Genomic DNA, 57,671 nt, shown 5'->3' with positions numbered 1-57,671 from the left:
GATCTGTTGGTATTGGCAGTTCGGAATACGACACCTTCTGTGGTGCGATCCATAAATTGAATGCTTTATTACAAGATCATGGTGCTAAAAAGATCGGAGAAACACTTGAAATTGATGTACAGCAGCATGAAATCCCCGAGGATCCAGCAGGGGAATGGGTTAAAATTTGGGCAAACGAACTCTGATTTGCTTAAAATAGCATCGATCGACTGTGGATAACTCTGGTAAGATCACGGTATTAACCCGTAGTTATCCATAGTATAAGTTTTAGGACATCCGTTGCCTGTGCATAAGTACCCTTTTTGATCCCAGCTTATACGCAAAAGGATCACGGATCATTCACAGTATATGATCCTTTACACTTTGATGATCTTTAAAGTGAATATTCAGTTATCCACAGATATCGATGATCCTAATAAAAGATCTAATAAAGAGATCTTTAAATAAAAAGATCTTTATATTATAAGGCACGGATCAACTGGGCTTGGTCTATCCTTAAAACTTGAGTAGAATTCCTCTCCTCAAATGCGACACTCAGCATTTTTCTAACGTTAAGGTTCACACATGTTTTATCCAGAGCAATTTGACGTCATCGTAATTGGTGGTGGTCATGCCGGCACAGAAGCAGCAATGGCAGCTGCACGTATGGGGCGTCAAACCCTATTACTGACTCACAATATTGATACATTGGGCCAGATGTCTTGCAACCCAGCCATCGGTGGGATCGGTAAGGGGCATCTGGTAAAAGAAATTGATGCACTTGGCGGCTTAATGGCAATCGCCACTGATAAAGCAGGGATCCAATTTAGAACCCTCAATGCCAGTAAAGGGCCTGCTGTTCGTGCAACTCGAGCACAAGCAGACCGTGTTCTTTATCGCCAAGCAGTTAGAACAGCTTTAGAAAATCAGCCTAACTTAATGATTTTTCAACAACCAGTTGAAGACTTAATTGTTGAGAACAATGTAGTCACAGGTGCTATAACCCGTATGGGTTTGAAATTTAAAGCTAAAGCAGTGGTATTAACCGTAGGGACTTTCCTTGACGGTAAAATCCATATTGGTTTAGAAAATTACAGTGGTGGCCGAGCTGGTGATCCACCTTCGATTTCTCTGTCTCAACGTTTAAGAGAATTACCGTTACGAGTTAATCGTTTAAAAACAGGAACACCACCACGTATTGATGCACGTACTATCGATTTTAGTCAATTAGGTCAGCAACTGGGTGATGACCCAATGCCAGTGTTTTCTTTTTTGGGATCTCAAGATCAACATCCACAGCAAATGCCATGCTATATCACGCATACTAATGAAAAAACACATGATGTGATCAGAAATAACTTAGATCGCAGCCCAATGTATGCGGGGATCATTGAAGGGATCGGCCCACGTTATTGCCCTTCGATCGAAGATAAAGTCATGCGTTTTGCTGATCGTGACACTCATCAGATCTTCTTAGAGCCTGAAGGGTTAACCAGTAATGAAATATATCCAAATGGTATATCCACCAGCTTACCATTTGATGTACAAATGCAAATTGTTCACTCCATGAAAGGAATGGAGAATGCTCGGATCGTTCGTCCAGGTTATGCGATCGAGTATGATTTCTTTGACCCTAGAGATCTAAAACAAACGCTAGAAAGCAAATTTATCAATGGACTATTCTTTGCTGGTCAAATTAACGGTACTACAGGGTACGAAGAAGCAGGTGCTCAAGGTTTATTAGCAGGTTTAAATGCTGCTCAATATGCATTTGATTTAGAAGGTTGGTTCCCACGTCGCGATCAAGCCTACATGGGGGTATTAGTCGATGATCTTTGTACTTTAGGTACAAAAGAACCTTACCGTATGTTCACCTCCCGTGCAGAATATCGTTTAATGCTACGTGAAGACAATGCCGATCTCCGCTTAACAGAAAAAGGTCGTGAACTAGGACTGGTTGATGATGTTCGCTGGGCTCATTTTAATCATAAAGTTGAGTTGATTGAAAAAGAACGCCAACGCTTAAAAGATATTTGGGTTCACCCTAAAGCAGAAGGGCATGATGAAATTGACCAAATATTGTCAGTTCCTTTGTCTAAGGAAGCAAATGGGGAAGATTTATTGCGTCGCCCTGAGATGGATTACCAAACACTAATATCGCTCAGTCGTTTTGCTCCTGGTATTACCGATCCTCAAGCTGCCGATCAAGTAGAAATCCAAGTCAAATATGAAGGTTATATCGCTCGTCAGCAAGAAGAGATCGAGCGTCAATTACGCAATGAAAATACGTTACTGCCTGTTGACCTTGATTATAAGCAAGTGAAAGGTTTATCGAATGAAGTTATGGCTAAATTGAATGATCATAAACCAACATCGATTGGCCAAGCATCTCGAATTTCAGGGATCACACCAGCGGCTATTTCTATTTTGCTTGTCTGGTTGAAAAAACAAGGTATGTTGCGTAGGAGCGCTTAACGATGAGTTTATTAGTACAACTAACTCGTTTAGCAAAACAAGCTAGTATTGAACTGACAGAGAAGCAATTACAACAACTTGTCGGATATGTTGAACTATTAGATAAGTGGAACAAAGCTTATAATTTGACATCAGTTCGTGACCCTCAACAAATGTTGATCCGCCATATTATGGATAGCATAGTGGTGAACGGTCAGCTCAAGGGAACATCATTTATTGATGTTGGTACAGGGCCTGGGTTACCTGGAGTCCCACTTGCTATTGTGCGCCCTGATTCACATTTTGTTTTATTAGATAGCTTAGGTAAACGAATTCGCTTTCTGAAGCAAGTGCAACATGAACTAGGGCTAACTAACATAGAACCGATTCAATCACGTGTTGAAGAATACCAACCCGATATCGGTTTTGATGGTGTGATCAGCCGTGCATTTGCTTCTTTGAGTGACATGTTGAATTGGTGCCACCATCTCCCTAGCTCTTCAGGAAAATTCTACGCCTTGAAAGGTGTGGTACGTGAAGAAGAGTTAGCGGAGTTACCTGATGGTTTCTTAGTTGACTCTGTCACTGAATTGAAAGTACCTGAACTTGATGAGCAACGTCATTTAGTCATTTTATCCTTAAAATAAAGTTGCTTTGTATCAATAAAATTTTATCTTTTAGAGCTTTAGCAGTCGCATTTACAATGTTACTGCTATTTTTATTTTCAGCTCTATTTTATCAATTCGGATTTTACGTGATATTTACACGGTAATAACGAATAACTATCAAAAATAAACATTTGGAACTAAAAAATATCTCTAAATGGATATTTAGGATAAAACACAACTGTGCTTCTAATGATTAATAATGAAATATTTGATTTATTAAATCTTTTTTTTGATTAAAAATTATCGCTTTTAATTATTTGATTTACTGCTCAAATATTTTTTTTGTGTATAGCAAAGCGAAGAGCTGCAAATAAAGAACGGAATAATTATTGTGATATTAGTCACAAAAAAATGTTTGTGCATGTCGAGTCATTAACTATTTATTAATTATTATTGCGACATTTCTGCGCTATCTCGAAAAAATTAAATATTTATTCACCTTTTCGCTACTTACTGATTGAATTCATTTCGCCTGCCCGTATAATTTGCTCGTTTTTGTCTCTTGACACATTTAAGCAAAGGCAGTTTTATACAACACTTAGCGTTTCTGAGGCTGAGAACAGCTGGGAGTACAAAAAGTTATGTCTGTATCCCTTTATGACAACAAGCACGCGGTAAAGCTGTTGTCTCTTCAGCTAATAACTTTTGTTATCCTCAGTGGGGCTTTCTGTGCAAATAGTATAGAATGGGGGGCCTCTGCTCTTGCGGGTGGTTTAGCATGCTGGTTACCAAATATCGTATTTATGCTGCTAACCCACTTCCAGAAAGCAAAAGAAGAGGATGAACCTGTCCGCATTGCCTGGTTCTTTGCATTAGGAGCAGGGTTAAAGGTTGTGACAACCATAACTGTGTTAGTTGTTGCTTTCGGTGTGTTTAAAGCGTCATTAACACCACTGGGTTTGACCTATTTAGCGGTGCTAATTGTTCAGATTGTTGCACCAGCCGTTTTTAAACGGTAAGTATTTTTAAACTACAAAAGGGTAAGAGGCATCATGTCTGCATCAGGAGAAGTGATGACTACAAATGAGTACATAGGTCACCACCTGAGAAACCTTCAGTTGGATCTAAGTACCTTTAAGTTGGTCGATCCCCACGCTAGTCCAACGTTCTGGACGTTGAACATTGACTCGCTTTTTTTCTCGGTAGTTCTCGGGGCATTGTTCCTGTGGCTATTTAGAAAAGTTGCTGTCAATGCGACTAGTGGCGTACCCGGTAAGTTACAGACTGCAATAGAACTGATCATTGGTTTCGTTGATAACTCAGTCCGTGATATGTATCACGGTAAGAGCAAAGTTATTGCCCCTCTGGCTTTAACCGTGTTCGTCTGGGTATTTTTAATGAACCTTATGGATTTACTCCCTATCGATTTCCTTCCGTATATTGCTGAGCATTATCTCGGGTTACCTGCATTACGTGCAGTACCAACCGCAGATGTTAGTGTCACTTTATCGATGGCGATTGGTGTGTTTATCCTGATCCTCTTCTACAGCATTAAGATGAAAGGAATTGGTGGATTTACGAAAGAGTTGACTCTTCAACCTTTTAATCATCCAGTCTTTATTCCTATCAACTTAATTCTTGAAGGGGTAAGCCTGCTGTCAAAACCTGTATCACTCGGTCTGCGACTGTTTGGTAACATGTATGCAGGTGAATTGATCTTTATTCTTATCGCTGGTCTGCTACCGTGGTGGTCACAGTGGTTGCTAAGCCTACCTTGGGCTATCTTCCACATACTGATTATTACGCTACAAGCCTTTATATTTATGGTTCTGACTGTTGTCTATCTATCGATGGCATCTGAAGAACATTAATTTCACTATTAATATTGTCTTAACTGAAACAAACTGGAGACTGTCATGGAAAACCTGAATATGGATCTGCTGTACATGGCTGCTGCTATTATGATGGGCTTAGCGGCGATCGGTGCTGCGATCGGTATCGGCATCCTAGGTGGTAAATTTTTAGAAGGTGCTGCTCGTCAGCCGGATTTAATTCCTCTGCTGCGTACTCAGTTCTTTATCGTTATGGGTCTTGTTGATGCTATTCCGATGATTGCTGTTGGTCTGGGCTTGTATGTAATGTTCGCTGTTGCCTAACTTTTGTTACAGAACACTAAGAACATTAACTCATTAATTAACAAGAGGTATTGTCTGTGAATCTAAATGCAACAATCCTCGGCCAGGCTATCGCGTTTGTCCTGTTTGTTTGGTTCTGTATGAAGTATGTATGGCCACCGATTATGGCGGCCATAGAAAAACGTCAAAAAGAAATTGCTGATGGTTTATCTTCCGCAGAACGTGCTAAAAAGAACCTGGAACTGGCGCAAACCGACGCAACCGACCGACTGAAAAAAGCGAAAGCAGAAGCTCAAGTCATCATCGAGCAAGCGAATAAACAACGCAACCAGATGATTGAAGAAGCCAAAGCAGAAGCCGAAACAGAGCGTGCAAAAATCGTCGCACAAGCTCAAGCAGAAATTGATGCTGAGCGTAAACGTGCACGTGAAGAGCTACGTAAACAGGTTGCGATGCTTGCTGTCGCAGGTGCCGAGAAGATCATCGAACGTTCCGTGGATGAAGCTGCTAACAGCGACATCGTTGATAAACTAGTCGCTGAACTGTAAGGAGGGAGGGGCATGTCTGAAATCGCTACTGTAGCTCGCCCCTACGCCAAAGCAGCTTTTGACTTTGCTGTGGAAAACCAGTCTGTTGAAAAGTGGCAGAATATGCTGGCCTTCACCTCTGAGGTGACGCGCAATGAACAGGTTGGTGAGTTACTTTCTGGTTCTATTGCATCAGAAAGATTAGCTAAAACGTTTATCTCTGTTTGTGGAGATGAAATTGACGAGCATGTTCAAAATCTGATTCGAATTATGGCTGAAAATGGGCGTCTAAGTACGCTACCAGAAGTGCTGGCTCAGTTTATTCAACTGCGTGACGCTCTGGAATCAACGATTGAAGTTGATGTTATTTCTGCCAGCGAATTGAATGAACAGCAGTTAGCCAAAATTTCTGCAGCGATGGAAAAACGTCTGTCACGCAAAGTTAAGCTGAATTGCAAAATTGATAAGTCTGTTATCTCTGGAGTGATTATTCGTGCGGGAGATCTCGTCATTGATGGGAGTATCCGCGGTCGCTTAGATCGTCTAACAGACGTCTTGCAGTCTTAAGGGGACTGGAGCATATGCAACTGAATTCCACCGAAATCAGCGAACTGATCAAACAGCGTATTGCTCAGTTCGATGTTGTGAGTGAAGCTCACAATGAAGGTACGATTGTATCCGTCAATGACGGTATCATTCGTATTCACGGCTTAGCCGAAGTTATGCAGGGTGAAATGATCGCGCTGCCTGGCAACCGTTACGCAATTGCACTGAACTTGGAGCGCGACTCCGTTGGTGCTGTAGTTATGGGCCCTTATGCTGACCTAGCGGAAGGCATGAAGGTTAAATGTACTGGTCGTATTCTTGAAGTTCCAGTTGGCCGTGGCCTGCTTGGACGTGTTGTGAATACACTAGGTCAACCAATTGATGGTAAAGGCCCTGTCGAAAACGATGGCTTCTCTCCAATTGAAGTTATCGCTCCAGGTGTTATCGAGCGTCAATCCGTTGATCAGCCGGTACAAACTGGTTATAAATCAGTCGATGCAATGATCCCAATCGGTCGTGGACAGCGTGAGCTTGTTATCGGTGACCGTCAAACAGGTAAAACTGCTTTGGCTATCGATGCAATCATCAACCAACGCGATTCTGGTATCAAATGTGTTTACGTCGCTATTGGTCAAAAAGCATCAACTGTTGCTAACGTAGTTCGTAAGCTTGAAGAACACGGCGCACTGGCAAATACCATTGTTGTTGTTGCTACTGCATCTGAATCAGCAGCACTGCAATACCTGTCAGCCTATGCAGGCTGCGCAATGGGTGAATATTTCCGTGACCGCGGTGAAGATGCTCTGATTGTTTATGATGATCTGTCTAAACAAGCCGTTGCATACCGTCAAATTTCACTGTTGCTACGTCGTCCACCTGGACGTGAAGCATACCCAGGTGATGTTTTCTATCTGCATTCCCGTTTACTTGAGCGTGCTGCTCGTGTTAACGCTGAATACGTTGAAGCATTCACTAAAGGTGAAGTTAAAGGCCAGACTGGTTCATTGACAGCATTGCCTATCATTGAAACTCAAGGCGGTGACGTTTCTGCATTCGTTCCGACTAACGTAATTTCAATTACAGATGGTCAGATCTTCCTGGAATCTAACCTGTTTAACTCTGGTATTCGTCCAGCGGTTAACCCGGGTATTTCAGTATCTCGTGTTGGTGGTGCTGCTCAGACTAAAATTATCAAGAAATTGTCTGGTGGTATCCGTACTGCACTTGCTCAATATCGTGAACTGGCAGCATTTGCTCAGTTTGCTTCAGACCTTGATGATGCAACGCGTAAGCAGTTGAGCCACGGTCAAAAAGTAACTGAATTGCTGAAACAGAAACAATATGCACCTATGTCAGTAGCAGAACAAGCATTGTCTCTGTTTGCGGCAGAACGTGGATTCTTGGATGATGTTGAACTAGCGAAAATTGGTGCGTTTGAAGCTGCATTAGTTTCTTATGCACTGCGCGAGCATGCTGACCTTATGAAACAAATCGGCCCGGCGGGTAACTATAACGATGATATCGAAGCTAAGTTGAAACAACTGCTCGAATCATTTAAAGCAACCCAGTCCTGGTAATACTATTCGGCCCATGAATTTTTATGGGCCGTCTGGTTAAATAAGGAGAAGCAGAAATGGCCGGCGCAAAAGAGATACGTTCCAAGATCGCCAGCGTGCAAAACACGCAGAAGATCACTAAAGCGATGGAAATGGTCGCTGCGTCCAAAATGCGTAAATCGCAGGAACGCATGGCGGCCAGCCGTCCTTATGCAGAGACCATGCGCAGTGTAATTGGTCACTTAGCATTAGGTAATCTGGAATATAAACATCCATATCTCGAAGAGCGTGAAGTTAAGCGTGTCGGGTATCTGGTTGTTTCTACAGACCGTGGTTTGTGTGGTGGCTTGAACATTAACTTGTTCAAAAAACTATTAGCAGACATGAAAACATGGTCTGAAAAAAACGTTCAAGTTGATTTGGCTTTGATCGGTTCTAAAGCAGTGTCATTCTTTGGATCTGTTGGTGGCAATGTTGTCACTCAGGTTACAGGGATGGGTGATAACCCTACACTGTCTGATTTGATCGGCCCAGTTAACTCTATGCTACAAGCCTATGATGAAGGGCGTTTGGATAAACTGTATGTGGTGACTAACAAGTTCATCAATACAATGTCTCAAGAGCCGACTATTCTTCAATTACTGCCATTACCTGCAAGTAATGATGAGACATTGAAGAAGAAATCTTGGGATTATATATACGAACCCGATCCTAAGGCGTTGCTGGATACCCTGCTGCGTCGTTATATCGAGTCGCAGGTTTATCAGGGCGTCGTTGAAAACCTGGCTAGTGAGCAGGCCGCACGAATGGTAGCAATGAAAGCTGCTACTGATAATGGTGGAAACCTGATCAAAGAGTTGCAGTTGGTTTACAACAAAGCTCGTCAGGCCAGCATTACTCAGGAGCTTACCGAAATCGTTTCGGGTGCATCCGCGGTTTAACAGCTAGGTTTACGAATTACGTAGAGGATTCAAGATGGCTACTGGAAAGATTATCCAGGTAATCGGCGCCGTTGTGGACGTCGAGTTCCCTCAAGATGCAGTACCAAAAGTGTACGACGCTCTTGAGGTTATGAACGGTAAAGAAAAATTGGTGCTGGAAGTTCAGCAACAATTAGGCGGTGGTGTTGTCCGTTGTATCGCAATGGGGACATCCGATGGTCTGAGCCGTGGTTTACAAGTAACAAACTTAGATCACCCAATTGAAGTACCAGTAGGTAAAGCAACGCTAGGACGTATCATGAACGTTCTGGGCGACCCTATTGATATGAAAGGTGATATCGGCGAAGAAGAGCGTTGGTCTATCCACCGCGCTGCACCAAGCTACGAAGAGCTTTCAAGCTCTACAGAACTACTTGAAACTGGTATCAAAGTAATGGACTTGATTTGTCCATTCGCTAAAGGTGGTAAAGTTGGTCTGTTCGGTGGTGCGGGTGTTGGTAAAACAGTAAACATGATGGAACTTATCCGTAACATCGCGATTGAGCACTCAGGTTACTCAGTATTCGCAGGTGTTGGTGAGCGTACCCGTGAAGGTAACGACTTCTATCATGAAATGACCGATTCTAACGTTCTTGACAAAGTATCACTGGTTTACGGACAAATGAATGAGCCACCAGGAAACCGTCTTCGCGTAGCGTTGACTGGTCTGACTATGGCTGAGAAATTCCGTGATGAAGGCCGTGATGTTCTGTTGTTCGTGGATAACATCTATCGTTATACACTGGCAGGTACAGAAGTATCCGCTCTATTAGGTCGTATGCCATCAGCAGTAGGTTATCAGCCAACGCTAGCAGAAGAGATGGGTGTTCTTCAAGAACGTATCACTTCGACTAAGACTGGTTCTATCACCTCTGTACAGGCTGTTTACGTACCTGCGGATGACTTGACTGACCCATCACCAGCAACAACCTTTGCTCACTTGGACGCAACAGTGGTTCTGAGCCGTCAAATCGCATCTCTGGGTATTTACCCTGCGGTTGACCCTCTGGATTCTACTAGCCGTCAGCTTGATCCACTCATCGTTGGTCAAGAGCACTATGATGTTGCACGTGGCGTTCAGTCTATCCTTCAGCGTTACCAAGAGCTGAAAGACATCATTGCAATCCTAGGTATGGATGAATTGTCTGAAGAAGACAAACTGGTTGTTGCTCGTGCTCGTAAGATCCAGCGCTTCCTGTCTCAACCATTCTTCGTTGCTGAAGTCTTTACTGGTTCACCAGGTAAGTTCGTTTCCCTGAAAGACACTATTCGTGGCTTCAGCGGTATTCTGAACGGCGATTACGACCACCTGCCAGAACAGGCGTTCTACATGGTTGGTACCATTGAAGAAGCTGTGGAAAAAGCGAAAAAGCTTTAATCTGGCTGACGGGAGGTTGATATGGTAGCTGCAATGACATACCACCTGAAAGTTGTCAGTGCTGAAAAACAGATGTTTGACGGTCTGGTACAAAAAGTTCAGGTGACAGGCAGTGAAGGTGAACTGGGTATTTACCCACAGCACACCCCTCTGCTGACTGCCATAAAACCGGGCATGGTACGTATTACTAAGCAGTTTGGTGAAGAAGAACTAATTTATCTCTCCGGCGGTATTTTAGAAGTTCAACCAAATGGTGTTATCGTACTGGCTGATACAGCTATCCGTGGTAAAGATTTAGATGAAGCCCGTGCGCTGGAATCTAAACGCAAAGCGGAAGAACATGTCCGTAAAGCTCACGGTGATGTTGATTATGCTCAAGCATCGGCAGAGCTTGCGAAAGCAATAGCGAAACTTCGAGTGATCGAGTTAACTAAAAAGCTGATGTAATGACGGCAGTATAAAGAAAAGCCAGTCGGTTAATCCCTGACTGGCTTTTTTATTTGTGCGAAATATGTAGTATTTTATGTAGGAAATAGGTTTACTTTCATCCCAAAGTTGGAGTTTCAGGAAATTATGACTGTGCAAAGAAAAAGTGTCGTCATTCTAGCTGCTGGTAAAGGCACTCGAATGTATTCAGAATTGCCTAAAGTCCTGCATTTATTGGCAGGAAAATCAATGGTTCAGCATGTTATTGATACCGCTAAATCTGTTGGGGCATCAGACATCCACCTTGTTTATGGTCATGGTGGTGATTTACTGAAAGAAAAATTGGGTGAGCAAAACCTTAATTGGGTATTGCAGGCTGAGCAATTAGGTACGGGCCATGCAATGCAACAAGCAGCACCAAACTTCCAAGATGATGAAGATATCATCATGCTTTATGGTGATGTTCCTCTGATTGCTCAAGATACCTTAAAACGCCTTGTTGATGCTAAGCCGGAAGGTGGTATTGGCTTATTAACGGTTATTTTAGATAACCCAACAGGCTATGGCCGCATCATTCGTGAAAATGGTGAAGTTGTTGGTATTGTTGAACAAAAAGATGCAACTGAAGAACAACGTCAGATCCAAGAAATCAATACTGGGATCATGGTTGCAAGTGGTAAAGATTTTAAACGTTGGTTAGCGCAGCTTGATAATAATAATGCCCAAGGTGAATATTACATCACTGACATTATTGCTTTAGCGCATAAAGAAGGTAACAAGATCGAAACCGTTCACCCTAGTCGCCTCAGCGAAATGGAAGGTGTTAACAACCGTTTGCAACTTGCTGCTCTTGAACGTATTTATCAAAAAGAACAAGCAGAAAAGCTATTACTTGCGGGTGTGATGTTAATTGACCCTGAACGTTTTGATATTCGCGGTACCTTAACGCATGGGCGCGATATTATCATTGATACTAACGTTATCATCGAAGGCCATGTCACTTTAGGCAATAACGTACATATCCAGTCAGGCTGTATTCTTAAAGATTGTGTGATTGGCGATAACTCAGTAATTAGCCCTTACTCGGTGATAGAAAACTCTGAATTATCGGCGGAATGTACTGTTGGTCCTTTTGCTCGTTTACGTCCAGGTGCTAAATTGGCAGCAAAAGCACATGTAGGCAACTTTGTTGAAATGAAGAATGCCTCGTTAGGCTTAGGTTCTAAAGCGGGTCATTTAAGCTATCTCGGTGATGCACAAATTGGCGATAACGTGAATATTGGTGCAGGTACGATTACCTGTAACTACGATGGCGCTAATAAACACAAAACAGTGATTGGTGATGATGTATTTGTTGGTTCAGATACGCAATTAGTTGCTCCTGTTTCCATTGCTAATGGTGTAACTATTGGTGCTGGTACAACGGTAACCCGTGATGTGAATGAAGGCGAACTCGTTGTGAGTCGTGTTAAGCAAGTTCATATCAAAAACTGGCAACGTCCAGTGAAGAAAAAATAAAAAATTTTAGGGGGAGATTATGTTTCTCCTCCGTTAGTTCTAGCCATATTTGAAATAATTCAGGATGTAGCTAGAACGCGGCATGAATATATAAATAATAAACCCCACTCTCTACAAAGGCTCGGGGCGCAGCAAAGCTGCAACAACAATCAGGTAGCGACATCATAAGGGCAGGAGCCCTTTGTTTAGGAATTAATTAATATGTGTGGAATTGTAGGTGCTGTCGCACAACGTGATATCGCAGAAATTCTAATAGAAGGCCTTCGTCGCCTTGAGTATCGTGGTTATGACTCTGCGGGTATGGCTGTAGTTGACCATGAAGGCCATCTTCAACGTTTGCGTGAAGTTGGTAAAGTTCAAATGCTGGCGGAAGAAGCAGAAAAAAATCCAGTATCAGGCGGAACCGGGATCGCGCATACTCGTTGGGCTACACATGGTGTTCCAAGCGAACGCAATGCTCATCCTCATACTTCTGGTTATATTGCTGTTGTTCATAACGGCATTATTGAAAACTACTTAGAACTGAAGGATGAGTTAAAACAACTTGGTTATGTGTTTAGCTCTGAAACAGATACTGAAGTGATTGCTCACCTTGTTCATCATGAGCAGCAAAAAGGTGGCTCTTTAGTTGAAGTGGTTCAGCGTGTTATTCCTCAATTACGTGGTGCTTACGGCACCGTGATCATGGATAGCCGTACTCCTGAATTATTAGTGGCGGCCCGTTCGGGAAGCCCATTAGTGATAGGTCTGGGTGTTGGTGAAAACTTCCTAGCATCAGATCAGCTTGCTTTATTGCCAGTTACTCGCCGTTTTATTTACCTTGAAGAAGGGGATGTTGCTGAAGTTACACGCCGTACAGTACGTGTATTTGATCAGCAAGGGGAAGCGGTTGAACGTGAGCAAATTGAATCAAACGTTCAATACGATGCAGGTGATAAAGGTGTTTACCGTCACTATATGCAAAAAGAGATCTATGAACAACCAATGGCAATTAAAAACACCCTAGAAGGGCGTTTTAGTCAAAGTAATGGTATCGATCTCAGTGAATTAGGCCCTAAAGCAGCTGAAATTTTATCGCAAGTTGAGCATATTCAAATTGTTGCTTGTGGTACCTCTTACAACGCTGGAATGGTTGCTCGTTACTGGTTTGAATCTCTAGCTGGTATCCCTTGTGATGTGGAAATCGCTTCTGAATATCGCTACCGTAAACCTGCCCATCGTAAAGGTAGCTTGATGATCACACTTTCACAATCAGGTGAAACAGCTGATACATTGGCGGCATTACGTTTATCTAAAGAATTAGGTTATTTGACGTCTCTTGCGGTGTGTAACGTATCAGGTTCTTCATTGGTTCGTGAATCAGACTTTGCACTCATGACTAAAGCAGGTGCAGAGATTGGTGTTGCTTCAACTAAAGCGTTTACTACACAGTTAACTGTGTTGCTGATGCTAGTGGCATATATGGGACGCATTAAAGGCGGTGATCCTGCATTAGAGCAAGATATTGCTAATGCTCTGCATGCATTACCTGCACGTATCGAAAGTATGTTATCTCACGATAAAGTGATTGAAGCGCTGGCGGAAGATTTTTCTGATAAAAACCATGCTTTGTTCCTTGGTCGTGGTGAGCAATACCCAATTGCGGTTGAGGGTGCGCTGAAACTTAAAGAGATCTCTTATATTCACGCTGAAGCGTATGCGGCAGGTGAATTGAAGCATGGCCCTCTAGCGTTAATTGATGCGGATATGCCAGTCATTATAATCGCGCCAAACAACGAACTGTTAGAAAAATTAAAATCTAACATTGAAGAGGTTCGCGCTCGTGGTGGCTTACTATACGTATTTGCTGATCAAGATGCTGGTTTTGAGGAGAGTGAAAATATGAAAATTATTCCTCTACCTCATGTTGAAGAACTGATTGCCCCAATTTTCTATACAGTGCCTCTACAGTTGTTGTCTTACCATGTTGCATTGATTAAAGGTACTGATGTTGACCAACCACGTAATTTGGCTAAATCGGTAACGGTTGAGTAACTTCTTAAATAATATGAATAAACCAAATCCGATTATGCAGCTGAGCGCATAATCGGATTTATTTATATTTACAGCCTTTTTAGTAGGTCTAAATTTACATTAATTGTCGGTAAGAATGGCGAAAAATGATGTTTTGTTGTTTTATAAGGCAATAGCTTGTTTTGATATAAAATGGCTTCAAAAATTTTTTGTATATCATAAGGTTTATCAGAGTTTTGGTAGTTAACTTTGACTCGGTTATCTTGGTAACTCAGTAATATACAAGGTAATAGCGACAAATTTAGTTGTTTAGCGACTTGGTAGCGATGGTTGCCATCCATAATAATACCTGTGTGTATTTCACATGGAATTGGTGTTGTCCAAGTCCCGTCACAGGCAATTTTGTGACTCAGATAATCAATATGCCGTTCATCTGTTTCTTCTGATGAGCAAAGAAATTGTATTGGTTTTAATTCAATATGGTAGGTATTGCTAGCCATAACATCACCCTCCTTAAAAAAAGCTACTTATTCTCTAAGCTTACAAAGTATCCAGGTTCATAAGGAATAGATAAAAATTTTTCATAGAATATTTTAAAAGTGTCATCTGCATTTAAATCAGCAAATATCTCTGGATGGATCCAGTGTGCGAGCTGCTGTATGGCAATAAAATCGTAAGGGCTATTATAAAATTGATGCCAAATAGCATAAAACTGTTGGTTTTTAACTGCATTACTGCCGGTATAAGCCGGTTTTTTTAAGTATTTCTCTAATTTTATTTTGGCTGCATTGAGGTCTTCATTGGGGCCTAAGCCAATCCAATCTCCTTCAGGCATAAACTTTGAAAAATTAGCACTGGTAATAACAATTTTATCTGGATCTGCGACAAGTACTTGTTCAGGGTTCATCATGTAGAATGTGTTAGGGGCATTTTTTGCACCAATATTGTCACCGCCAGCAAGCGAAACAAAGCGGCCAAAATTACCATCACCAAAAGTAAGGCAACATTCATCGGTATAACCGCCAATGCGTTCAATAAAAACTCTGGGTTTCTTTGGGGTGTTCTTTGCGAGTACATCACTAACTCGCTTTAATTGCTGTTCTCTAAATTCAATAAATTGCTCTGCGATTTTTTCTTCACCCCATAAAGCACCAAATAAGCGCATGGTAAGTGGCGTATTGTTTGATGGGTTATAGCGAAAATCAACATAGATAACCGGAATACCTGCTTTCTGTAATGCCTTATCGTGCCCTTGTTCTTCAATTGCAGTTTTTGCTTCGATATTCATAATGATGACATCTGGTTGCAAAGCTAACGCATGTTCTATGTTCAAAGAGCGTTTTTCTGTCCCACTGAATGTTGGGATATTTTTGAGTTGAGGAAAATGCTGACTATATTGACGCCATGTTGCAGGATCAGAAGTTTGCAGGTCGTTCCCCATTGCAACAATCCGTTTTGCAGGATTCTCTTTATCTAGCATGGCAACAAGATAAAGCATGCGGCCTTCGCCTAAAATGACTTTATTTACTGGAACGTTGACAGTAACTCTTCTATTTAAAATATCAGTAACAACAATAGGCTTTGCTGACGTGGCCGTAGAGAATAGCAAGGTAAAAGTAAACAATAACAGAGAGATTATTTTGCTAGATAGCTTATGTTTTCCTTTCATATTGTCCCTTATTTATGAGAATGTTTTATCAGTAAAATGATTGCAATTAAGGATGCGATATAACTAATTGAAACATAATAAAAAAGCCAATCTATTCCAGGAAATAGAATAAATATGCTTCCTAAGGCAATTCCTCCTATAGAGGCGAATTGATTGATACTTTGTGATAAACCAAGTACATAGCCTTGATATTCAGAAGATGTAGCAGAAGAGATTAATGCAGTGAGTATTGGTGTTGTTGCACCAAGTAAAATCCCCCAAAGCAAATACAGTAAGGCGAATCCCCAGATTATAGGGGTTATTGCTAGACCAATAACAACAATGATGCAGGCAAAGGTAATCCATTTTAAACGAATCAATGATACAGTTATGGATTGAAATTCGAACCATTTAGCCCATCGTTGGGCTGAGAGAATAACCCCCATAGCTTGTAGACCATAAATCAATCCAATAACCCAATAATCTATTGAGTAGGTATGATTAAGGTATAATGAAAAACTGGGGAGAGTGATCATTCGACTCATTAATAAAAGCCCCATTAACAATATAAGATGTTTCACTATTTGTTGAGGGCGGTATTTTTTTGAGTTGTTAGATGATTTTTTTGCCTGCATCACTGTATTTGTTTTTTTATCTGAAGGTAAAAAAACAAATACAGTGACAGCACAAACAGCGCAGAGTAGCCCTGCAATCATATTGATCCAAAAGAAATTGAGATAATCTAAGATTAACCCACCACACAGTGCTCCCAGTAAAGATCCGATATTTGTAGAGACTTGCAGGAAGGCAAAAAGTTGTGTTCGCTTTTTAGGCTCGGTGACTGAAACGCCATAAGCTTGAGCCGGAGCAATATACCCTGCGCAAGCTCCTTGCACAGTTCTCAATAATAAAATTAGCCAAGGGTCGTTACAAAATGATAATAAAATTTGGGTAATTGCTAAGCCAAGCAATGCACGGATCATCATTGCTTTATTACCCATTCGATCACCCATTCGCCCCCAAAATGTACTGGTTAACATGATCCCAGCCATTGGCGCGACATAAACCATCGTCAAAGCAAAAGACAATAGCCAATCTGAGCTATTATTTTGTAAATGAATAGGCCAAAAAGGCCCACTCATTTCCATCGCTCCCATTGAAATAAGTTGGATACCAAATAAGAACCCGATAATCAGATGGCTTTTCAGTAAATTCACTGTTTGTTCACCTGATATTGGGATAGATTTAGTTTACTGAAGGCTGGATGAGGAATGCTAGGATCTAGCCCTAGATAGCTCATACACCAGTTATATATTTCATTTGTATAAGGGAGCGGAATATTGAGATGCTCACCTATACGAACCAGTAAACTTAGCCCATAAGCAATATCTTCTTGAAATACTCGATGTTGTTTATTAAAAGCCCAACCATTTTGCTCACACTTTATTAATGGTAATTGGATCCCATGATAGGCTTCATTGGTACGCAGGATCGACCAAAGTGTTTTTGTGTCACCAATTTGGTTGGGATAGACTTCGCGTAATTCATCAATTAAGGATTTTACTGTAGCTAAAGAAATACCTGCGCAATTGACTAAATGTCGGCAAATAGCGAGTCGTTCTTCATCGCAACGCTGTAAATAATAGGCACTAAGTTCAGTGCAATCATTCCACCAGCAGATAGGCGATTCAAAATAGCTATTATGCCATTGAGCGTATGGGCCGATTAGCCCATAGATCACTGAGCTATGCATGATGGGGTTTGCTGGTGTTAGCGTAATTTCTAAATAATTATCGAGAATACTAATAGGAGGTGAATATAGCCTTGATAACCATTCATGAAGTCGCTTCTTATTGGTTTGATTTTCTCGATGATGAAAAGCAATAAATAATGCCGATTTTTCACCACCGAAACAGATTTTGACCCCAGGCTCTAACCCCCATGCAATATGAGGGACATCTTTCATTCCCCAAATCACGATATTAGGATTATCTTTAAAAAACTGTTCAGCAAGCCAGTCAAAGCCATTGATCCCAGGAATAGCCCCAATAAAAACAGTTTTATCAGAAGATAAATAAGGAGAGATAAAACGTAACCAGTTTGTTTGGCGGTGAGAAGGAACAGTAAGAATAATAATGTCGGCTTCAGGTATCACCTGTTGTGGTGAATGGGTTATTAGCTCTACAGGATAGTTTTTTATCTCGCCATTATTGTAATGAACGGACAGGATATTATTTTGTTGCTGGTGGCGTTCAACTGTTGTGGTATTTTGGGTGAGTAGTGATGCTTTTATATTAGGATATTGACTAAACAAAGCTACAGCAAGGTGGCCTGTTTGACCTCCACCACAAATCACTATATTAAGATGTTTGTCTTTGGACATCACTTCCCCCTTAGCTAGCTTTCTCTAATGAAATCGTATTAGTGAGCCAATAATTAAGCTGGTGAGATATATCAGGTGAGATCAGATTTCGAGCGCTGAGCCACTGCTCATTGAATACGGTGTTAAGGTATTTTTCACCGCCATCGGCAACGATGACAACAATATTACCGTGAATAGTATCGTTATTAATGAACTCTAAAGCTTTATAAACAATTCCGCCAGTTGAGCCTCCGACTAACAAACCATATTGGCTAGCAAGATATCGTGCCGTTTCAAATGCTTGAATATCTGAAACTTGTGCATTATGGTCAATACAGCTGTAGTCTAGTACTAACCCAACGACATCCCCTTCAGGGGTTCCTGTTCCTGATTGATAATAAGGTTTTCCTTGATGCCCAAAAACAATGGATCCCTCTGGTTCAACAGCAACTGTGATAGTTTGTGGATTATGTGACTTTAATCCTTGGGATACACCTGTTATTGAACCACCGGTACCAACGCAGCCTACATAAGCATCAATTCTGCCAATTTGTTCTATCAGTTCACAAACTAATGCAGCATAACCACCTGAATTTGCTGCATTGTCAGATTGATTCATAAATGTTGCATTGGGGAGCTGAGATGCGAGTTCATTCGCTAGGCGTTGGCGTTCGACAACAGCCACTTCATTTTCCTGATAGTTGCCTGTGACATAACGGATTTCAGCACCTAATGCTTTCATTATTGCGATTTTGTCAGGGGAGGCGTGATGATCAACAACAGCAATAAAATGCAAACCAAACTCGATGGCAGCAAGTGCAAGGCCTATTCCAGTATTGCCTGATGATGATTCTACGATGGTGCTTTTAGGTTTAATTTTTCCAGACTTAAGGCCAGCTATGACCATATTGCGAGCCATTCTGTCTTTCATACTTCCGCCGGGATTGTTCTTTTCTATTTTAAAAAATAGGGCACTTTTCTTATGGGGAATTGCAATACGTAAAATGGGCGTATTGCCTATCAAATCAGTGATTTTGCTGTAGATCATAAGCTTACCTATTTAGTGTCTTTGAAAAAGATAAACTGCCCAACATTGTTTTCCTGTGCATATAACCGACAAGGTATTGGGTGTCGATGAAATTGATTTTCAAGCAAATCCATTTGATATCCCGCAGTATTAACGAATCCTAATAAGTCACCTGCTTGGGGAAGGTTATTAAATAAAATAAGCCTGTGAGTAATAACGTCATCTTCTAAACAACTATGTCCCGCTATCCAAGCTCGGATAGGTTGTTGTTTTGCGTGCTTAGTAACAATATGAAAGGGGTCGATTAAAAACTCAGAGTTAAACCATGTTTCACAGGCGCTAAAACTACTGCCTTCAACAAATATAATAGGGTGTTTGGATTGCTGGCAGGTACGCACTACTCGAAATAGAGTGATAGCACTTTGATCGACAAGGCTACGGCCAGGTTCTATCGTTAGTGTGATATTTAGCCTATTAATGTATTGGGCTATAGTCTCATTATCCGTACATTGGCTTGTCAGTAAGGCGTTAAGCCATTGTTCGGCGGATTGTTCACTACCATAAGGATAAAAATCGGCTGGAATACAGTGATTTTGATAAGTTTCAGTAGTTTGATTATTAATCCAAGTTTGATAGTGTTCTGTTGGGACATATTGAATCGGTAGCCCACCTCCGATATCGATAGTTTGGATGTTAAGCCCTAATTGTTGGGATAATTCAATCAGTGGTAATATTTCGTGAAAAGCTTGCACCCGTGAGGTTAGTGTATAGCCACCTAAATGGAAGTGAATACCTTGCCATTGTAATTGATTATGTTGTTTAACTAATTTAAGAGCACTAACAAAAGCTGGGTATTTCATACCAAATCGTGAATGGCTTGAATGCGGTTGATAGCGCAATAATATTCTTGCTTTACGTGAATGAGATCCTAATAAACGCAGAATATCGTGTAGCTCTTCAAGGGAATCTACGACAATCAGCGAATGATGTAATATAAGTTGCCAGAGGAAATCATCTGTTTTGGCGGGCCCTGTCGCGCAGAGTTTTTCAGGTGAAATACCGTATTGGTAAGCGTCTCTCCATTCATGGAGGCTTGAAACATCAACGCCAATATTTTCTTCGATAGCTGTTTTGAGTAGGATATTTGATTGATTAACTTTTACGCCATATAAAATGCATCCTTTCACGTGATGTTCTTGAAAAACGGCTTTCAATTTTAGGATATTTTGTTTCATTGTATGAGGAAAAACTAAGTTCAATGGTGAACCATACCGCTTAATCAAGCCGACAAGCTGTTCATTATTAGCAAAACATAATTGATGAATTAGAGGATCCATAATAGGAGGAAGCTCTATTGGGGCGATTGTTTTTGCTGATAAAAGAGTAACAGTTGAGATATCGACTAAGCTAGTTTGATCCACCATGATTTTACCTCTTAAAAGTCAACAGTGATTGATCCCATTACCGTTCTTGGTGAGCCTTGAGCGAAAGTGCTATAAGACGCTACACCAGACCAATAACGTTCATTTAAAATATTGTTGATATTTAACCTTAAAGTGACAGGGGTATTAGACACCGTTGTTTTGTAAGCAGAACCGACATCAACAGTTGTCCATGAAGGAATTGAATGCGTATTTTCTTTGTTTACGTATTGGCGAGTGTGATAATTAACATTGCCATTGATACTTAAACCAGAAACTGAGGGAATATCATATTCTGCACCAATATTCGCTACCCACGGTGATACACCTATTGGTTCATGACCTTTATTTTGTCCTGATGCAGTTTTAGTCAGCTCAGCTTGAATATAAGTAACTCCTCCCGTTAAACGAAGAGATTCAAAAGGTTTACCTGATATGCTCAGTTCTATCCCCCTATTTCTTTGTTCATCATTTGCTGAATAAATCATACTGTGAGGATCTAATGACCCACTTGGTTTACTAATTTGGAATAGGCTTAATGTTGTTATTGCGGAAGGTCGTTCATATTTCACACCTAACTCGTACTGTTTTGAACGAAATGGTTTCATCATTTCGCCACTGTTTTTTGCATTGGCTGGTGCTGCACTGCCTTTACTTAGCCCTTCTACATAATTTGCATATAGAGAAATATCTTCTGTAGGTTTAAATAATACTCCGATGAGAGGTGTTATTGCGGACTCATCATAACGCGTTGAAAGCTGGCCTGAAGTAAAGTTATCAGACTGTACTTTTTGATAGCGAACTCCTGGAGTCACCATAAAATCATCATTAAAGAAACCAATAGTATCGACGAAGGAGATTCCTGACAGTGTATTTTCAGAGCGCTTAGTTATTTCAGGGTAAGTCGGGATCTGTTTATCAATATAAGTAGGGTTAAATAGATTGGTTATATAAGGTGTCCCTGCTGTAGTACCGACATTATAGCGATCAAAATATTGATTCCATTGTAATGCGAGTTGGTGTGATATATCCCCTGTCATGAATTCGCTTTTAACCCCAGTCCCCATTGAATAGCGTTGAGTTTTGCTTTGAAAATTCATGATATAGGTTGATATATCACCTTGGTCGTTAAGAATGGTATAGGTTTGTTCACTAACTCGATCAATACGGGTATGTGCTCCGCCTATGTCCATAAATAGAGAAGTATTACTTAATATGTCATATTCCATATGCAGTAGTGCGGAATCATCATTAGATTTCCACCATGTCCAAGGGCTGGCTAAATTAGTTTTTCCATTTGGGGCAGAAGGAACAATGCCATCAGCACCTAAATAAAAAGGCCGGTTACTCGCATTCATGTTTTGGTTTTGAGTAATTAAATCTAAGGACGCGCGAAAACGTTCATTAGAGTAATCTAAGGCAATTGCACCAACACCTAGCCTACGTTTTTGATGGTCTACGGGGGTATCACCATTGGTGTAGCTACCGTTAATACGGATACCAAAATATTGGTTATTCCCTAGGTCATAGAGGCGTCCTACATCCAGTTTGCCGCCTAATTGTGAATCACTGAGGTACTGAGCGGTTAATTGCGTAATAGGCTGGGCACTTGCACGCTTAGTCACGACGTTGATAACGCCACCGACACCTCCTTCAGGAGACATACCGTATAGCAGTGAAGCTGGCCCTTTTAAGATATCAACACGCTCTGCATAATCAGTTAACAGCTGAAAATTAGGAGATACACCATAAATTCCATTTAATGCAAACTCGCCGATATTACCTTCAGTAATCGGAAATCCTCGAATATATAAAGAATCAAGAAGCCCACCTTTTGAGCTACTAATCTGTATTGAGGTATCATGGGATAAAATATCTGAAATTTGCTGTGCTTGTTGTGACTGCATATAGGTAGAATTGTAATTCGAGATATTAAATGGAATATCCATAATATCTTTATCACCTAATAACCCAGCTTGCATTGTTCGAGATGAAAAATTATTAGGTTGTTGGTTATTATTACTTTTTGTGGTTACAAAGAGACTATCTTTATTTTTAGGCTCGTTAGTTTGAGCATGTGCAGTTATTGTACTGGATAGCCCTATAACAACATATAACCACGTAGAATATATGTTTATATTTTTAGCTGTGTATTTGCTTTTTTTCATTATTGGTTTATTTTTCATATTTAAATATCATTCAATTAATTTTTAATAAAATGAAGGGAACAGCGTTATAATCGCCTTCTTATTTTATGGAGTGCTAATTATTTCGGGGAATAACCGAAAAGGATTGGTTAACCCATGTTGTATTCGATAATTAGTATATTGTTGAATATGCATACTAAGTAGCGAACGCGTTTGCCAAGGCGCATTCATAAATATTTGATATTCATGCTGCCATAAATTGGCATCAATTCGAGGTTGGAGTTGTTTAAAAATATCATGGACAATGGTTTTTAATTCTCCCCAGAGTTGATGATTGGTCAATCGATAATATCGGGTTAGATGCACGGCTAATTCATGTAAATGACTGACTAAACAAGCATCGATTAAAAACGTTCTAACTGGCTCTATATCTTCTTCAAAAACAGTCGGTAAGATACCAGGCCAGCGATAAGCTTGTAGCTGATAATCTCGTTGGTTCAATAGCGGTAAAAAAGTTCGTCCATCACCATAATCGCGTATTAAAAACTTTTCAGGAATGCCTTGGGCAGTGAAAAGTACTTGCGTATTTTGCTGGTGGGCTTCCAGAGCCACCCCATAAAGTAAAAACAGTGAAATACAAGGCTCTAAAATCACAGTTGCATAATGGTTAAACCATTGTCTAGGTGTTAAACTTGATTTTTCAATCAGTTCAGTAAATATTGGCCGAGGCTGATAGGGTAAATCAGTAAACAGAGTTGCTACAGTTATGGGCAGTAAATGATCGTTGTTTTCATAAACCTCGGCGCAACGAAATACGACTGAAAGAAAGCGGCCTGCGGCATCATCTTGCTCGATCGCATGGCGGTAATAAATTCCCATATCTTCACGCAGAGACTGGATTTTTCCATTGAAACCATGTTCGTGATTTAAAATATCGTCAATGAGCTGACTGATCCTAGGCCCCATATGAATAGATTTCGCTTGTAAGCTACGCATTTCGCTAGTCATCCAAACGGCGATGGGTAGCTTGATAAATGCGCGATTAGCCGCATCTGTTGGTAGCATTGTTCGAAATGACATAGTAGGTTTTGTTTCTAACTGAGGGCCATCAATCAATAGAATCTCATCTTCAATTAGTGAAGCTGCTTGTTGTTTTACCCAATGATTTAAATGCCATTCATGAACGGGAAGGGGTAGCCATTGTTGCGGATCTTTCCCTTGTTGGCTGAGCCATTTAACCCATTGCTGAGCGACGATAGGGAATTGTTGAAGGAACCACTCGTGAATATTTGACACATGCGGTAGTGATTCAACATAGGCCATATCTCGGCGAAGAGCCATAATTGTTAAATTGACGGTTGCATTAAATTCAGGAGAGTAAGCGGCGACATCTTGAAAACTCATGTTTGGTCTACTTTTCCATGTCGGATAATAAGGATGACCTTCTAATGACCCCCATTGATCAAGAAACAAAGCTGCATTACGTACACTATATTGTTCAGCAACCCAATCAGTGAAGTAGCGGATATTGCCTTCTTCCATTTGAGAGTTAATCTGTGTTAACCATTTGGTACGATAGTTGCGTGCGTTAATATCATTATTGATACTATTTTTAATATCTGATTTTAATTTATTTATATTATTATGATTAAATTTTATATCTAATTCATCGACTAACTTATCCAGAAGATAATCTGTCGTTTGAATAATTTCTTTTTGATTGTTTTTATTAATTAAATAAATATCCCCATAATTAAAGAATGTATCTGCCGGGTAGATTTCCATATTATTAAAAAGGATTTTATCAGGAGCGTTCTTGAGTTTGTAAATATATCCGCAATGATCTGTATCCCAATAAATTCGTTTTTTATCAATGAGGTTCTCAGCAAATAAACAATGAATAAAGCGTCTAAGACTATTATTATTCGAGTGTTTTTCATTAATGCTAAAAGCTGCTTTATTTATAGGGTTATTTATCATAATCAGCCTCTTAAGCTGTGAAAATGAATCAATTAACGTCATATATAATCTATATTCATTAACGAGAGAATATAGATAAGAATACTTGAAAGAAGATTCTAATAACGTTAGCATTACAAAAAAAAATAGTAAATGATAATTATTCTTTTTTTTATTCTCAGATGTGAGCGAAAGGAAATAAATATGCTATTCAAATAATTAACAAGAAAGGTACAACCATGGCTGATTATGCAACGGTTTATTTATTTGTTCCCGGTGATCATCCTCAATTCTTTGATAAAGCTTGTATTAGTGGTTCAAATGTATTGATTTTAGACCTAGAAGATTCAGTTCATCCTTTACATAAACCTATAGCTAGACAAGAAATTGCAAGCTGGCTAATAAATTATCAACAGAATGGGCAATCACCCAAAATAGCGATTCGAATTAACCAACCAGATAGTGTTGAATATCAAAAAGATATTGATTGGATAACCAATAATCATTTATTACCTTATTTGTCTTATCTTGTTATACCTAAAGTTGAATCTGCAATCATGGTTAATAAAGTGAGAACACATCTGCTTTCTCACTTATTTGCCGATAAAGATTGCCCCATCATCGCGATTATTGAAACGGCATGGGGGCTACATCGTATACATGAGATTGCGAGTTCAGGGGTTTACCGTTTGGCATTTGGTTCGTTAGATTTCTCATTAGATATGCAGTGTGACATGTCACGAGAATCGTTGTTATTTGCAAGAACACAGGTAGTGCTTGCTTCACGCTTAGCGGGGCTTTTATCTCCCATTGATTGTGTAACACCGGATATTGATGAGTTATCAGTACTTGAGGCCGAATGCTTACATGGTAAAGCTTTAGGTTTCACTGCTAAATTAGCAATCCATCCGGCTCAAGTTCCAATAATCAAACAGTCGTTTGATATAAGCGAGCAGCAGGTCGCTTGGTCTAAAGCTGTGTTACATAAAGCTCAAGACCAATATGCATTTAAAGTCGATGGGAAAATGGTCGATTTACCGCTAATTTTGCAAGCAAAACGATGGTTAGATGGATGATGGGAACTCAAGTTATCACTGTTATCTTTTAATTTTTTAATGGGATTACTTAACCTAAGAAACGTGACATATCACGGAACATTTCTTGCCATTCGTTATCATCAATATCCATTAACCCAAAGTAGCGCAGTATAAAAGCACCTTCGGTGGCAAGAAACATTAAACGAGCGCGTTTCCCTTGATCTGTTGACGTGTCTAGGTTACGTAAACGATCTCGATACCAAGTTCGTGTACTTTCTAAGTATTCAGGTGTTTGTAATAATGAAGCCATTAATGCGGCTCCTTTTGCAATGGCGGTTTTATCGTGCTCGTATGTTGCGAGTCGATGGGCATTGATACGGTTTTCAGGGGAGTCATCTTTTTCAATTTCACGGTTAAATATTTGATCATAGGAGTAGCTCCAGCGATCAAACATAGCGTCGATTAAAGCTTCTTTGTTTCCAAAACAATATTGAACTCCACCTTTAGAAATTCCCATTGATTTTGCAACAGCATCAATAGTCAGAGCCGCAGCACCTTGTTTAATGACAATGTCTTCAGCAGCATCAAGTACTTTATCGCGATCAATCGTTCGTTGACGTCCCATTTAAAAAAACCTCTTTTCAATACATACGTATGGATTTATATTGTAGCACGATCATTAATGAATAGTGATTAAATAAACGTGTAGAGATTATTTTATGCTAGCAGATTACAAACGCTGGATTATTTTACTTCTAGTTTCAAGTGTACTTTTCCTCATCGTTATCGATGTCACTGTGTTATATACCGCTTTACCTCGATTAACACATGATTTAGGAGCAACATCTTCCGAAAAATTATGGATCATGAATGCTTATCCATTGATTGTGGCTGGGTTATTGCCTGCTGCGGGTATGTTAAGTGATCGTATTGGTCATAAGACCATGTTTTTGATGGGATTACCCCTATTTGCACTTGCATCACTTTGTGCTGCATTTTCGCCTACAGCCACGAGTTTGATTTTATCACGTGGTTTTTTGGCTGTTGGGGCTGCAATGAGTATGCCTGCCACATTATCGATCGTTAGACATGTTTTTCTAGAGCCAAAAGAACGTGCGTTAGCAATTGGTATTTGGTCTGCGGTTGCTTCCGGTGGAGCCGCAATAGGGCCTTTAGTTGGAGGGATCTTGCTTAACCATTTCTGGTGGGGATCGGTTTTTTTAATTAATGTGCCTGTTGTATTACTTGTATTACCTTTTGCGTGTTTTCTCATTCCTAAATGTGGTGGTGAAGGTTCGCAAAAAATTGATTATATGGGTTCTGGTTTGGTGCTGATTGGCTTGATAGGAGCTATTTATGCTTTAAAAGAACTCGGTAAACCTTATACAAACTGGTGGGAATTTGTTATTGCAGCGGTAATTGGTGGCGTATTTTTGACAATATTTACCCGTAGACAAATGGGTTCTCAATCGCCAATGATTGATTTTAAATTATTTGCTAACCCACGTTTTAGCGCTGGCGTTATTATGGCCATATTATCAATGGTGATTATTGTTGGTATTGAATTGCTGTTAAGCCAAAGACTGCAACTCGTGATGGGGTATACCCCCCTTCAAGCCGCGATGTATATCATTCCTATTCCATTGGCATCGGTATTAGCCGGTCCTTTAGCAGGTATGTTTTTACATAAAATAGGTGAAAGATATCTCACTATTTTTGGTTTTGTTTGTACATTGATTGGGGTGATCGGCCTTACATATGTATATCAAAGCTCAACTGGAGCCATATTATTAGCATTCTTATTTTTTATTGGCTTTGGGCTAGGAGTTGCGTTCACCACAGCATCAACCACTGTTATGTTAAATGCTCCAGATAGTAAAGCAGGTATGGCTGCATCTATTGAAGAGGTTGCTTATGAAATCGGTAGTGTTCTAGGTGTGACCTTCATGGGAGGGCTGATGAGTGCCATTTATACTATGAAACTATCGTTACCTGATGACGTTATTGTTGATACAAAAGCTTATGACAGTATTGATGAAGCATTTATCGTTACAGAAAGCTTGCCTAGTGATAGTGCTAATGTATTAATCACGCAGGCTAATATTGCTTTTGACCAAGCATTCACGGGGGTCATGATATCAACGTTGGTTATTTTGATACTAAGCACATTATTACTTCCTTTATTTTTCAGAAAAAATTAAATTTGATATAAACCGTGTGCTAACCTTTAGCATACGGTTATTCTTTTTTATTAACGTATAATAAATTAGATTGTTTATTTAAAATGAATTGACGTAATAATATATAATCTATTTAAACCTGATATACCATTAGTGTGTCTAAATTTAATGCAATTAAAAAATAATAGTGAAATTGTTGATTATGATAACAGAGTACAAGAAATGAAAACCACTCAAAGGCTATGTAATCCTCTTTTCTTACTCAAACAAGAGGGGTAAGCATTTATCATGGTGATTAAATAAGTACTAGTTTAACCACCATGATATACACATCATATTTTGAGTGTATTTAACAATTATCTATTTCACTTTTCTAATTAAGAATATGCCAAGGAATGGGCAGATAGCGAATAGTGAAAATAGCCAAACAGACGCTTGTTGTGCCCCTTCTACGCCTCCTGGATTAATGAGACCAGTATTGTTAACAACCACACCAACGAGGGCCGCGGACAGCGCGGTTGCATATAATTGAACGGTAATAACAGAAGAGGATGCAAGGTTTTCCTCGCCTTTAGGGGCGGCATTGAAAACTCTTAGGACAAGGTGTGGCCAGCAAATACCAATACCTAGTCCGACTCCCATCATCGCTATTAAGTAAATAATGAACAGTGCGATTGAATGCACGAGTTGTAAGTTAGGTGTCAATATTGCGAGAACAACTAATGACATAAATATGATGACCGGACCCGCTCTTAATATCTTTAGTACTATTGAGCCAGTTTTGTTTGCACTGAATAAAGCACCGATTGTCCAACCTGCTGCCATAATCGCTGTCAGGTAGCCAGCAGATAGTGGAGAAAAATGATGAATAGTTTGTAGAAAATATGGGACATAGATTTCGGTTGTCATTCCTCCAACTAGCAAACTCATGGTCAGATAAATGATACCAAGTGCACTTTTCAGTGAATATGAGCCTGTTGGCAGTAGGCGTTTACCATTTTTGCCATCAATGAGTGCGATAGTGACTAAGATACCAATACCGACCAATAGACCAATAGTATTTGATAAGAGATCACTAGAGAGACTGCCTATGGATATAGTTAACACGGAGGCAACTAATAATATAATGGCTAGTAAAGGTAGCTTATTGGCTTGTTGTGCATGGTTGTTTTTTCTTGGTAGTTGGTTTATCACTATTAATGCGAGCAGGATCGCAACGGGTAGCAATGACCAAAATGCCCAACGCCAATGGCCGCCCTGAGCAAATATTCCTCCAATCGCAGGGCCACAAAGAGTTGCTATACCCCACATACCTGAAACAATCCCCATTGCTCTTGACCAAAGGTTTTCAGGGAAAACGACGCGGATCAAAGCATAACTTAATGCGAATAGTATTCCTCCTCCTAGACCTTGAAATGCTCGGCCTACTAATAGAGATAGCATTGAGGGAGATGCTGCACACCAAATAGATCCTAATGAGAATAATAATAGCGCGATCAAATAAGCAAATTTAGGCCCTAAGTTATTGAGTATTTTACTCGATAAGGCAGAGCCAACAATTGACGTCGCCACAAATATGGTGGTATTCCAGGCATAGTATTCGAGCCCTCCAATATCATTGACGACACTGGGTAAAATAGTCGTAACTATATAGATATTAATGGCATGGAGTGCGACACCGCCAGTAAGGGCTATCGTTAATAGTGCGTTAGTTCCCCGAAGTAAATCAGCCCATTTGGCTTGAGTTATGGTTGATGGATCATTGCTCATAGCGAGACCTGCTAGACGAAAGGGTTAAAAAAACGTTAATATCCAAGTATTGACTTGGATATTAGAGTGACACAATGATTAATGCAAGTAATTACTTTGATAATTTAAACCTTAGCCAAGCGGTAGATAAGGTGCTGTTTTGTATTAAAACTAAAGGCCCTATATCAACCGCAGTGATAGCAAAAGATCTCAATATGACTGGTGAAGCTGCTCGCCAGCACATTCAAAAATTGTCTGCACTAGGCTTGGTTGAAGGTGTTCAGTGTACTTCACAGTTAGGTGCGGGAAGACCTAGACAAAATTGGGTATTAACTGAATTAGGCCATCAACGTTTTCCTGACACTCATGCTCAATTGACTTTGCAATTAATTGATTCTGTAAAAAATATTTTTGGTGGTGAAGGTTTAGAAAAATTGATCACCCAGCGCGAGAAAGAGATGAAAGATAAATACCTCTCTCGGTGTGGGGGATTATCTTTTGTTGAAAAATTACGAATGTTAGCCGATGTTCGTAGCGAAGAAGGGTATATGGCTAGAGTTGAACAAGATGGCAATAGTTGGCTGTTTATTGAAAATCATTGTCCTATCTGTGCAGCAGCAACAGCCTGTCAAAATTTTTGTCGTTCAGAATTAAAATTATTTCAAGAGGTTATGGGAAAAGACGTCACTATTGAAAGAGAACAGTATTTACTAGATGGTGCGGGTCGTTGTGTTTATCGAGTCCAAAAGATTGGATAACTGAAACTATTAAACCACCTAGAATAAAGATCATGAATAATAAATCACATACTAGATACATTATTCATGATTATATCATAAAATAATAACTCATTTTATTAGTAATTAATTGTTTTTATAATTGATTCATATTGCCTTTAATAATAAATTTATTTCTATTATCTTTATTAAAGGTGTTTATATGAAATGTATTATTTTATGTGGTGGTAAAGGTATGAGAATGGGAGGTGATGTGTCTCCATTACCCAAACCATTAGTGAAAGTAAAAGATGAAAGCCTAATATTACATATAATAAAAATATATTTAAAGTATGGTGTGAATGATTTTATTCTCCCTCTAGGCTATAAGGGTGATTTGATTAAAGAATATTTTGTTAATTTAAAATGGAAAATTAATGATTTTAAATTAACAATGAAAAATAATGTAATTGAGATTTATAATGATAATCTTGATTTTAATATTCATTTTATCGATACAGGGTTAAACTCACAAACAGGGTATAGAATAAACCAGTGTAGAAAATTAGTTAATAATGAGGATTTTTTACTGACTTACAGTGATGGATTAAGTGATATAAGTATTGATAAGTTGATAAATCATCATAAAAAAGAAAATAAAATAGTTACAGTTACTGGAGTTAATAGAGAAAGCCAATTTGGTGTTTTAGACGTTGAAAATAAATTGGTTACGTCATTTAAAGAGAAAGAAAAGAGTGAAGAGATTATTAATGGTGGTTTCTTTTGTTGTAAGTTTGATGTTTTTAATTATTTAACTGACTCTAAAGATTGTATTTTTGAAGACTTACCGTTAAAAAAACTAGCAAAAGATAATCAACTATCTGTTTATCATCATAAAGGTTTTTGGAAATGTATTGATACACAGAAAGATTTATCGGATATTAATAACTTATCGAAATCTTTATGGGAACGATAATCGTTACAGGTAGTTCTGGTTTTATTGGTGGAAACCTAATTAACTTTTTAAATAAAAAAAACATTGAAACTGTTGGAATATCTAGGAGGGAATCTCCATATAATACAAATAGTTTTAACATTAAGTATATGGATTTAACAGTAGATGAAAATATAGATTTATTATACGAAATAAAAAATGTGTCTGCCTTAATTCATTGTGCTGGAGAGTCTACAAACGATAGTAATTGTCTTAATACTCTTTATTTTAATATTAAATCAACATCATTACTATTAAAATATGCAATAGAAAATAATATATCTAAATTTATTTACTTATCAAGCAAAAAGGTTTTAGTTGATGAGCTTTATTTTGATGCATATTCTTTAAGTAAGCGAATTTGTGAGGACATGATCCGCTATTGTAATCATAAATATAGTAAGAACTATCATTCCTTAAGGTTATGCAACATATATGGAAGAGATAAGATTATAACTAGAATAATACCATTTATAATGGAGTGTATAATAAGTAATAAAGCGATCAAAACTAAATCATCATTATTAGAAGAAATTGAGTTTTGTTCTGTTGATGAGGTAGTTAATACTATCTATCTTATCTTAATAGGTGAATTTAAATCTAGTGATGTGATGAGTATTAAATATGAATTTAAAATTTCAATATTAGAATTGAAAAATATTTTATTAAAATTAGTGTCTATCATTGATAATGATTCTAATTTAGAGGGGTTATCAGCGGTTGAGTATAAATTATTTCCAATAGTTGAGTTCTATTATTATTTATTTAAAAATAAGGATTTTTAAATGGAGAGGTTTTGGGAGAATAAAACCGTTTTAATTACTGGTGCTAATGGCTTTAAAGGAAGTTGGTTGTCTATTTGGTTAAGTAATTTAGGTGTTAAAGTTGTAGGTTTAAGTAAACATGTCGATTGTACAAGCAATATTTTTGATAACATAAATAATAATATTTTAAATTTTTATGGAGATATCAATGATGATAAGTTAATAAACTTTATTTTAAGTGAAAGTAACCCTGATGTTATTATTCATATGGCGGCTCAGCCTTTAGTTTTGGCATCCTATTTAGATCCTCATGAAACAATGAAAACGAATGTGTTAGGTACAAACTGTTTGTTAAAGGAATTGTATGAACTTAAAAAGCAAGGTTTGAAGACAAAAGTTTTCTTGAACGTTACAACAGATAAAGTTTATAAAAATAAAGAATGGATATGGGGTTATAGGGAAACCGACCAATTAGGAGGGTTAGATCCGTATTCATGCAGTAAAGCTTGTTCTGAAATGGTAACCGAGATGTATGCAAGATCTTTTTTTAAAGATCTTGATATCAGCTTTTCAACAGTTAGAGCTGGGAATGTTGTTGGGGGAGGAGATTGGTCAGAAAATAGATTAATACCTGATTGTATCAAGTCATTTGTTAGTGATTGTGATATATCCATTAGGTTTCCTAATAGTATTCGACCTTGGCAACATGTTATTGAACCATTAGCTGGATATATGCTTTTAGCAGAATCAATGTATAAAACAACGATTAAATTTGATAGTTGGAATTTTGGAACAAATCAATCCGTTACTGTAAAAGAGGTTGTTGATATTTTATTTAGTTTATGGAAGAAAAATGACCTTAAAGCCAAAGTATCGCCATCACTTATCAATGAAAGTAATTTATTGAAATTAGATAGTCATAAGTCTGCTTATCATCTAGGTTGGAGTAATGTTTTCACTATTAATGAAGTGATGAGATATACCGTTGAATGGTATGAAGCATATTTTTATAAAAATCAAAAAAGTGAAAGTATAACCTTGGAACAATTAAGATTATTTTCTAGTAAATTCAATAAAGAATCATTAATTATAAATTAAAGGAGCACTTATGAATAATTGGGCAATAATTTCATCAAAAATGAGAGTTTACCAAGCCCTTGTTTTAATCGATTCAATAATAAAGAATGGTGATAAATCAAATATTTATGTTTTATCTATGGATGATGAATCCTATGAGATAATTTCTTCTTTTACTCAGAGCTATGCCAATGTTTTTATCTTAAAAGAAGAGAATATTATTAATGATAATATTCGTGATCTTAAAAATACGCGCCATTATTTTTCATATTGTTGGACATTGAAATCGATATTTTGTATGTTCATACTCGATTTAATAAATGAACATGATTGTGTTACATACACAGATTCAGATCTCTTTTTTATGGGTAATGCTTCCAGTTATTTATCTTCAAAAGATTATTCTGTGTTTTTTACTTTTGAAGAGCAGTTTTTACCTAAAAACAAACACGATAAAAAGAAAGAATATAATAATATAAAAAGTATAGTAGGTGATTTTAATAGTGGTTTCATTAGTTTTAAAAAAGATGCTAAAGGTAAACAGATTTTATCTTGGTGGCAAAATAAATGTATTGAAAGTTGTGATGTCAATGATGTGACGTTTGGCGATCAAAAGTATTTGAATGAAGTACCTTCACTATTCTATAATGTATTTTATGAACCATCAACAGTGATAAACATAGGTCCTTGGAATGTATTAAAAAGAGAGTGGAAACGTAGAAATAATGATGTTTTTTTTGGTGAAAATAAAGCGCTGGTTTATCATTTCTCAGGATTTAAAATAAAAAATCCAGATACCATTTTTTTTTAGGTGGAATAAAAGTTCACGAAAGTGATTACTTTTCAAATAATGAATCTAGCCGTTTAGTATATAATATATACAATAAGTTGATTGTCGATAAAGTTAATCAAGTATCTAGTGCTTTTCCATTTTTTTATGGGTATACAGATAGCGATAACAATGATTGGTCTGGTTATTTAGAAAAGAATAATATTCTTGGTATATCTATGAAATAAACTAAATCTCATTTTATGATTTATATAAGTTGTTAATTGTTAGTGTTTTGTAGATATATTTCTTTTATTTTTTTTGTGGTTGATCCACCATGCATAAAAGCAACCAGATAATGCACCTGCGATATGTGATTCAGTTGAAATATATTCATGTACAGGTAATAGCCCTGCGGCCATTGCACCAAAGTAAAACAATACGATGATTGCAATGGCTATATCAGATATTTGGCGGCGAAAAAAACCTTGTGCAATAAGCAGTCCCCAAAGGCCAAAAATCCAACCACTGGCTCCTACATGCACCGCATAGCGGCCTACTAGCCAGACAGCTAAACCACTAGTCATAATAATAAACATAGAGGCGTATATATAATCACGGATTCGGCCATGAAGGAGTAATGCGCTTAAAACCAGTAAAGGTGGGAGGTTACTCAGTAAATGGCCCCAACTACCGTGGATAAAGGGGGCAAACACAATGCCGATTAACCCATCGAAACGTCTGGGTATGATCCCAAAATGCGTTAATGCACCTGTTAGGCTATTAATAATTTGGATTAAAATTAATAGCCCCGACAGAATAACCAATAATTTAATACGTTGGCTTAACCATGGTTTCATAGTCACTGCTGACCAAGTGCTTGTACGCTTTCGACTAGATCGGCTAACTGCGCAACAACACGATCACCTACGTCAGCATTGTCACCACCAAGCGCTTTATTTCGCATGAAATCACGCTTAATTTGCTGCCAACGTGACGCTTCTTGCTCGGTTAGTACACCACGAATTTCCGCGAGTTTTAGTAAGTTCTCTTCTGCGCCTGTTGTGAGTAGCTGTGCTTCCCCAAGGTAGTGATCATCTAATAAACGCTCTAGCTCTTCTGCATTCATCACTGAAGACACTTTTTCGCTTAATTTATTCATATTACGATAACTGCCTTGTAGACGGAATGCAGGCTCAGTACGGTATTTATCGGACTGTGCAGCGCTTGCGATATATTGTTGGTTAACTTTTAATACCACATCGCGTAGCGTGAGCAAATGGCTAATAACTGCAACGATTTCACTGATTTCTGCATCTGAGTATGGGTAACTCAAGGTATTAGTCGAGACTGATTTACCCATCGCTTTATCAACGAGCAGGTAAAGGTCATTTAAATCACGTAATGCAAGAGGAGCAAGTACTGGGTTAGAGGTCAGGCTATTTTCGATATAACTTAATGCAAATGCTTCATCCATACCACCGAGCACTTCCCCTAAGTTATAGATATCTGCACGGTTAGCTAACATATCAGGAATGCGGAAAACCTCGCCTGATTCGGTATATGGGTTACCTGCCATGACGACGCAGAATTTTTTACCGCGCATATCGTATGTTTTGGTTTGCCCTTTCCAAACACCTTCTATACGCCTTGTTCCATCACACAATGAAATAAATTTCTGTAAAAACTCAGGATGAGTATGTTGAATATCATCAACATACAGCATGACATTATTCCCCATCTCTAAGGCTAAATTGAGTTTTTCAAGTTCTTGCCTTGCGGTTGCATTGGGGGCTTGAGCTGGATCGAGAGAGAGGACGTCATGCCCTAATGCGGGGCCATTGACCTTCATGAAGATCAGGCCTAAGCGGTCGGCAACATATTCCATTAATGTTGTCTTACCGTAGCCCGGTGGTGAAATCATCAGCAACAGTCCCATTAAATCGGTGCGTTTACCTTCACCTAGTGCACCGATTTGTTTCGCCATGTTGTCACCGATGATCGGTAAGTAAACATCGTTAATCAATTTGTTACGCACAAAAGAACTTAGAGGCCGTGCTTTGAACTCGTGGAGTTTCAAACGACGTCGCTCTTCTGCTACGATACGCTGACGTAATGATTGATACTCACGGAAAGCGGGGATAAATTGTTTGCGTTGACGACGCATGCGGCTGAAATAGTTATCTAAACTCAGTGAAAGTGTTTGATTTTCTATTGTTGGGTGCTCACCGAGCAAGCCATTCACTTTGAAGTAAAGGTCTGCTTCACTGTAACGTGCTGAAGCGGCTTTATCTAAAATAATGATCGCAATTGCACCTGGAATGTATGGCGTCAAATGGGCAAATTCAGCAATAGAGCACAGCCCTTGTAACCAATTTTGGATTAATGCCCAACGTTGTGCATAGCGATCCGATAGATTTTGCTGTGAGCGGTTAAAATCAATCCACATATGTGCGTCTTCTAATCTGCTTTGTAGCGCAGAAACAAGATCCCGTGCATATTTACTGTATATAAGGTCGATTGGGCTACGCGCCAAAGCAAAGCTAAGGTATTCAGCAGCTTGGGTTTGTTGATAACCTTCACATGCTATCGGGTGCTTTTGTAGGAAAAGGCTAATATCCGCTTCGATTTCTGCCTGCAAATCAAGTAAGGCATCGTCATTGTGGAATAGTTGTTGGATATTCATTGCTGTTCGAGCGCGCTCAGGCCATAGTGCCGGATATGCGTTTGTTTGTGCTTGTTCCCAGAAAATGGCCGCAATTGCTCGTGCTGTTGGGTTATAACGTAGTAAATCTGCACTTTCACCAACAGGGATCAATTTTTTCAAAATGGCAATGGCATCATGGTCATGGATACCTTTTTCATAACCCTCTTTATAGCGAGGAGCGGCAAAATCACGCACAATTTTATCCAGTTTTTCAGGCACGGATAATGCGGATTTCAGCATATTGTAGTCAAGGCCATCTTGACGTTTACTGGCTGCATAAATGATTGAGTAAGCCAAATACTCTGCACGGTAAACGCTTTCTGACTCAGATTCTAATGTGGCTGACCAATAGGGTTGTAAATCTGCTAATTGTGGGTTGTCGATTGGCTCTTGGAAATCAGTACCGGTCAGATATAACCATAGCTGGTTTTCTTTTGGCAGGATGGTTAAGTCTAGTTCTTGGGTATTTACGCTAAAGCGATGGCGAGGCCCCAATTTAATAATGTTGCCACCATCTTCAAAGATGTCTGTTTTATCGCGTAATGTACGAATTGCTTGGTCGCGCGCTGCTTTCAATTTAGCATCGATATCATCGGCTTTAACGTTATCATTGATTTCTCTTAATTTTTCAATGATTTCACGAGTTTTTGCTGCTAATGGATCTGAGGCAAAAAAAGCATTCAATTCATCTTGCGATTGTAGGCGTAAAGTACGGCGCTGTAAGCTTTCTAACAACCGTTCTGCTGCTGTTTGTAAGTTTTGGGAACGGCGTTGACGGTCATCCAGTAGTGCCTGTTTATGTGATTCAAAAGTCTCTAATAGCTCTTCACGTTTGGCTAAAATGTCATCGAGAAATTGATCATGGTTGCTGAATTGGCTTTCGAGTTCTTCTAATTGTACTAACAGCCGCGATAATTGGTCATCACAACGTTCAGGGTCGGTCGAAAGTGATAAAGCATTAGTGATGCCTTGGCTAAATAAGCGAAATTGTGCGCCAAATTGGGCAACCGTTTCGACGCTACTTTGTGATTTACGTTTTTGTTGTAAGCGTGCTCTTGACTGGTTTAATTGCGCATAAATCTGTGAAATAGCATCAATGATATGAGTTTGTTGTGTCACATCCTCGAATTTTAGTGATGCCATTAAATTTGATAGCATGTCTAAATCGTTAGACATGGTTTCCATTCCATTCATAGGAATGTCGAGCTGAGCGCTATTTTGTGCGCCTTCCATCTGTTCTTCAAAGGCGGCTAACTGTGTTTTAAACGGTTGTAGTGCTTTATCACTCGCAAGAAATGCCGCGGTTGCTTGGGAAACTTGTTGCTGAGTTTGAGTGATCTCTTCTTCCATTTGACCTAGTTTGGTCAAATCCATATAACGGAATTCGCGTAAGGAAATAAGATGACCGCGTTGTGCACTGAGTGCATTTAGTCCATCAACAAATTGTTGAATATCATTCCAACTCTCGGGTAGAGTTAGTGAAAGTAATGATTTTTGGCGGCTAATCGCTTCACTCATTGATTTCGCAGATTGTTGGCGAATACTTTCTACTTTTTCATATTCGTCTAACACCAACTCACTGGTTTGTGTGATTTCTTTGAGTAATTTACCAATACCTAAACACTGTTCATCATTGAACCAGTAATAGATATCTAATAGATTCTTGGGTTGTTGGCTAAGTTGTTCATAGCGAGCAACGGATACTTGATTGCCTTCAATCTCTTTGGCGATATGCAATATTTCAGAGATACCACGTACCAAATCAGCATTACCAATTTTGCCGAAAAAGCCGCCTCGAGCAGGTTGTTGATCCGCGAATTCCTCAGTATAAAAAGGTGTTTGCCATACTTGCATTGGATGAACACGAGTTGCTTCGTCACCTTCACCTTCAAATAGCACCATCTTGCCATCTTCGAGCATGGCATAACCATGGCCGATCAACGGAATAGCCAGTTTTCGCTCAATTAAGTTGTAGTTAAATAGGGCGATGCGGCCTTGATTTGGTGAATAGAATACATATAGGACATCTTCACCATTAGGTGAACGACGGAGACGACGAAAACGCATGCCATCCATCGGTTGGTCGAAGGTTTTATATTCACCATTTTGTAGATAATAGCCACCGGGGAAAATAATGCCGTGATCTTCAGGTAATTGCACACAAGCTTGGCCAATGGCATCAATGCGTTGAACTGTTTGAGTGAGCGTGTTGTAAACCAAATAACGCCAACTTTCCTCTCGATAAGGTAAGATTTTAAGGAGGATCAAACTACCTGTTTGCGCATACTCGATTTGTGCATCATCAAGTGATTGGTTTTTATCGAGAACTGCTTCACGATAAATCCCCAATCCATCTTCGGTATTATTTTCACACTTGATAGTGAGATCGCCACCGATAGTTTCAACAAAAACGGTATCTAAAATATTGATATGGGGAAAACGACCATTTACCGTGTCTTCACGTGTCGTTTTAACCCATTCAAAATCATAAGCAGGAGGAAGGGCAATATCGCGTTCACCGCGGTTATCAATATAATCTATTTTACTTTTATCACTGGAAATAGACCAACGGAACACACGTACGTCGCTAATACGATCACCGATTTGGAAGCTAGCTAATAGCTTACCATCACGTTCAACCAGCTGTAATAATTGGGTATTCTTATAGTAGGTATATAATTCGGTGAAGTCTTGAACAAAGCGGGTATCACTGAGAAAGGTGCCTTCATAAGGCACGGCTTCAACATCGAAGTCGCCTTGATTATCAATCAAACGATACAAAGAAAACACATCTTCAAGATGTGTTTCTCGTTTTAAGCCAAGGAAAACGTTATAGCCAAATAACAACCAATCACCGACACGGACAATATCTCTTGCTTGGCAGTTATTTTCTGTGCGAATACGGATACGACCAATAATGTCCATTTGACTTTGGCCGAACTCTTGCAAGCGACTGTCATTGAGCTGCGCGGCTTTTTGATGAAGCTGTTGCCCTTGCTCGGTAAGGCGCTTGCGTAATATTTCATAAGCACCACCTTGTGCAACAGCACTATCCAGTATTTCCTGTTCGTGATCCGTATCCTGAATTGACATGTATCGCTGATTCCCTTGGCTATAACAAAGGCATACTTATATTCGTTATAATTCAAGTTGCAGCATTATTGACTAGGTACATGTGTACTAGTTACCTATTTTTGTAGGCTCCTAGTGACGTACTTACTGGTCGTCTAGCTGCATCTCGAATTATTTTGAGTATAAATGCTTTATTTAAAATAAATCATCAGTTGGTGTTTTTGGTTTTTCTGTGACAACTTTTGCTTGCTGTCCAGCACCTTTCGCAGCCATAAACCCATTGATCAAATCTTGAATTTCTGGGTTTTTAAGCAATGATGCAATATCTATTTTTTGATCAGTTTTACGATTCATCAGCTTTTCCACGCTTTCCTTTGCGAAGCTGCTTTTATCCATAAAACCATCGACAGCTTTACCTAAGCTCAATGCTTTAGAGAAGGTGTTAAAGAAGCTGCCATCACCACCCACAATTTCGATATTGGTTTTGGTTAATGCGGCTGCCAGAACATCAGCTTGTTCACGGGCAATTTCTTTGTTGGCATCAATAGAAGCCATGGATTGTTCGAACTCTTTTTCAAGACGCATACGGAATTCTTCATGCGCACGAGCAGTATCACTGAGGTGATCCATTGATTTAAACTTGTCAGTTAGACCGTCTGCCTCTGCTTTCAAGCGTTGGCGGATAACTTCAGCTTGTGCTGCACCCAACTGGCCTTCACCACGAGCTTGCGCTGCCAGTTTTTCTTCAAGAACTTTGGCATCAGCCAGACCCAATTTTTCTTTGGCGTTAGCTTGTTGCTCTTCACCACGTGCTTGAGCAGCCAATTTTTCTTCAAGAATTTTCGCTTCTGCAAAGCCTTGTTGTTGCTCGGCTAGTGCCTTGGCTTCCATGACCTGTGCTTCAGTTAAGCCTTTTTCTTTCAAACCACGCGCTTCTGCAAGCAATTTTTCAGCAGTGATGTTAGCTTGTACTAAGCCTTCTTTCTCTTCAGCTTCAGCGGTTGCTTGGCGTACACGAGCCTCTGCAAGGCCTAATGCCGCATGTTCGGCTTCCACCCCTTCAGCTAAACGTTTTTTCGCTTCAGCTTGTTTTGCCGATGCCTCTAGCTCAGCTTGTGCCATAGTGCTAATTTCTTCAGCTCTATGTTTTGCACTGGCTTCATCCGCTTCTGCTTTTTTCACTTGGCGGACTAAAGACTCTTCAGCTTCCGCTTGTGCGTTGATCACGGTGACTTGGCGTAAGCGGTCAGCTTCTGAAATTTCACGAACTTCTTTAATGCGCTCTTCTTCTTGAGCGACGCTTTTCTCAACAATGACGCGTTCACGGATCACATTGGAAATGTTTTTGCGTTCTTCTTCTAATGCTTTTTCTTTTTCAATGCGTTGTAGTTCTACTTCACGTTCACGGGCGACAATTTCGAGATCACGAGCACGATTAACGCGTTCTTCTTCAATGGCAACGGCACGTGTACGGTTTTGTTGAGCGACCTCTACTTCACGCATCCGGTTTTCTTCGCGGATTTCAATTTCTTGTTGAGTTTGAATACGCGCTTGTTCGGATTTGAGGCGTTCTTCTTCTTGTACACGAAGAGTTTCCGCTTGTTCGCGAGCACGAATATTATCGATTTCACGTTTTTGGCGTGCTTCTGCATCTGCTTGTTGGCGCTCAAGCGCTAAACTTGCTTCGCGGGTTTCCACATTTTTCTTCTGGATCGCTAACTCTTGGTCGCGTTCTTTTTGGTTAGTTTCAATATTGTGGATGGCTGTAATTTCGGTGATTTTACGAATACCTTCGGAGTCGAAAATATTGTTTGGATCAAGAGCGACTTTTGGTGTTTGTTCTAAATAATCAATTGCCACGTCTTCAAGTGCATAACCGTTAAGATCTTTACCAATAACATCAACAATGCGATCACGGAAGTTTTGTCGGTCTTCAAATAGCTTGGCTAATTCAAACTGTTTACCAACGGTTTTTAGTGCTTCAGAGAACTTAGCGCTAAATAGCGTGCTGACGGCTTGGTGGTCAGATGCGCGATCGACACCAATCGCTTTTGCAACTTTTAGAACGTCTTCAGTGGTTTCGTTAACGCGTAGGTAAAAGGCGACAGTAATGTCTGCACGTAAATTGTCTTGGCATATCAGGCCATCTTTACCACGGCGATCAACCTCTAAGGTCAAAAGAGAGATACGCATGAACTCTTTTTTGTAGATGACAGGATAAACTAAGGCGCCTGTAAAATGGACTTTTGGCTGCGATGACATGTCGTTGACAATAAGCGCAGTTCCTTGCGGGACCTTGATATAGAAGGCTTTGAATAGCCCAAAGAAGCCCAGTATGACTATAATTATGCCCCCAATAATGGTTAAAAAGGGCATTAGATCAGCCAATTCCATATTTTCTCTCCGTGGGTTTAGGTATATCGTCGTTGATTATTTAAGGTATTTATATTTGTTATACTGCAAGTCACAGCGTCTTGCGCTGAGGTATGGTGACTACGCTCATTCGCGCCAGCCTCATTGTTTTTCTATGCTTCTAGAAATTTATGTTTTTTTCGACTAACAGCTCCTTGAGTATAAATTTTATAAACTACGAAATTCTTCTTCAGTCACAACAAGATAGCTGTGTGATGCAGCGTCATAGCTGATAATAACCACACGGTCACCTCGTTTTAGATTTTCAGTTGCAGCAGCGCGTATTTGTAAAATCAGCCCGGCTCCACCATCTTCTAAAATGGCTTCCCCTTTATATTCGGTGACTTCGCCTGAGCGTACTGTAGCTAATTTCCCCATTAATTGATGGGCGCTTTTGGGTGGGTTGGATTTTGCTAATTTTTCGCGTAGAGGTTTTAGACACCAAGCGGTTAGGTGAATTGAAATAAATGACGCGACTAATAATACAACGAAACCCACTAGGTAGCGCAGTAGGGTGATATCGATGAAGCGGATAAACCAATGCACACTAAAATAGCTCAGCAACCAGCCAAATAATGTGAATAAAGTCAAAATGATAGTGATAGGAATGCCTGCAAGCCCAAGTTTGGTCAGCCAGCCTGCAAAGCCAGTTGCATCAAAACCTCCACCATCAACAGAGGTATCAACACTAAATAAATCAATATCTAATAGACCAAAAGCTGCACAAACCCAATAAAACATCATAATGATAAATAAGCCGCTAAAAATAATGGCGGGGAAGGTCAGGCAGTTTTGTAGAAACAAACTCATAAATTTTCTCTCTATATTTAGAGTTGTATTTTATTATTACTTTTATTGTCATCATATCTATTTTAATGATTAACAATATCGGACTAGTCTCTATTATCTGGCTGATTTTTATCAATTATTTTTCAATGGCTTCTTGCGTTATCAATAACTGATAAAAATTCATTAGACAGTGTTTTATCATGCCATTAATTCATAGAAAAAGATAATCAATCAGCGGTCTAATATGTAATAAAACATTATAACTCATTGAAATTGTATGATTAAAAAAACTCCGAAAAATACGGATGACTATTGTTAAATATAGAGGGGATATGAATGATTGAGCCGTTATTTACTATAAATTCAAATTATTACTATCTACATCATATAAGGAAATATTTCGCTATATGATGTAGATAGATATTAAAAAGATAAGCTTTTTTTGATAATGTTAATTTAATTAATCACGTAAATTTAAACATGCAGCACCTCTGGCGCCTCCTGATTCCCCATACCTTGCTCTTTCTATGGCAGGAACAGTTGCGGTGCCATATAAGTATTTGGGTACGATATTTGGCAATAATTGGTAAATTCCTTCAAATTGGGATAATCCACCACCAAGAACGACTAAATCAGGATCTAACACGGTGATGATTTGCCCTAAAAACATCCCTAATAAATCAATGTAACGCTCGACATGTTGTTTAGCCGTTATATCACCTTGTTGATAAAGCTGAATGATTTCAATTGCCGAACGCTTTTCTTCACTAAAAGCGCTATAGATACGTTCAAAGCCTGGGCCTGATAAATAAGTTTCAAAACAGGCCTTCTTTCCACAGCCACAGGTGATTTCTGGCACACGATCGCCTAAATGTTGTGCGCCTTGTAAGGTGATATTCATATGGCCAATTTCACCCGCAATACCATTTTTTCCAGAAAGAACTTTACCGTGAGAAATAAAACCGCCACCAACACCAGTACCTAAAATGAGTCCAAGTACGGTTGGATAATGTTGAAAATCTGTTGCCCATGCTTCTGAAAGCGCAAAGCAGTTTGCATCGTTTTCTACTTTTACTGGGCGCTGTAGCATGTTAGCGAGATCAGGGATCAGTGGTTTATATTTTGCCGCAGGAACATTGGTGGTAAAAACTGTTCCTGTTTGATGATTAACGATACCGGGTACGCCGACTCCAACTTTACCAATACAGCTAAATTTTGTATCGGCCTCTTCTGTAAGACGCTGAAAGGTGCTTAGCAGTTCTTGATAATCCTCTTTTGGCGTTGGAACCCGCTTTTGCCAGATAGGGTTCAGTGACTCATCAAATACCGCGAGCTCAATTTTTGTACCGCCCATATCAAAGCCATAGTACATTTTGATTTCCCCTCAAAGATTTATTTATCGTCAATTATTCTATATCTATTTGATAAATAATGCATATTAAATATATAGTTGCTTAATTATACAAAAGTTCTTAGCAGGTTGAATTAGTGTTTTTAGATTTATTTGTGGAGTGTGAATAAGAGGCGGGTTTTAATCCCTAATTTAAAAATTAGTTATAGTCTTACATATTATTTTTCTATTAAAAATATAGAGTTAATAAATATCCGTGTGGTATGTCCCATAAAACAGTTGCATCGTTATTTTAAAAATTATATTGTTATATTATAACATAACAAATGGTGCATTATGATGAAACATGGGATCCATCCTCAATATCGCACTGTCGTGTTCCATGACACGAGTGCTGATGCGTACTTTAAAGTTGGCTCAACGATTAAAACGGAAAAAACGATTGAATTTGAAGGTGAACATTTTCCATATGTCACCTTGGATGTGTCTTCGCAATCACATCCGTTTTATACCGGTAAACAAAAAATGATCTCACAAGAAGGGAAGACTGCGCAGTTCCAGAAACGTTTTGCTCGCTTCTTGTCAAAAGAGGAGAAATAAACATGAAAGTACTGAGCTCGTTAAAAACAGCTAAACAGCGCCACCCTGATTGCCAAGTCGTTCGCCGCCGTGGTCGAGTTTATGTGATTTGTAAAGCTAACCCGCGCTTCAAAGCAGTACAAGGCTGTAAAAAGAAACGTTAATTTTATCTTGAAACTGTTGGTCTTCGATTTACCGACTTCAGTTTTCCTGATCCATCGCGGCAGTCCTGTGCCGTGATGGTTTTTTTTAAGGATTTACAAAGTTGGCGATACCGCTTTTTATTTGTTCCCTTAACCAACGTGTTTTGGAATTATAAGCATTTCTTTTATGCCAAAGCATTAAAAAAGGAATATCTAACTGTTGGTAAATTTCAGGTTCTAGTGGTAAAGGGATACACACTAAATCCAGATGAAATTCATTCACATAATGTTGGCAATAGCCCGGAGCACAGGTCAGTAGTGAATGTCCTGATTGTGATGTCATTAATAATGATTGTTCGAAGGACGAATAGGATAGCTGGATATTACGCGTTAACCCCATACTGTGCAGCACATCATCGAATGCCCAAGGGATACGATTGCCATATTCAGTACTGATATGTGGATATTTTAATAAATTAGTCAGATCCCACTTTTCACTTAATAGTGGATGATCTGTGCGCACAAAGGCGAGCGGTCTATCAATAAATAGTACTTCAAAATTGAGGATATCAGGTAGGGCATTAATCGATTCTTTTGATTTATGATAACTCTCTCGCCCTAATACGCCAATATCCGCATCTCCAGCAACAATACTTGCTAAGGAGTTATAATCCCAATCACGTACATTAACATTAGATTCAGGGTATTGATTTAAAATTTTCAGCGATAAATCATGCAGCATGATTAGGTTGAGTGGCGCTTCCATCATTAAACGGAATTTTAGTCCCCGAGGTTTTTCTGTATCACGAATATCTGCAATGTAATTGGCTAAATTTAAAAATTCAGGCAGCGATTTTTCAATACGATGCATCAAGGGAGTTGAGGTTAGCCCTTGCGGGCTGCGAATAAACAGCGGGTCATCAAACCACTGGCGCAATTTAGCCAATGATTTGCTGACGGAAGAAGGCGTGATAGACAGTCGCTTAGCCGCTAAAGTGACACTACGCTCTTCGACAAGATATTGCAAAATGACGAGTAAATTTAAATCTAATCGATGCAATTGTTTATTCAAGGGATGCAACCTTACTGGACAGAGAAGATATTTTCAGTAATACCATACCGATAATAGCAGCTGCCAGTAAGATAATAAAAAGCATCTGTACTGAAGCGATGCCTACCCAACCCATAATCCAAATATATAGAGAAGCGAAACTCAATTGTGAGATAGCTAAAATAGAACTCGCGATCCCTGCTTTTCTGGCGTAAGGCGATAGTGCTTGGCTCATTATGATGCCAAATAGCATTGAAAAACCAACGCCACATAAACCGAAAACAATAAATAACAGAGGGGTATATTTAATTGCCAATAGATAAATTAATAAAAGTACCGCATTTAATAAGAATAGGCTGAGCGCGGTGTATAACAGTGTTTGGCTTTTAAATGTTGAGATCAATTTTGGCATTGAAAATGAGGTTGCCATACTTAACATCGCAAGTAAGGTCATGGATGTTGAAAACTGTCCAGTAGTAAAACCAAGGTTACCCATTAAAATGATCGGTGACACATTTACATAGGTCAAAATGACAGCAATACCAAAGCAAGAAATCACTAAACGAGTAAGAAAAAACAGATTAAGGAAACGTTCGTCGGCAAGTGGTGCTGTCGTGGTGTTTGATGCTTGTTTATTGATAGAGGGTTTGGTCTCTTTTATGCCAATTAAACAAAACAGAATACTGACTATTGCGTAAGCCGCCATAAAGTAGAACATGACTGACCAATGATAAAACAGCAGAATACCAAAACCTATTACGGGTGCGAGCACTGGAGCAATACAGGTAATACCATTCATCATTGATAGTACTTTGGTTCTGATCCGCGCTGATAGAACATCACGTAAAATAGCAAAAGTGACGACATAGCAAAAACCTGCCCCGATACCCTGTAAAAAGCGCGCACTTAAGAATACATTTACCGTCGTCGCTGAGCCCGCCATGATAGATGCGCTAGCAAACATAAAAGCGCCAACTAAAACGACGGGTTTACGACCAATATGATCTGAACACCATCCAGCAATTAACATTGTTGATGCCATGCCTGCTAAATAGATAGAAAAGGCAATGTGTAGCTGGCTTTCGCTAGCCTGTAAATCAGCGGCAATCAATGGAATACCAGTAAGATGTAAGTCGACGCCAAGTGGATAAATTAGCACTATCCAAAAGCTAAAAAGGACATATTTGATCATGGGATAACAGCATCCAGATAAAAAAACAGGGAGGCGATTTTAATCAGTATGTGCTATTCAAGGTATTGATTAATAGTAAAAGGCAATTTTCCAATTTGGAAACTTCATCGGTAAATAAGCTAAAAATCATTCGAGGAATCGCTAAGCGTAAGAAAATGAGGTGGCTAGTCCGAGTGAGTGCAGCCTTATACCTTAACAAAAAGCGCAGCAACGTGAAGTGTGACGAGTATATTAGCGAAATTACTAATATTCTCATTAATAGTTATGAAATTCACTTGCACACTGGTTGATATTTTGTCAGCTTTAAGTAGTCGATATACTCGTCATACTTCAAATTGCAGCGGTGTTGACTACACTCAGCTAGCCGAGTCACATAGTTTATCTATGCTCCCCGACTATCTTCGCTTGTCGCCTACCTGCAATTCGAATTATTTAGAGTATAGATTTTCAGTTTCTACTGTTTGCATAGTAGGAAATCAAAATTTATTGCCGTAAAATTTTTAAACAGACAGGGTGAATACAATGAAAAATGTAGGTTTTATCGGCTGGCGTGGTATGGTCGGTTCAGTTTTAATGCAGAGAATGGTAGAAGAAGGTGACTTTAATGCAATTCATCCTGTATTTTTTACCACTTCTCAGCATGGTGCAGAAGCACCTGCTTATGGTGGCCACCGCGGAACGTTGCAAGATGCTAATGATATCGACGCGCTAAAAGCGTTAGATATTATTATTAGTTGTCAGGGCGGTGATTATACCAATGAGATCTACCCAAAACTGCGAGCAGCTGGCTGGAATGGATATTGGATTGATGCGGCATCTGCACTACGTATGAAAGATGATGCGATTATCATCCTTGATCCAGTTAACCAACAACATATCCAAGACGGATTAAATAAAGGCATTAAGACCTTTGTTGGTGGTAACTGTACGGTCAGTTTAATGCTGATGTCGCTGGGTGGTTTATTTGCGAATAATTTAGTTGAGTGGGCGTCTGTTGCAACATACCAAGCCGCTTCCGGTGCTGGCGCTCGTAATATGCGTGAATTATTGGTACAAATGGGTGAGTTACATAGCCAAGTAGCGAAAGAATTACAAAATCCAGCCTCAGCAATTTTAGATATCGAGAAAAAAGTGACTGACTTTACGCGTAGCGGCGCGATGCCAACAGATGCATTTGGTGTGCCGTTAGCGGGTAGCCTTATCCCATGGATTGATAAAGCGTTAGAAAATGGTCAAAGCCGTGAGGAATGGAAAGGCCAAGCAGAAACTAACAAAATCTTAGCTACCGGTAATAATATTATCCCTGTGGATGGTTTGTGTGTACGTGTAGGTGCACTACGTTGTCATAGCCAAGCATTCACTTTAAAGCTGAAAAAAGACATTGCACTGAATGAGATAGAACAGCTATTAGCGTCTCATAATGAGTGGGTGAAAGTGGTGCCTAATGATCGTGAGATCACCATGCGTGAATTGACGCCTGCTGCGGTAACCGGAACATTGAGTACCCCTGTTGGTCGTTTACGTAAGCTTAATATGGGGCCTGAATACCTGTCGGCATTTACCGTTGGTGACCAACTACTATGGGGTGCCGCTGAGCCGCTACGCCGTATGCTGAATATTTTGCTGTAATTTCATTTCATTAAGCTCCCTTATAGCAATAAGGGGGCTTTCAAAGTAACTTCAGGCAGTAATTAGTCTGACAGCCAATGATGTTTAATTTTATAAATTAGTTCCTTCAAAGAATACAGGAAAGCTTCTTTTGTTAGGCGGCATCAATGTGTTGTTTGGTTTCATTGTATCTTTTATAAATGATATTGCTATTAATTTATCTATAAATTCAAATACATACCATTATTATAGTTTACTAGAAAATACTTCTTTAATAGTAACAAGAATACTCTCAGCCATATTTGTTATTTTTACAACGTATATCTATGTGGGAATGTTTTGGTTTTCCCCTGCATTGATAATTAATCATAATTTTTCTGTTATGGATTCGATTAAAACGAGTTGTCTTGCTTTTAAAAGAAATATTATTCCATTTTTTGTTTTCTTTATCATTATTGGCTTAGTTTCTATTGCATCCATTCCTCTTTACTTTGGCTTTATTCTTATGCCGATGATTTTCCCTGCGTCTTATTATACGACATATCGAGTTGTTTTTTTTGAAGAAAGTAATAACACATCCACGTCATTCCAAGATAATAACCCATAATATGGGTCATAGAGCTTGTGTGAGATTAATGCTCTTTTGAATAGAGCATTAATCATGAGTCTTTTGCTCAGAAGGCAGGTTTTTTAAACTCAGTAAAGTTCGATTGCCATCAATCATAGTGATTTCTTTCTGTGCTTGATAACAGCTATTTAGCGGCGATAGGCACGCCTTAGGGCTATGTTGTTGTATACCGAGCCAATCGCTAATTAACCAATAGTTGTTGGCTGTTGAATAAGGTGCGTTGAGTACCGTGTTATCCAACGAGGGCTTTGCACTATTTGGGCTATACCAAACAAACAAGGGAATTTCATACGCCTCTTTAGTTGGGTTATTGACTCCGTGATGGTAATAAACATCATATTTATCATCTAAACGTTGTAATGCATGATCAGAAAAATACATTACAGTGGCGGATTTACCTGAGAGCTGTTGTAAGATGTTTTCGATCAACGCATCAGTGTAAGCGATAGAGCTGTCATAGCAGTTATCATCTTCTTGAGTACTAAATTCTTGATACTTCTCTTCAGGGAAACGATTACAGGATGGCTCATGGCTTCCGTAGGTATGTAAGACGATCAGTTTTTTCTTTTTCACGCCATCATTAATGGCGTTGTTGAAATAGCCTAAAATTTCCTCATCATAACCGACAAACTCATTCCACTTTCGATGTTTTGCCATACTGGCAATAGTGGAAATTATGCTAGTTTTACGATTGGTTTTACCTTGATTGCTTATCCAATAGGTTTCAAATCCTGCATGATTGGCTAGCGCGACAATATTGTCTGCATAGTGTTGCTTGTCTTGCATTTGCGAAAAGCTGATATTTGACAGCGAGATAGGGACTGACAAAATGGTTACTGGTGCGGGTGAGTAGGCTTGGTCAAATACTAACATTTGCGGTTTTCGCTGATCTAAATTTGGGGTTGTCTCGTATTGATAACCGTAAAGGCTTAAGTGATCTCGGCGTACTGATTCGCCAATGATCAGCACATAAATATCGCTACTCGCTTCTTTTTTATCATATTGATATTGCACAACTGTATTCGGTATTTTGGTGATTTCTCTATTTTCATAGAGGTTTCGAACCAGCGCTGATGCATTATAAAAAGGCGTATGAGAGAGATACTGCTCGGCTAATAAGAGATAGCTCCCAGGTTTTGGAAGTAGTGCCGCAGAATGTGCAGGAATAACAACAAGGTAGCCAAAAAACAACCCTAAGCTAGCCCATGTGGTCTTACGATTGAGATATTTAGCACTTTTATGGATGCTAATAAAATAAACAGCAAAAACAATAATATAAAAAAGAATGTAGTATTTATTATAGGAAAGCATACCAACAGTTTCGCTACTGTTGGTATTGATAAAGGTTTCAGCGATTGATGATGAAAAGCGGATATCGTGTTTTTGATAAAAGAAAAAAGACACCGATAGGTTAAGTGCCCATAACGCACTTATCAACACAGTGAATATTTTGCCTGCTAAGCTTTTATACACTCCTGCGCAAATAAACATCAACAGCATACCCGTCACTATAATGACGAGCTTAGACAGTAAGCTAATATCACCACCTAAGAGCGCTGGCATCGCAGAAATCAGCAGAAAATAAATCGATATAATCAGTAAACGCATAACCATTATTAGAATATTTGTCAGTATTTTTTCTAGTGAGTTAGGTATGTATTTATTGGTTATAACATAATAAAAGCGTGTGTAATCAATATTGGCGGGGTAAAAAACTGTAAACTAGCGTGAGGTTAAGTCATAGAAAGAACAAAACCCCATGTTTTTACACGGGGTTTTCATTCTTATAACATTATTTCATGGTTAAGAATTAGATATCAATATTTGCCGCTTTCAGAGCATTCTCTTCAATAAAGGCACGACGAGGTTCAACTGCATCACCCATTAATGTTGTGAATAGTTGGTCTGTAGCTATCGCATCTTTGACTGTCACACGCATCATACGACGTGTATTTGGATCCATAGTGGTTTCCCATAACTGCTCTGGGTTCATTTCACCAAGGCCTTTATAACGTTGTACAGAGAGACCACGACGTGATTCACGAGTGAGCCATGCTAACGCTTCTTCAAAATTTTCGATATTTTGACGGCGTTCACCACGTTCGATGTAAGCCCCTTCTTCGATAAGATCAGCAATCATGTCTCCGAGATGGGTGATACGACGATATTCACTACCGTGGACAAAATCAAAGTCTAAGTTGTAGTCAGTATCAACGCCATGCGTACGAATACGAATGGTAGGCTCGAATAGCTGGCGTTCACGGTTTTCAGTGATGCTATAGCTATAAGTACTCCCCAGCAGCTCGTTCTCTTCTAAACGCTGAACTAAGGTTTTAGCCCACTCTTCAACTTGCTCGTTATTTTTCAATGCATCTTCTGTCAGCGTTGAGTGATAAACTAAGCTATTGAGTAGAGCTTGCGGGTAGAGGCGTTCAAGGCGACGAATGATTTTATGTGCCGCATTGTATTCGACTACCAATTTTTCCAGTTCTTCACCTTTCATCGCGGGTGCATCGGCACTTAAATGCAGCGCTGCGCCATCAAGAGCAATAGAGATCAGATACTCATCCATCGCATCATCATCTTTAATATATTGTTCTTGTTTGCCTTTTTTCACTTTATACAGTGGTGGCTGAGCGATATACACATGACCTCGCTCAACAATCTCTGGCATTTGGCGATAGAAGAAAGTGAGTAGCAGGGTACGAATGTGTGAACCATCGACGTCAGCATCCGTCATGATAATAATGCTGTGATAGCGCAGTTTGTCTGGATTGTACTCATCACGGCCAATGCCGCAGCCTAATGCGGTGATTAGGGTTGCCACTTCTTGTGAGGAGAGCATTTTATCGAAACGCGCTTTTTCAACGTTAAGAATTTTACCTTTCAGAGGCAAAATCGCTTGGTTCTTACGGTTACGGCCTTGTTTTGCAGAGCCGCCCGCAGAGTCCCCTTCCACTAAGTAGAGTTCAGACAGTGCAGGGTCGCGTTCTTGACAGTCAGCCAGTTTGCCTGGCAAGCCCGCTAAGTCTAGTGCACCTTTACGACGCGTCATTTCACGTGCTTTACGAGCCGCTTCACGTGCACGCGCGGCGTCAATGATTTTACCAACAACGATTTTTGCGTCGTTTGGATTTTCTAACAGGTATTCAACAAAACGTTCGTTCATCATCGTTTCAACAGCGGTTTTTACCTCTGAAGAAACCAATTTTTCTTTGGTTTGTGATGAAAACTTAGGATCAGGGACTTTGACAGAGATAACAGCAATCAAGCCTTCACGAGCATCGTCACCCGTTGCGCTGACTTTGGCCTTCTTCTGATAGCCTTCTTTATCCATGTAGTTGTTCAAAGTACGCGTCATTGAAGCTCGGAAGCCTGCAAGGTGAGTACCGCCATCACGTTGTGGAATGTTGTTGGTGTAGCAGTAAACATTTTCTTGGAAACCATCGTTCCATTGCATGGCAATTTCAACACCAATGCCATCTTTCTCGGTTGAGAAATAAAATACGGATGGGTGGATTGGCGTTTTGTTACGGCTTAGATACTCAACAAAGGCTTTGATACCACCTTCATAGTGAAAGTGATCTTCTTTACCATCACGTTTATCAATCAGTCTAATTGATACCCCTGAGTTTAAGAATGACAGCTCGCGAAGGCGCTTAGCTAAAATATCATACTCAAATTCAGTGATGCCTTTAAAGGTATCCATGCTTGGCCAGAAGCGAACACGTGTTCCTGTTTGGTCTGTTTCACCGACGACAGTCAGTGGGCCTTGTGGCTCACCATGGCTATATACTTGTTCGTGAACTTTACCATCGCGACGGATAGTCAATTCGAGTTTTTCAGATAAGGCGTTAACAACAGATACCCCAACTCCATGCAATCCGCCGGAGACTTTATAGGAGTTATCGTCAAATTTCCCGCCTGCGTGCAGAACAGTCATGATAACTTCTGCTGCTGATACCCCTTCTTCTTCATGGATACCTGTTGGAATACCACGACCGTCATCTTGAACGGAGACCGAGTTATCAGCATGGATTGTGATCACGATGTCGTCACAAAAACCGGCGAGGGCTTCGTCGATAGCGTTGTCGACAACCTCGAAGACCATGTGATGAAGACCGGTACCATCGTCGGTATCACCGATATACATGCCTGGGCGCTTACGCACCGCATCCAGCCCTTTTAATACCTTGATACTTGAGGAGTCATATGTATTCGACATCAACGTTTCCCGCTATATTATTCCTGTGGTTTAACTTCTATTTTGCCATGTTCTACGCTAAACATCTTGCTATTTACATCAATCATGTCTTGAACTTGCTCAGGTGTAATTGCACTAACAAACACTTGAGCTTGCGTAGCCTTGAGACGAGCTGCCAATAATTGACGGCGGCCTGAATCAAGTTCCGAGGCAAAATCATCCAGTAGATACAGGCATCGTTGCCCGCTCTGTTGGGTGAAAAATTCACCCTGCGCTAACCTTAAAGCGCACATTAAAAGTTTTAGCTGACCGCGTGAAAGCATATCTTCCACAGGGGTGCCATTGGCCCTGATCCGCAAATCCGCTTTATGTGCCCCTGAGGCGGTATAGGTTAACGCTTTATCACGCTCAAATTGGCGCTCTAATAATTCTGAATACTCAATTTCTTTATCCCAACCGCGTTGAAAAGAAACTGATAATACAAATTCAGGTAAAAATTGTTGGCAAGTTTGCTTAATATTTTCAGCAATACCCGCAATATAGTCACTACGCCATTGACTGATTTGTTCAGTTAATGGCGCCAATTGTTGATCCCAATGGCGTATTTGCTCATAACGACTGACTTGGCGTAATGCAGCATTACGTTGCTTTAATAACCGTTTTAAATCGGACCAAACGGAAAAAAACAAGGGTTCATTATGAAAGCACCCCCAGTCGATAAATGCACGTCGATACTTTGGACCACCATTCAGTAATGTAAAGCCTTCTGGGGTAATCAATTGCATTGGCAGTAATTTTGCCAATTCAGCAATTTTATGGCCATCTGTACCGTCGATTCTTACTTTACTATCACCCTCACGGTTTTTACTTAAACCAAGTGACAGCTCTTTGCGTGACCCATCAAGATGGCGCAATTTCCCATGTAGGATAAATTGTTCCTGTTCGTGACGGATCACTCGGTTTGCTTGAATGCTGCGAAAAGCACGACCATGTCCAAGTGTATAAATCGCTTCCAGTACACTGGTTTTACCGCTCCCATTTGGGCCAATTAAAAAATTAAACCCATTAGCTAGCGCGAGATCGGTATCTTCAATGTTACGAAAATCGCGGATCAATAAACGCGAAAGGATCATAGAAAATGATTACAAACGCATTGGCATGACAACATAAACAGCAGCGCTGCTCGCGGAGTCTTCAATCTGCACACTCGACACAGCATCGGTTAAGAATAGTGTCACATTTTCGCTTTTTAATGCATTTAGCACGTCTAAGATGTAGCTAACGTTAAAGCCGATTTCCATTTCAGTGCCTTGATAGCTGACATCAACAATCTCTTCAGCTTCTTCTTGCTCTGGGTTATTGGCAGTAATACGTAATTGGTTTTCACTGAAATACAAGCGAACACCGCGGAATTTCTCATTTGATAGAATTGCCGCCCGGGAAAAAGCTTGTTTAAGTAAATCACAACGCGCTTCTAATGTTTTGTCTGGATTTTTCGGTAGTACTCGGCGGTAGTCAGGAAAACGACCATCAACTAATTTTGAGGTAAAAATAAAACCACCGACATGGGCGCGTATATTATTGCTACCGATTTGTAGCTGTACAGGTGAGTCGCCGCCATCTAATAGGCGCATTAACTCAATAACCCCTTTACGAGGAACTATGACCGAATGTGATGGCAGCTCTTCTTGAGCGATTTCCATCGAACAAACCGCTAAGCGGTGACCATCCGTTGAAACAGTTCTTAATAGCTGCCCTTCGGTTTCAAATAGCATACCATTAAGGTAGTAACGGACATCCTGATGTGCCATTGAAAACTGTGTAGCTTCAATCAGGCGTTTCAGGATGGACTGTGGCAGTGAAAATTCAACTTCACTTTGCCAGTCATCTAAATTAGGAAAATCGCTCGCCGGTAAAGTTGATAACGAGAAGCGGCTACGCCCAGAGCGAACCAATAACCGGTCATCATCGAGTTCAACACGGATTTCTGAACCATCAGGAAGCCCACGCCAGATATCAAAAAACTTGCGTGCTGGAACGGTAGTTGCTCCAACTTCATGTTCCTGTGTTAGAGGAACATTGGCCATCATCTCCATTTCTAAGTCGGTTCCCGTCAATAGCAAAGCCCCTTCTTTTACTTGTAACAGAAGGTTGCCCAAAATAGGTAGCGTCGGACGCCCGCCTAATGGGCCACTAACTTGTTGTAACGGTTTTAATAACTGCTCACGTTCAATAGTAAATTTCATAGCAATTAAGATGATAATGTTCTGATTAAGTTAGAAAAATCCTCTTTGATGTCATGGCTTTCTTCCCGTAACTGTTCAATTTTACGGCAAGCATGCAATACCGTTGTATGATCACGGCCACCAAAGGCATCCCCGATTTCAGGTAAACTATGATTAGTCAGTTCTTTTGCCAATGCCATTGCCATCTGGCGCGGACGAGCGACAGAACGAGAACGGCGTTTGGAAAGTAAATCTGCAACTTTTATCTTGTAATACTCAGCCACAGTTTTCTGAATGTTATCTATAGTTACCAGTTTTTCTTGTAGTGCAAGTAAATCTCGCAGCGCTTCACGCACAAAATCAATGGTGATGGCGCGGCCGGTAAAATTTGCATTGGCGATAACGCGGTTTAATGCCCCTTCTAATTCACGGACATTAGAACGTAGTCGCTTGGCGATGAAGAAGGCCACTTCGCCTGGAAGCTGGATCTCATTCTCATCGGCTTTTTTCATCAAGATCGCTACGCGAGTTTCAAGCTCTGGTGGTTCAATAGCTACCGTTAACCCCCAACCAAAACGCGATTTTAAACGATCTTCAACGCCATTGATCTCTTTAGGATAGCGATCTGAAGTTAAAATAATTTGCTGGTTACCTTCTAGTAGCGCATTGAAGGTATGAAAAAACTCTTCTTGAGAGCGCTCTTTATTAGCAAAAAATTGAATATCATCGATAAGCAATGCATCAACAGAGCGGTAGTAACGCTTAAATTCTTCAATCGCGTTGTTTTGTAAAGCCTTAACCATATCTTGTACAAAACGTTCTGAGTGCATATAAACGACACGTGCGTTGGCTTTATGTTGCATGATGCTATTGCCAACGGCGTGCAGTAAGTGTGTTTTACCTAAACCCGTGCCGCCATAGAGGAACAATGGGTTATATGCGCCCCCTGGGTTTTCAGCAACTTGTCTCGCGGCTGCGCGAGCTAACTGGTTAGATTTACCTTCAACAAAGTTATCAAAAGTATGTTTGGGGTTCACATTTGAGCGATAGGCGACATCAGGTTGTATTTTAGTTGAATTATCCCAACTTGGCTTTATCGGCGCTGAAGGAATGACAACAGAGGGAGCTTCATGTGCAGGGCGAGCCTGGGTATTCGTTTGAGAAACGGAAATGGGTTTGCTTCCCACCTCGAAACGAAGAGCAGGCACGTCAGTACCACAGAAATCATTCAGTAGTTCATTGATATTATTGATGTATTTATCTCTCACCCAATCAAGGACAAAACGATTCGGGGCATAAAGTGCCAATGTGTTATCGTTTAATTCAGCTTGAAGAGGGCGTATCCACATACTGAATTCTGTGGCAGGTAGTTCATCCTGCAATCGGGCAAGACATTGCTGCCAAAGCGAAAGTGACACGGTGGACTCCCATAAACAAGATCATCAATGAAACAAAAGAAGTACGGATTAAGCAAAGAATTTTCCGATCCTCAGATCAGAAATGTGACCGGAGATCATACCGTAAAATTGGCAAGAGATCTTCATTCTTTTACACAGTTTTTATGCTTTTTATCCACAGGTAAATGTGGTAAGACAACGAGGTTAACAGAGAAGCATACAGTTTGATCGCGATCATCAATGTTTTTTTCCACAACGTTGGGGATAACTTTAGACTATTTCTGGAAAATATTCTCTAAGATCAAAAAATATTTTTAGATCGACCGATGATCCTTGCGCTTTA

47 protein-coding genes (1 of these 47 running past the window's edge) are annotated in these 57,671 nt (G+C 39.6%); 25 read left to right on the top strand and 22 right to left on the bottom strand.

The window, feature by feature from the left end; genetic code table 11:
* The 14 genes from mioC to glmS all read left to right on the top strand — a co-directional run.
* A protein-coding gene (gene mioC / locus M1E96_RS00235) for an FMN-binding protein MioC (protein WP_272580854.1) crosses the window boundary here: on the top strand, positions 1-185 show its 3' portion. The gene continues 256 nt to the left of window position 1, outside the view; the window shows 185 of its 441 coding nt (coding positions 257-441); its start codon lies off the left edge, out of view; its stop codon occupies positions 183-185.
* A 379-nt stretch (positions 186-564) separates the two neighbouring features.
* Positions 565-2,454, top strand: coding sequence for a tRNA uridine-5-carboxymethylaminomethyl(34) synthesis enzyme MnmG (gene mnmG / locus M1E96_RS00230; protein ID WP_070929804.1), 1,890 nt, complete (start codon positions 565-567; stop codon positions 2,452-2,454).
* 2 nt (positions 2,455-2,456) lie between these two features.
* A complete protein-coding gene (gene rsmG / locus M1E96_RS00225; RefSeq protein WP_140179967.1) occupies positions 2,457-3,080 on the top strand; it encodes a 16S rRNA (guanine(527)-N(7))-methyltransferase RsmG in 624 nt (207 codons plus the stop codon).
* A gap of 602 nt (positions 3,081-3,682) precedes the next feature.
* Positions 3,683-4,060, top strand: a complete 378-nt coding sequence (gene atpI, locus M1E96_RS00220; RefSeq protein ID WP_070929806.1) for a F0F1 ATP synthase subunit I — start codon at positions 3,683-3,685, stop codon at positions 4,058-4,060.
* A gap of 33 nt (positions 4,061-4,093) precedes the next feature.
* Positions 4,094-4,912, top strand: a complete 819-nt coding sequence (gene atpB, locus M1E96_RS00215) for a F0F1 ATP synthase subunit A (RefSeq protein ID WP_070929807.1) — start codon at positions 4,094-4,096, stop codon at positions 4,910-4,912.
* Between the two features lie 45 nt (positions 4,913-4,957).
* Positions 4,958-5,197: a F0F1 ATP synthase subunit C gene (gene atpE / locus M1E96_RS00210; protein ID WP_004393045.1), complete on the top strand. Its 240-nt coding sequence runs from the start codon at positions 4,958-4,960 to the stop codon at positions 5,195-5,197.
* Positions 5,198-5,253: 56 nt separating this feature from the next.
* The gene (atpF, locus tag M1E96_RS00205) at positions 5,254-5,724 is read left to right on the top strand and encodes a F0F1 ATP synthase subunit B (protein ID WP_070929808.1); all 471 of its coding nucleotides are present in this window, start codon (positions 5,254-5,256) and stop codon (positions 5,722-5,724) included.
* A gap of 12 nt (positions 5,725-5,736) precedes the next feature.
* The gene (atpH, locus tag M1E96_RS00200; protein ID WP_070929809.1) at positions 5,737-6,270 is read left to right on the top strand and encodes a F0F1 ATP synthase subunit delta; all 534 of its coding nucleotides are present in this window, start codon (positions 5,737-5,739) and stop codon (positions 6,268-6,270) included.
* A gap of 14 nt (positions 6,271-6,284) precedes the next feature.
* Positions 6,285-7,826, top strand: a complete 1,542-nt coding sequence (atpA, locus tag M1E96_RS00195) for a F0F1 ATP synthase subunit alpha (protein WP_070929810.1) — start codon at positions 6,285-6,287, stop codon at positions 7,824-7,826.
* A gap of 56 nt (positions 7,827-7,882) precedes the next feature.
* Entirely contained in the window at positions 7,883-8,746 is an 864-nt protein-coding gene (gene atpG / locus M1E96_RS00190) for a F0F1 ATP synthase subunit gamma (RefSeq protein WP_272580853.1), read from the top strand.
* A 34-nt stretch (positions 8,747-8,780) separates the two neighbouring features.
* A complete protein-coding gene (atpD, locus tag M1E96_RS00185) occupies positions 8,781-10,163 on the top strand; it encodes a F0F1 ATP synthase subunit beta (RefSeq protein WP_070929811.1) in 1,383 nt (460 codons plus the stop codon).
* A 21-nt stretch (positions 10,164-10,184) separates the two neighbouring features.
* Complete coding sequence (locus M1E96_RS00180) at positions 10,185-10,610, top strand: F0F1 ATP synthase subunit epsilon (protein ID WP_070929812.1); 426 nt, start codon at positions 10,185-10,187, stop codon at positions 10,608-10,610.
* A gap of 126 nt (positions 10,611-10,736) precedes the next feature.
* Entirely contained in the window at positions 10,737-12,107 is a 1,371-nt protein-coding gene (glmU, locus tag M1E96_RS00175) for a bifunctional UDP-N-acetylglucosamine diphosphorylase/glucosamine-1-phosphate N-acetyltransferase GlmU (protein ID WP_272580852.1), read from the top strand.
* A gap of 201 nt (positions 12,108-12,308) precedes the next feature.
* Positions 12,309-14,141, top strand: a complete 1,833-nt coding sequence (gene glmS, locus M1E96_RS00170; RefSeq protein ID WP_272580851.1) for a glutamine--fructose-6-phosphate transaminase (isomerizing) — start codon at positions 12,309-12,311, stop codon at positions 14,139-14,141.
* Positions 14,142-14,209: 68 nt separating this feature from the next.
* Here the strand turns inward: glmS and M1E96_RS00165 are convergent, their stop codons facing one another.
* From M1E96_RS00165 to M1E96_RS00130, 8 genes are all read right to left on the bottom strand, one after another.
* Positions 14,210-14,620 (bottom strand): hypothetical protein, encoded by a 411-nt coding sequence (locus tag M1E96_RS00165; protein ID WP_337979692.1) that lies wholly within the window; start codon positions 14,618-14,620, stop codon positions 14,210-14,212.
* Positions 14,621-14,643: 23 nt separating this feature from the next.
* The gene (locus tag M1E96_RS00160; RefSeq protein ID WP_272580847.1) at positions 14,644-15,789 is read right to left on the bottom strand and encodes an ABC transporter substrate-binding protein; all 1,146 of its coding nucleotides are present in this window, start codon (positions 15,787-15,789) and stop codon (positions 14,644-14,646) included.
* Positions 15,790-15,797: 8 nt separating this feature from the next.
* Positions 15,798-16,985: an MFS transporter gene (locus M1E96_RS00155; RefSeq protein ID WP_337979691.1), complete on the bottom strand. Its 1,188-nt coding sequence runs from the start codon at positions 16,983-16,985 to the stop codon at positions 15,798-15,800.
* Positions 16,982-18,151 carry an NAD/NADP octopine/nopaline dehydrogenase family protein gene (locus M1E96_RS00150; protein ID WP_369427320.1) on the bottom strand — a complete coding sequence of 390 codons (1,170 nt, stop codon included), beginning with the start codon at positions 18,149-18,151 and terminating at the stop codon, positions 16,982-16,984. Before M1E96_RS00150 ends, M1E96_RS00155 begins: the two co-directional genes overlap by 4 nt.
* 10 nt (positions 18,152-18,161) lie before the next feature.
* Complete coding sequence (locus tag M1E96_RS00145) at positions 18,162-19,178, bottom strand: PLP-dependent cysteine synthase family protein (RefSeq protein WP_070929818.1); 1,017 nt, start codon at positions 19,176-19,178, stop codon at positions 18,162-18,164.
* A gap of 8 nt (positions 19,179-19,186) precedes the next feature.
* Positions 19,187-20,581, bottom strand: coding sequence for a Y4yA family PLP-dependent enzyme (locus tag M1E96_RS00140; protein ID WP_337979689.1), 1,395 nt, complete (start codon positions 20,579-20,581; stop codon positions 19,187-19,189).
* A gap of 11 nt (positions 20,582-20,592) precedes the next feature.
* Positions 20,593-22,764 (bottom strand): TonB-dependent siderophore receptor, encoded by a 2,172-nt coding sequence (locus M1E96_RS00135; protein ID WP_272580842.1) that lies wholly within the window; start codon positions 22,762-22,764, stop codon positions 20,593-20,595.
* A 66-nt stretch (positions 22,765-22,830) separates the two neighbouring features.
* Entirely contained in the window at positions 22,831-24,705 is a 1,875-nt protein-coding gene (locus tag M1E96_RS00130) for an IucA/IucC family siderophore biosynthesis protein (RefSeq protein WP_272580841.1), read from the bottom strand.
* A gap of 218 nt (positions 24,706-24,923) precedes the next feature.
* Between M1E96_RS00130 and M1E96_RS00125 the strand changes: the two genes are divergently transcribed.
* Positions 24,924-25,760 (top strand): CoA ester lyase, encoded by an 837-nt coding sequence (locus M1E96_RS00125; RefSeq protein WP_369427319.1) that lies wholly within the window; start codon positions 24,924-24,926, stop codon positions 25,758-25,760.
* 49 nt (positions 25,761-25,809) lie between these two features.
* Here M1E96_RS00125 and M1E96_RS00120 read toward each other — a convergent pair whose 3' ends face one another.
* On the bottom strand, positions 25,810-26,346 hold the full coding sequence (locus tag M1E96_RS00120; RefSeq protein WP_140187318.1) for a TetR/AcrR family transcriptional regulator: 537 nt from the start codon (positions 26,344-26,346) through the stop codon (positions 25,810-25,812).
* Positions 26,347-26,440: 94 nt separating this feature from the next.
* Here M1E96_RS00120 and M1E96_RS00115 point away from each other — a divergent pair, with 94 nt between their 5' ends.
* Entirely contained in the window at positions 26,441-27,922 is a 1,482-nt protein-coding gene (locus M1E96_RS00115; RefSeq protein ID WP_369427318.1) for an MFS transporter, read from the top strand.
* Between the two features lie 339 nt (positions 27,923-28,261).
* Here the strand turns inward: M1E96_RS00115 and M1E96_RS00110 are convergent, their stop codons facing one another.
* On the bottom strand, positions 28,262-29,671 hold the full coding sequence (locus M1E96_RS00110) for an MFS transporter (protein WP_272580838.1): 1,410 nt from the start codon (positions 29,669-29,671) through the stop codon (positions 28,262-28,264).
* Between the two features lie 74 nt (positions 29,672-29,745).
* Here M1E96_RS00110 and M1E96_RS00105 point away from each other — a divergent pair, with 74 nt between their 5' ends.
* The 5 genes from M1E96_RS00105 (at position 29,746) to M1E96_RS00085 (ending at position 34,012) form a co-directional block, all read left to right on the top strand.
* On the top strand, positions 29,746-30,408 hold the full coding sequence (locus M1E96_RS00105; protein WP_272580837.1) for a metalloregulator ArsR/SmtB family transcription factor: 663 nt from the start codon (positions 29,746-29,748) through the stop codon (positions 30,406-30,408).
* Between the two features lie 181 nt (positions 30,409-30,589).
* The gene (locus M1E96_RS00100) at positions 30,590-31,342 is read left to right on the top strand and encodes a sugar phosphate nucleotidyltransferase (RefSeq protein WP_272580836.1); all 753 of its coding nucleotides are present in this window, start codon (positions 30,590-30,592) and stop codon (positions 31,340-31,342) included.
* Complete coding sequence (locus tag M1E96_RS00095) at positions 31,330-32,145, top strand: NAD-dependent epimerase/dehydratase family protein (protein ID WP_272580835.1); 816 nt, start codon at positions 31,330-31,332, stop codon at positions 32,143-32,145. Before M1E96_RS00100 ends, M1E96_RS00095 begins: the two co-directional genes overlap by 13 nt.
* Positions 32,146-33,222 (top strand): CDP-glucose 4,6-dehydratase, encoded by a 1,077-nt coding sequence (gene rfbG / locus M1E96_RS00090; RefSeq protein ID WP_272580834.1) that lies wholly within the window; start codon positions 32,146-32,148, stop codon positions 33,220-33,222. It abuts the gene before it with no gap.
* A 10-nt stretch (positions 33,223-33,232) separates the two neighbouring features.
* On the top strand, positions 33,233-34,012 hold the full coding sequence (locus tag M1E96_RS00085) for a hypothetical protein (protein ID WP_369427317.1): 780 nt from the start codon (positions 33,233-33,235) through the stop codon (positions 34,010-34,012).
* Positions 34,013-34,257: 245 nt separating this feature from the next.
* Here the strand turns inward: M1E96_RS00085 and M1E96_RS00080 are convergent, their stop codons facing one another.
* From M1E96_RS00080 to nagK, 5 genes are all read right to left on the bottom strand, one after another.
* Positions 34,258-34,830 (bottom strand): rhomboid family intramembrane serine protease, encoded by a 573-nt coding sequence (locus tag M1E96_RS00080; RefSeq protein WP_272580832.1) that lies wholly within the window; start codon positions 34,828-34,830, stop codon positions 34,258-34,260.
* A gap of 2 nt (positions 34,831-34,832) precedes the next feature.
* On the bottom strand, positions 34,833-39,770 hold the full coding sequence (locus tag M1E96_RS00075; protein WP_272580831.1) for a DNA repair ATPase: 4,938 nt from the start codon (positions 39,768-39,770) through the stop codon (positions 34,833-34,835).
* A 174-nt stretch (positions 39,771-39,944) separates the two neighbouring features.
* Entirely contained in the window at positions 39,945-42,143 is a 2,199-nt protein-coding gene (locus M1E96_RS00070; protein WP_272580830.1) for a hypothetical protein, read from the bottom strand.
* Between the two features lie 186 nt (positions 42,144-42,329).
* Entirely contained in the window at positions 42,330-42,971 is a 642-nt protein-coding gene (locus M1E96_RS00065; RefSeq protein ID WP_272580829.1) for an OB-fold-containig protein, read from the bottom strand.
* 439 nt (positions 42,972-43,410) lie between these two features.
* Positions 43,411-44,322, bottom strand: a complete 912-nt coding sequence (gene nagK / locus M1E96_RS00060) for an N-acetylglucosamine kinase (protein ID WP_272580828.1) — start codon at positions 44,320-44,322, stop codon at positions 43,411-43,413.
* A 318-nt stretch (positions 44,323-44,640) separates the two neighbouring features.
* On the opposite strand from nagK, the gene M1E96_RS00055 reads away from it, so the two are divergent.
* Positions 44,641-44,901: a type B 50S ribosomal protein L31 gene (locus M1E96_RS00055; RefSeq protein ID WP_070929834.1), complete on the top strand. Its 261-nt coding sequence runs from the start codon at positions 44,641-44,643 to the stop codon at positions 44,899-44,901.
* A gap of 2 nt (positions 44,902-44,903) precedes the next feature.
* The gene (gene ykgO / locus M1E96_RS00050; protein WP_070929835.1) at positions 44,904-45,044 is read left to right on the top strand and encodes a type B 50S ribosomal protein L36; all 141 of its coding nucleotides are present in this window, start codon (positions 44,904-44,906) and stop codon (positions 45,042-45,044) included.
* An 85-nt stretch (positions 45,045-45,129) separates the two neighbouring features.
* Here ykgO and yidZ read toward each other — a convergent pair whose 3' ends face one another.
* Together yidZ and M1E96_RS00040 are read right to left on the bottom strand one after the other, a co-directional pair.
* Positions 45,130-46,095, bottom strand: a complete 966-nt coding sequence (gene yidZ, locus M1E96_RS00045; RefSeq protein ID WP_070929836.1) for an HTH-type transcriptional regulator YidZ — start codon at positions 46,093-46,095, stop codon at positions 45,130-45,132.
* Positions 46,088-47,266 (bottom strand): MdtL family multidrug efflux MFS transporter, encoded by a 1,179-nt coding sequence (locus M1E96_RS00040; protein WP_272580826.1) that lies wholly within the window; start codon positions 47,264-47,266, stop codon positions 46,088-46,090. The genes yidZ and M1E96_RS00040 overlap by 8 nt, the downstream gene beginning before the upstream one ends.
* A 522-nt stretch (positions 47,267-47,788) precedes the next feature.
* Between M1E96_RS00040 and asd the strand changes: the two genes are divergently transcribed.
* Positions 47,789-48,895, top strand: coding sequence for an aspartate-semialdehyde dehydrogenase (gene asd / locus M1E96_RS00035; protein WP_140179920.1), 1,107 nt, complete (start codon positions 47,789-47,791; stop codon positions 48,893-48,895).
* A 313-nt stretch (positions 48,896-49,208) separates the two neighbouring features.
* Positions 49,209-49,481 (top strand): hypothetical protein, encoded by a 273-nt coding sequence (locus M1E96_RS00030; protein ID WP_140179918.1) that lies wholly within the window; start codon positions 49,209-49,211, stop codon positions 49,479-49,481.
* A 48-nt stretch (positions 49,482-49,529) separates the two neighbouring features.
* Here the strand turns inward: M1E96_RS00030 and M1E96_RS00025 are convergent, their stop codons facing one another.
* From M1E96_RS00025 to dnaA, 5 genes are all read right to left on the bottom strand, one after another.
* On the bottom strand, positions 49,530-51,065 hold the full coding sequence (locus M1E96_RS00025; RefSeq protein ID WP_306803446.1) for a phosphoethanolamine transferase: 1,536 nt from the start codon (positions 51,063-51,065) through the stop codon (positions 49,530-49,532).
* A 247-nt stretch (positions 51,066-51,312) separates the two neighbouring features.
* Positions 51,313-53,727 (bottom strand): DNA topoisomerase (ATP-hydrolyzing) subunit B, encoded by a 2,415-nt coding sequence (gyrB, locus tag M1E96_RS00020; protein WP_070929840.1) that lies wholly within the window; start codon positions 53,725-53,727, stop codon positions 51,313-51,315.
* A 17-nt stretch (positions 53,728-53,744) separates the two neighbouring features.
* Positions 53,745-54,839 carry a DNA replication/repair protein RecF gene (gene recF / locus M1E96_RS00015; protein WP_070929841.1) on the bottom strand — a complete coding sequence of 365 codons (1,095 nt, stop codon included), beginning with the start codon at positions 54,837-54,839 and terminating at the stop codon, positions 53,745-53,747.
* 9 nt (positions 54,840-54,848) lie between these two features.
* Positions 54,849-55,952, bottom strand: a complete 1,104-nt coding sequence (gene dnaN / locus M1E96_RS00010) for a DNA polymerase III subunit beta (RefSeq protein WP_070929842.1) — start codon at positions 55,950-55,952, stop codon at positions 54,849-54,851.
* Between the two features lie 5 nt (positions 55,953-55,957).
* Entirely contained in the window at positions 55,958-57,349 is a 1,392-nt protein-coding gene (gene dnaA / locus M1E96_RS00005) for a chromosomal replication initiator protein DnaA (protein ID WP_272580824.1), read from the bottom strand.
* Positions 57,350-57,671 lie beyond the last annotated feature (322 nt).

Origin of the sequence: Providencia sp. PROV236 (genome assembly GCF_033676985.1) — a bacterium.
GTDB lineage: Bacteria > Pseudomonadota > Gammaproteobacteria > Enterobacterales > Enterobacteriaceae > Providencia > Providencia manganoxydans.
The sequence above is the reverse complement of the archived record's forward strand: the minus strand, read 5'-3'. Positions and strand labels throughout refer to the sequence as shown.

Excerpts from the sequence above, each read along its gene's own strand:
- M1E96_RS00125 (WP_369427319.1), top strand. The coding sequence starts at position 24,924 with ATGGCTGATTATGCAACGGTTTATTTATTTGTTCCCGGTGATCATCCT.
- M1E96_RS00065 (WP_272580829.1), bottom strand. The coding sequence starts at position 42,971 with ATGAGTTTGTTTCTACAAAACTGCCTGACCTTCCCCGCCATTATTTTT.
- gyrB (WP_070929840.1), bottom strand. The coding sequence starts at position 53,727 with ATGTCGAATACATATGACTCCTCAAGTATCAAGGTATTAAAAGGGCTG.
- atpA (WP_070929810.1), top strand. The coding sequence starts at position 6,285 with ATGCAACTGAATTCCACCGAAATCAGCGAACTGATCAAACAGCGTATT.
- M1E96_RS00100 (WP_272580836.1), top strand. The coding sequence starts at position 30,590 with ATGAAATGTATTATTTTATGTGGTGGTAAAGGTATGAGAATGGGAGGT.
- M1E96_RS00080 (WP_272580832.1), bottom strand. The coding sequence starts at position 34,830 with ATGAAACCATGGTTAAGCCAACGTATTAAATTATTGGTTATTCTGTCG.
- mnmG (WP_070929804.1), top strand. The coding sequence starts at position 565 with ATGTTTTATCCAGAGCAATTTGACGTCATCGTAATTGGTGGTGGTCAT.
- M1E96_RS00095 (WP_272580835.1), top strand. The coding sequence starts at position 31,330 with ATGGGAACGATAATCGTTACAGGTAGTTCTGGTTTTATTGGTGGAAAC.
- M1E96_RS00110 (WP_272580838.1), bottom strand. The coding sequence starts at position 29,671 with ATGAGCAATGATCCATCAACCATAACTCAAGCCAAATGGGCTGATTTA.
- ykgO (WP_070929835.1), top strand. The coding sequence starts at position 44,904 with ATGAAAGTACTGAGCTCGTTAAAAACAGCTAAACAGCGCCACCCTGAT.
- M1E96_RS00040 (WP_272580826.1), bottom strand. The coding sequence starts at position 47,266 with ATGATCAAATATGTCCTTTTTAGCTTTTGGATAGTGCTAATTTATCCA.
- M1E96_RS00140 (WP_337979689.1), bottom strand. The coding sequence starts at position 20,581 with ATGGTGGATCAAACTAGCTTAGTCGATATCTCAACTGTTACTCTTTTA.
- M1E96_RS00180 (WP_070929812.1), top strand. The coding sequence starts at position 10,185 with ATGGTAGCTGCAATGACATACCACCTGAAAGTTGTCAGTGCTGAAAAA.
- rfbG (WP_272580834.1), top strand. The coding sequence starts at position 32,146 with ATGGAGAGGTTTTGGGAGAATAAAACCGTTTTAATTACTGGTGCTAAT.
- glmU (WP_272580852.1), top strand. The coding sequence starts at position 10,737 with ATGACTGTGCAAAGAAAAAGTGTCGTCATTCTAGCTGCTGGTAAAGGC.
- M1E96_RS00135 (WP_272580842.1), bottom strand. The coding sequence starts at position 22,764 with ATGAAAAATAAACCAATAATGAAAAAAAGCAAATACACAGCTAAAAAT.
- M1E96_RS00115 (WP_369427318.1), top strand. The coding sequence starts at position 26,441 with ATGCTAGCAGATTACAAACGCTGGATTATTTTACTTCTAGTTTCAAGT.
- M1E96_RS00120 (WP_140187318.1), bottom strand. The coding sequence starts at position 26,346 with ATGGGACGTCAACGAACGATTGATCGCGATAAAGTACTTGATGCTGCT.
- M1E96_RS00070 (WP_272580830.1), bottom strand. The coding sequence starts at position 42,143 with ATGGAATTGGCTGATCTAATGCCCTTTTTAACCATTATTGGGGGCATA.
- atpE (WP_004393045.1), top strand. The coding sequence starts at position 4,958 with ATGGAAAACCTGAATATGGATCTGCTGTACATGGCTGCTGCTATTATG.
- asd (WP_140179920.1), top strand. The coding sequence starts at position 47,789 with ATGAAAAATGTAGGTTTTATCGGCTGGCGTGGTATGGTCGGTTCAGTT.
- M1E96_RS00075 (WP_272580831.1), bottom strand. The coding sequence starts at position 39,770 with ATGTCAATTCAGGATACGGATCACGAACAGGAAATACTGGATAGTGCT.
- M1E96_RS00150 (WP_369427320.1), bottom strand. The coding sequence starts at position 18,151 with ATGTCCAAAGACAAACATCTTAATATAGTGATTTGTGGTGGAGGTCAA.
- atpI (WP_070929806.1), top strand. The coding sequence starts at position 3,683 with ATGTCTGTATCCCTTTATGACAACAAGCACGCGGTAAAGCTGTTGTCT.
- atpG (WP_272580853.1), top strand. The coding sequence starts at position 7,883 with ATGGCCGGCGCAAAAGAGATACGTTCCAAGATCGCCAGCGTGCAAAAC.
- M1E96_RS00145 (WP_070929818.1), bottom strand. The coding sequence starts at position 19,178 with ATGATCTACAGCAAAATCACTGATTTGATAGGCAATACGCCCATTTTA.
- nagK (WP_272580828.1), bottom strand. The coding sequence starts at position 44,322 with ATGTACTATGGCTTTGATATGGGCGGTACAAAAATTGAGCTCGCGGTA.
- M1E96_RS00030 (WP_140179918.1), top strand. The coding sequence starts at position 49,209 with ATGTTTTGGTTTTCCCCTGCATTGATAATTAATCATAATTTTTCTGTT.
- M1E96_RS00025 (WP_306803446.1), bottom strand. The coding sequence starts at position 51,065 with ATGCCAGCGCTCTTAGGTGGTGATATTAGCTTACTGTCTAAGCTCGTC.
- glmS (WP_272580851.1), top strand. The coding sequence starts at position 12,309 with ATGTGTGGAATTGTAGGTGCTGTCGCACAACGTGATATCGCAGAAATT.
- M1E96_RS00130 (WP_272580841.1), bottom strand. The coding sequence starts at position 24,705 with ATGATAAATAACCCTATAAATAAAGCAGCTTTTAGCATTAATGAAAAA.
- atpH (WP_070929809.1), top strand. The coding sequence starts at position 5,737 with ATGTCTGAAATCGCTACTGTAGCTCGCCCCTACGCCAAAGCAGCTTTT.
- M1E96_RS00085 (WP_369427317.1), top strand. The coding sequence starts at position 33,233 with ATGAATAATTGGGCAATAATTTCATCAAAAATGAGAGTTTACCAAGCC.
- atpB (WP_070929807.1), top strand. The coding sequence starts at position 4,094 with ATGTCTGCATCAGGAGAAGTGATGACTACAAATGAGTACATAGGTCAC.
- M1E96_RS00055 (WP_070929834.1), top strand. The coding sequence starts at position 44,641 with ATGAAACATGGGATCCATCCTCAATATCGCACTGTCGTGTTCCATGAC.
- dnaN (WP_070929842.1), bottom strand. The coding sequence starts at position 55,952 with ATGAAATTTACTATTGAACGTGAGCAGTTATTAAAACCGTTACAACAA.
- M1E96_RS00105 (WP_272580837.1), top strand. The coding sequence starts at position 29,746 with ATGATTAATGCAAGTAATTACTTTGATAATTTAAACCTTAGCCAAGCG.
- M1E96_RS00160 (WP_272580847.1), bottom strand. The coding sequence starts at position 15,789 with ATGAAAGGAAAACATAAGCTATCTAGCAAAATAATCTCTCTGTTATTG.
- M1E96_RS00165 (WP_337979692.1), bottom strand. The coding sequence starts at position 14,620 with ATGGCTAGCAATACCTACCATATTGAATTAAAACCAATACAATTTCTT.
- rsmG (WP_140179967.1), top strand. The coding sequence starts at position 2,457 with ATGAGTTTATTAGTACAACTAACTCGTTTAGCAAAACAAGCTAGTATT.
- atpD (WP_070929811.1), top strand. The coding sequence starts at position 8,781 with ATGGCTACTGGAAAGATTATCCAGGTAATCGGCGCCGTTGTGGACGTC.
- recF (WP_070929841.1), bottom strand. The coding sequence starts at position 54,839 with ATGATCCTTTCGCGTTTATTGATCCGCGATTTTCGTAACATTGAAGAT.